Source organism: Streptomyces sp. TRM64462 (genome assembly GCF_013362995.1).
Lineage (GTDB): Bacteria > Actinomycetota > Actinomycetes > Streptomycetales > Streptomycetaceae > Streptomyces.
The window spans coordinates 1-40,544 of sequence record NZ_JABWDV010000361.1; the positions used below are offsets into that span (position 1 = coordinate 1).

Annotated in this window: 24 protein-coding genes, 1 pseudogene and 1 riboswitch; of the genes and pseudogenes, 15 read left to right on the top strand and 10 right to left on the bottom strand. The window is 70.9% G+C overall.

Translation table 11 applies throughout. The annotated features are described in order from the left end of the window. The 4 genes and pseudogenes from HTZ82_RS19825 to HTZ82_RS19840 form a co-directional block, all read left to right on the top strand. Positions 1-575: pseudogene (locus HTZ82_RS19825) on the top strand (serine/threonine protein kinase); the annotation flags it as partial. A gap of 292 nt (positions 576-867) precedes the next feature. Continuing rightward, positions 868-2,247 (top strand): serine/threonine-protein kinase, encoded by a 1,380-nt coding sequence (locus HTZ82_RS32420; RefSeq protein WP_254711984.1) that lies wholly within the window; start codon positions 868-870, stop codon positions 2,245-2,247. Between the two features lie 103 nt (positions 2,248-2,350). Beyond that, on the top strand, positions 2,351-3,994 hold the full coding sequence (locus tag HTZ82_RS19835) for a succinic semialdehyde dehydrogenase (RefSeq protein ID WP_175410766.1): 1,644 nt from the start codon (positions 2,351-2,353) through the stop codon (positions 3,992-3,994). Between the two features lie 29 nt (positions 3,995-4,023). Then, entirely contained in the window at positions 4,024-5,865 is a 1,842-nt protein-coding gene (locus HTZ82_RS19840; protein WP_175410767.1) for a GMC oxidoreductase, read from the top strand. A 59-nt stretch (positions 5,866-5,924) separates the two neighbouring features. Here the strand turns inward: HTZ82_RS19840 and HTZ82_RS19845 are convergent, their stop codons facing one another. After that, the gene (locus tag HTZ82_RS19845) at positions 5,925-6,941 is read right to left on the bottom strand and encodes an LPXTG cell wall anchor domain-containing protein (protein ID WP_175410768.1); all 1,017 of its coding nucleotides are present in this window, start codon (positions 6,939-6,941) and stop codon (positions 5,925-5,927) included. Positions 6,942-7,206: 265 nt separating this feature from the next. Here HTZ82_RS19845 and HTZ82_RS19850 point away from each other — a divergent pair, with 265 nt between their 5' ends. The 3 genes from HTZ82_RS19850 to HTZ82_RS19860 all read left to right on the top strand — a co-directional run bounded on the left by HTZ82_RS19850 (position 7,207) and on the right by HTZ82_RS19860 (position 20,383). Further along, complete coding sequence (locus HTZ82_RS19850; RefSeq protein WP_175410769.1) at positions 7,207-10,962, top strand: LamG domain-containing protein; 3,756 nt, start codon at positions 7,207-7,209, stop codon at positions 10,960-10,962. 176 nt (positions 10,963-11,138) lie between these two features. Next, on the top strand, positions 11,139-17,567 hold the full coding sequence (locus tag HTZ82_RS19855) for an RHS repeat-associated core domain-containing protein (RefSeq protein ID WP_254711985.1): 6,429 nt from the start codon (positions 11,139-11,141) through the stop codon (positions 17,565-17,567). Between the two features lie 1,559 nt (positions 17,568-19,126). Further along, positions 19,127-20,383 carry a helix-turn-helix domain-containing protein gene (locus tag HTZ82_RS19860; RefSeq protein WP_175410771.1) on the top strand — a complete coding sequence of 419 codons (1,257 nt, stop codon included), beginning with the start codon at positions 19,127-19,129 and terminating at the stop codon, positions 20,381-20,383. A gap of 226 nt (positions 20,384-20,609) precedes the next feature. On the opposite strand, the gene HTZ82_RS19865 is transcribed toward HTZ82_RS19860, so the two are convergent. Further along, complete coding sequence (locus HTZ82_RS19865; protein WP_175410772.1) at positions 20,610-20,846, bottom strand: antitoxin; 237 nt, start codon at positions 20,844-20,846, stop codon at positions 20,610-20,612. 399 nt (positions 20,847-21,245) lie between these two features. Then, entirely contained in the window at positions 21,246-21,539 is a 294-nt protein-coding gene (locus tag HTZ82_RS19870; protein WP_175410773.1) for a chorismate mutase, read from the bottom strand. 330 nt (positions 21,540-21,869) lie between these two features. Between HTZ82_RS19870 and guaA the strand changes: the two genes are divergently transcribed. Together guaA and HTZ82_RS19880 are read left to right on the top strand one after the other, a co-directional pair. Further along, on the top strand, positions 21,870-23,468 hold the full coding sequence (gene guaA / locus HTZ82_RS19875; RefSeq protein ID WP_175410774.1) for a glutamine-hydrolyzing GMP synthase: 1,599 nt from the start codon (positions 21,870-21,872) through the stop codon (positions 23,466-23,468). 187 nt (positions 23,469-23,655) lie between these two features. Then, positions 23,656-24,219 (top strand): DoxX family protein, encoded by a 564-nt coding sequence (locus HTZ82_RS19880; protein ID WP_175410788.1) that lies wholly within the window; start codon positions 23,656-23,658, stop codon positions 24,217-24,219. On the opposite strand, the gene HTZ82_RS19885 is transcribed toward HTZ82_RS19880, so the two are convergent. Together HTZ82_RS19885 and HTZ82_RS19890 are read right to left on the bottom strand one after the other, a co-directional pair. Continuing rightward, a complete protein-coding gene (locus HTZ82_RS19885) occupies positions 24,123-24,395 on the bottom strand; it encodes a hypothetical protein (protein WP_175410775.1) in 273 nt (90 codons plus the stop codon). The genes HTZ82_RS19880 and HTZ82_RS19885 overlap by 97 nt on opposite strands. Continuing rightward, positions 24,382-25,761: a PspC domain-containing protein gene (locus HTZ82_RS19890; protein ID WP_175410776.1), complete on the bottom strand. Its 1,380-nt coding sequence runs from the start codon at positions 25,759-25,761 to the stop codon at positions 24,382-24,384. The genes HTZ82_RS19885 and HTZ82_RS19890 overlap by 14 nt, the downstream gene beginning before the upstream one ends. 357 nt (positions 25,762-26,118) lie before the next feature. On the opposite strand from HTZ82_RS19890, the gene HTZ82_RS19895 reads away from it, so the two are divergent. From HTZ82_RS19895 to HTZ82_RS19905, 3 genes are all read left to right on the top strand, one after another. Continuing rightward, entirely contained in the window at positions 26,119-27,438 is a 1,320-nt protein-coding gene (locus tag HTZ82_RS19895; RefSeq protein ID WP_175410777.1) for an ATP-binding protein, read from the top strand. Continuing rightward, complete coding sequence (locus HTZ82_RS19900) at positions 27,435-28,133, top strand: response regulator transcription factor (protein WP_175410778.1); 699 nt, start codon at positions 27,435-27,437, stop codon at positions 28,131-28,133. Before HTZ82_RS19895 ends, HTZ82_RS19900 begins: the two co-directional genes overlap by 4 nt. A gap of 104 nt (positions 28,134-28,237) precedes the next feature. Then, entirely contained in the window at positions 28,238-29,452 is a 1,215-nt protein-coding gene (locus HTZ82_RS19905; protein WP_175410779.1) for an esterase family protein, read from the top strand. Positions 29,453-29,502: 50 nt separating this feature from the next. Here the strand turns inward: HTZ82_RS19905 and HTZ82_RS19910 are convergent, their stop codons facing one another. After that, complete coding sequence (locus tag HTZ82_RS19910; RefSeq protein ID WP_175410780.1) at positions 29,503-30,600, bottom strand: NlpC/P60 family protein; 1,098 nt, start codon at positions 30,598-30,600, stop codon at positions 29,503-29,505. A 270-nt stretch (positions 30,601-30,870) separates the two neighbouring features. Here HTZ82_RS19910 and HTZ82_RS19915 point away from each other — a divergent pair, with 270 nt between their 5' ends. Beyond that, positions 30,871-31,224, top strand: coding sequence for a hypothetical protein (locus HTZ82_RS19915; RefSeq protein ID WP_175410781.1), 354 nt, complete (start codon positions 30,871-30,873; stop codon positions 31,222-31,224). Between the two features lie 20 nt (positions 31,225-31,244). On the opposite strand, the gene HTZ82_RS19920 is transcribed toward HTZ82_RS19915, so the two are convergent. Then, positions 31,245-32,450, bottom strand: coding sequence for a C40 family peptidase (locus HTZ82_RS19920; protein WP_175410782.1), 1,206 nt, complete (start codon positions 32,448-32,450; stop codon positions 31,245-31,247). Positions 32,451-32,458: 8 nt separating this feature from the next. Then, positions 32,459-32,624, bottom strand: a riboswitch (cyclic di-AMP (ydaO/yuaA leader). A gap of 231 nt (positions 32,625-32,855) precedes the next feature. Between HTZ82_RS19920 and pcrA the strand changes: the two genes are divergently transcribed. After that, complete coding sequence (pcrA, locus tag HTZ82_RS19925) at positions 32,856-35,336, top strand: DNA helicase PcrA (protein ID WP_175410783.1); 2,481 nt, start codon at positions 32,856-32,858, stop codon at positions 35,334-35,336. Between the two features lie 106 nt (positions 35,337-35,442). Here the strand turns inward: pcrA and HTZ82_RS19930 are convergent, their stop codons facing one another. After that, the gene (locus HTZ82_RS19930) at positions 35,443-36,993 is read right to left on the bottom strand and encodes a peptidoglycan DD-metalloendopeptidase family protein (protein ID WP_175410784.1); all 1,551 of its coding nucleotides are present in this window, start codon (positions 36,991-36,993) and stop codon (positions 35,443-35,445) included. A 224-nt stretch (positions 36,994-37,217) separates the two neighbouring features. Further along, positions 37,218-38,054 (bottom strand): triacylglycerol lipase, encoded by an 837-nt coding sequence (locus HTZ82_RS19935; protein ID WP_175410785.1) that lies wholly within the window; start codon positions 38,052-38,054, stop codon positions 37,218-37,220. 351 nt (positions 38,055-38,405) lie between these two features. On the opposite strand from HTZ82_RS19935, the gene HTZ82_RS19940 reads away from it, so the two are divergent. Next, positions 38,406-38,819: a cobalamin B12-binding domain-containing protein gene (locus tag HTZ82_RS19940; RefSeq protein WP_175410786.1), complete on the top strand. Its 414-nt coding sequence runs from the start codon at positions 38,406-38,408 to the stop codon at positions 38,817-38,819. A 368-nt stretch (positions 38,820-39,187) separates the two neighbouring features. On the opposite strand, the gene HTZ82_RS19945 is transcribed toward HTZ82_RS19940, so the two are convergent. Next, positions 39,188-40,544, bottom strand: a 1,357-nt coding sequence (locus tag HTZ82_RS19945; RefSeq protein ID WP_175410787.1) for a DUF5691 domain-containing protein, incomplete at its 5' end; no start/stop codon positions are given.

A 40,544-nucleotide genomic window follows, 5' to 3' on the forward strand; every position in this document is an offset into this window, starting at 1 on the left:
CGGGCCTGGCCGCGATGCGGTACGCGGACGGCGACGCGGGCGGGCCCGGCACCCGGGCAGGCCAGGGCCCGGACCCGTCGACCACGCCCACGCCCACGGGCGCGCCGGACGAGGGCGGTGTGCGTGAGGGGTGGAAGCGGGTACAGGACCCGGAGGGCTTCAGCCTCCTCGTACCCGAGGGCTGGGAGCGTCAGATGGACGGCGACCAGATCGACTACACGCCGGACAACGGCCGCCACCGCATCCGCATCAGCGTCGACCGGTCACCCGACTTCGAGAACCCCTACATGCACATGTTGGACGTCGAACGGCGGTTGAAGGACAGGTTGCCGGAGTATCGCCGGATACAGCTGCACCCGAACACGTTCCGTGATCAACTGGAATCCTGTCTCTGGGAGTTCACCTGGCTGGAGAAGAAGACCCACCCCGGCAGGCGTCACGCGATCGACCAGGTGTACTACACGGACGACGGAACCGAGTACGCGCTGTACATGTCGTCGCCCGAGGAGACATGGGCGACCACGCGGAAACAGTTCGACATAGTGCTGCGCGGCTGGCGACCCGCCGAGGGGTGACCTCCTCGGCGATGAGCGGAGGAGATGTGCCGTGTCGGTCGAAGGGTGGAGACCGGGGGAGCGGGGGGACCAGGAACAGCAGGCACAGCAGGCACAGCAGGAGCAGCGGGAGCAGCAGGAACAGCGGGAGCAGCAGGAACAGCGGGAGCAGCAGGAACAGCGGGAGCAGCCGGAGCAGCCGGAGCCGTACGGGCAGCAGGGTCCGGGAGGGGAGCCGGGGCGGCAGCGTGAGGCGGCGGCGCGCCGCATCGTCGGGCGTTACCGCCTGGAGTCCCGGCTCGGGCGCGGCGGCATGGGCACGGTCTGGCGGGCGTACGACGAGCTGCTGGGCCGTCAGGTCGCCGTCAAGGAACTGCACGTGGACCCGGACGTGGCCGCCGCGCCCGGCGCGGGAACGGGCCCTGGCCCCGGCCGTGCCCCCGGCGCCGGCACAGGCCCCGGCCTCGGTCCCGGTCCCGGCGCCGTCGACTCGACCCTGCGGGAGGCGCGTGCCGTGGCCCGCGTCCACCACCCGCACATCGTGTGCGTGCACGACGTGGTGCAGGAGGACGGCGTCCCGTACATCGTCATGGAGCTCGTCGAGGGTGTGTCGCTCGCCGAGCGGATCGCCGTCCACGGCCCCGTCGACGCCCGCGAGGCGGCGCGGATCGGACTCGCCCTGCTGTCCGCGCTGCGCGCCGCGCACGCGATCGGGGTGCTGCACCGGGATCTGAAACCGGCCAATGTGCTGCTGGAGGAGGCGACCGGGCGCGTCGTCCTGACGGACTTCGGGATCGCGCAGCTCGCGGGCGCGACGACGCTCACCGAGGACGGGATGTTCCTCGGCTCGCCCGAGTACACGGCACCCGAGCGCATGCAGGGCCTCCAGGCGGGGCCCGAGTCGGACCTGTGGTCGCTGGGGGTGCTGCTCTGCGCGGCCATGACGGGGCGTTCGCCGTTCCACCGCGACTCGCTGGGCGGGGTGCTGCACGCGGTCGTGGAGGCCGAGATAAGGCCGCCGGCCGGGACGGGACCGCTGCTGCCCGTCGTACGGGGGCTGCTGGAGCGCGACCCGGGGCGCCGTATCGACGCGGCGGAGGTGGAACGGCTCCTCTACGCGTGCGTGGCGGCGCGGGCGGACCCGCCGCCGGACGGTGCCCCGGCGCACGCCAGGCCCGAGGGGCCGCCGGGTGGGCAGGGCGGTGACGTGCGGCAGGGCGCGCGGTCGCATGTGCGGTCGCACGCGCGGTCGCCGGTACGGGACCGGGCCGGGAACATCGCCCGCGTACCCCCGCCGACGCAGGCGGGCCCGCCGCTGGGCCCGCCGCCGGGCGCCGCCGCGCCCGGGCACGCGCCCGGGCATGCTTCACCCGTCCGGGATGCCGGTGCGTCGGACATGCCGCACCCCACGCCGCACGACGCACCGCCGCACTCCCCACCCCACACGCCCCACACACCCCAAGCGCCCCATACACCCCAAGACGCCCCACCACCCCAACCGCCCCAATTGCCCCCTTTGCGCCCACTTACCCCTCGCATCCCCCCACCACCACCCCCCACCACCTCGCGTCCCCCCACCGCCCCACCCTCCGTGCGCCCGCGCCCGAGGCTGGTGGCCGCGCTGCTGGCGGCGTTGGTGGTGACGGCCGCCGCGCTCGTCGCGCTGGGCGTACTTCTCCTGACAACGCGCTGATCAGGGCTTATTTGCCAGTGAACACTGGCGTGATGTGTGTGCTCGGTGAAAAGCCGTTACCCACGGGTACCCAAAGGGCCTCCGCCCGCATACCCTCGCCCCCATGACGGACACGCAGGCCCCCGCTCCCGCCACCGGCACCGCCTCCTCCTCTACCCCCAGGGGCACGAACCCGGTCGCCCCCGTCCCCGATGGCGCCCGCACCGCGGCCGACGTGGTGACGCCCGAGGTGGTCGCCCAGCTGACCCGGGGCGTCCGGGGCTCCGGCCGTACCGCCAACCACACCCCGTTCACCGGGGAGCGGCTGGCCGAACTGCCCGAGTCCACGCCCGAGGACGTCGCCGAGGCGTTCGCCCGCGCCCGCGCCGCCCAGCCCGCGTGGGCGGCGACCCCCGTACGCCGGCGGGCGGCGGTCCTGCTCCGCTTCCACGACCTGCTCCTGGAGCGGCAGGCCGAGGTGCTCGACCTCATCCAGCTGGAGACCGGCAAGGCCCGCCTCCACGCCCACGAGGAGGTCCAGGCCGTCGCCATCGCGTCCCGCCACTACGGCCGCCGCGCCTCCGCGTACCTGAAGCCGAAGCGGCACACCGGCGCCGTACCGACCCTCACCAAGGTGACCGAACTGCGCCAGCCGCGCGGCGTCGTGGGCCAGATCGCCCCCTGGAACTACCCGCTGGAACTGTCCGTGGGCGACGCGCTGCCCGCCCTCGTCTCCGGCAACGCCCTCGTCATGAAGCCCGACACGGAGACGGCCCTCACCGCCCTCTGGGCCCGCGACCTGCTGATCGAGGCGGGGCTGCCGGCCGAGGTCTTCCAGGTGGTCCTGGGCGAGGGGCCGGTGGTGGGCCCGGAGGTGGTGAAGCACGCGGACTACGTCTCGTTCACGGGCTCGACACGCACCGGCCGCGAGGTCGCGCGGGGCGCGGCGGCCCGGCTCGTCGGCGTGTCCCTCGAACTGGGCGGCAAGAACGCCATGCTGGTGCTGCGCGACGCCGACATCGAGAAGGCCGCGGCGGGCGCCGTCCGCGCCTGCTTCTCATCGGCGGGCCAGCTCTGCATCTCCATCGAGCGCCTGTACGTCCACGAGTCGATCGCGGACGCCTTCCTGGAGCGCTTCGCCGCCCGTACGAAGGCGATGCGCCTGGGCACGGCCCTCGCGTACGGCGCGGACATGGGCTCGCTCGTGGGCGAGCGCCAGCTGGAGACGGTGACGCGGCACGTCGACGAGGCGGTGGCGAAGGGCGCCAAGGTCCTGGCGGGCGGCGTGGCCCGGCCCGACGTCGGCCCGCTCTTCTACGAGCCGACGATCCTGGACGGCGTGCAGGAGCCCATGTCGGTCTGCACCGAGGAGACCTTCGGCCCGGTCGTGTCGGTGTACCGCTTCACGGACGAGGATGAGGTCGTCGAGCGCGCCAACTCCACCCCGTACGGCCTCAACGCCAGCGTCTGGACGAAGGACGGCCGCCGCGGCCACGCCGTCGCCGCCCGCCTCCGCGCCGGCACGGTGAACATCAACGAGGGCTACGCGTCGGCGTACGGCAGCGTGCAGGCGCCCATGGGCGGCATGAAGGACTCGGGCCTGGGCCGCCGGCACGGCTCCGAGGGCATCCTCAAGTACACGGAGGCCCAGACGGTCGCCCACCAGCGCGTGATGCCGCTGGCCCCGTCGTTCGGCATGGACGACGAGAAGTACGCGGCGTTCATGAGCCGCAGCCTGCGGCTGATGAAGAGCCTGCGCCTGCGCTGAGACGACGACGGTCCAGTACGAGGAGAACCATGCCGGACGAGAACGGGCACGAGAACGGGCACGAGAACGGGTACGAGAACGGGTACGACTACGACTACGACGTCATAGTGATCGGCTCGGGCTTCGGCGGCTCGGTGTCGGCCCTCCGCCTCACGGAGAAGGGCTACCGGGTCGGTGTCCTGGAGGCGGGCCGCCGCTTCACCCCGGAGACGCTCCCGAAGACCTCCTGGGACCTGAAGAACTACCTGTGGGCCCCGGCCCTGGGCCTGTACGGCCTGCAGCGCGTTCACCTGCTGGGCAACGTGATGGTTCTGGCGGGCGCGGGGGTAGGGGGAGGCTCCCTGAACTACGCCAACACCCTGTACGTGCCCCCGCCGGCGTTCTTCCAGGACAGGCAGTGGGCGTCCATCACGGACTGGCAGGCGGAGCTCGCCCCGTACTACGACCAGGCGAAGCGCATGTTGGGCGTACGTCTCAATCCCACCATGACCCCCTCCGACATCCACCTGAAGGCGACGGCCCAGGCGATGGGCGTGGGCGACACGTTCCACCTCGCCCCGGTGGGCGTCTTCTTCGGCGACGGCAAGGACGCGGACGCGGAGGCGGAGGCGGACGGCACGGCGAAGGCGCCGCCCGGTACGGAGGTCCCGGACCCGTACTTCGGCGGGGCGGGCCCGTCGCGCCGGGCCTGCACGGAGTGCGGCGAGTGCATGACGGGCTGCAGGCACGGCGCGAAGAACACGCTGACGGAGAACTACCTGTACCTGGCCGAGAAGGCGGGCGCGGTGATCCACCCGCTGACGACGGTGAGGTCGGTCAGGGAGGACGGACGGGGCGGCCACGAGGTGGAGGCGGTCCCGACGACCCGCCGCAAGGCGAAACCTCGTACGTTCCGGGCCCGCCATGTGGTGGTGGCGGCGGGCACGTACGGCACGCAGACGCTCCTGCACCGGATGAAGGACGAGGGGAAGCTGCCCCGTATCTCCCCCCGCCTGGGCGAACTGACCCGCACGAACAGCGAGGCGCTGGTCGGCTCGCAGACGACGGATCGCCGCTACGCCGCACGCCACGGCGCGAAGAAGCCGGACTTCACGCAAGGCGTGGCGATCACCTCATCGATCCACCCGAACGAGAACACCCACATAGAGCCGGTCCGCTACGGCAAGGGCTCGAACGCGATGGGTTCGCTGTCGATCCTCCAGGTCCCGTACGCGAAGAACAGGGTGAGGGCGTGGCTGGCGAACGTGGCCCGCCACCCGATGCTGGCCCTGCGGTCGTTGTCGAACCACCACTGGTCGGAACGTACGATCATCGGCCTGGTGATGCAGTCCCTGGACAACTCGCTGACGACGTACCGCAAGCGCGACGGAGTCGGGAAGGGCCTGCTGACGGCCAGACAGGGCCACGGAGCCCCGAACCCGAAGCAGATCCCGGAGGCGACGAAGGCGGCGACTCTCCTGGCGCAGGAGATCAACGGCTTCGCGGGCTCGAACGTGGGCGAACTGATGGGCACCCCGCTCACGGCCCACTTCCTGGGCGGCTGCGTGATCGGCGCGTCCGCGGAGACGGGCGTCATCGACCCGTACCACCGCCTGTACGGCCACCCGGGCATCTCGGTCGTGGACGGCGCGGCGGTCTCGGCGAACCTGGGCGTGAACCCGTCCCTGACGATCACGGCCCAGGCGGAACGCGCCATGTCCTTCTGGCCCAACAAGAACGACCCGGACCAGCGCCCGGCCCAGGGCGCACCGTACGTCCGCCTGACCCCGATCGAACCGAAGTCGCCGGCGGTCCCGCGGGAGGCGTTCGGCGCCTTGAGGCTCCCGTTCCTGGGCCTCCCCAAGGTGCCGCCACGGGAGTCCCGGACATGAGAGAGGCGCTGCACCCCCCTCCGAGTGCAGCGCCTCTCTTGCTTCAGGTGCGTCGTCCGTTACGCGGTGGCACCGGCGTTACGGCGCTTCAGCGCGAAGACGACACCGGCACCGGCGACGATGGCGACGCCACCGGCGATACCGATGGTCGGCAGCATCGAGGAGGAACCGGTGTTGGCGAGGCTGCCGGTGACGGGCATCTCGGACAGCTCACCCTGGGGGGCGGGCTTGTTGGTGTCCTTGCCCGGCTTGCCCTTGGCGTCGTCGACGTTGCCGGGCTTGGTGCCGGCGGCGAGGACCTCGAACTCGTACTCGGTCTCGTCACCGAACTCGCAGAGGCCGTCCTTGGAGACGTTGACGCCGGCTGCGAAGGCAACGCCGAAGCCGGCGGGGGCCTTGGCGTCCACCTTCAGGCGGAGCGCAGCGTCGACGTACTCGCCCGGCTTCAGGCTCGGCGCGGTACCGAAGTAGCCGAACTCCTCGGTGATGGTCTCCCAACCGTCGCCGATGTTCGCCTGCAGGGTGATGAACGACGAAATGTCGTCGAAGTCCTTGTTGTCGAAGGCGTACGCCTGCACGTAGGCCTCGACCGCGTCGAGGTCCTTGTCGGTCTTGTTGGCGACACGGAAGGTGAACTCCTGCCAACCCGAACCGGCGACGACCTTGGAAGGCAGCCCGCGCAGCTCGGTGTGCACGCCCGCGTTGTCCGCGAAGTCCTTGCAGACGTCCTCGTCCTCGGACGTGGACGGCGACGGGGCGACGGTGTTGGACGGAGAAGGCGCCGTCGTGTTGCTCCCGGTGGGGGCCGGGGCGGTGGTCTCGCTCCCCGTCGGGGCGGGAGCGGTGGTCTCGCTCTGGGTGGGAGCCGGAGCGGTGGTCTCGCTCTGGGTCGGCGCCGGGGCGGTGGTCTCGCTCCCCGTCGGGGCGGGAGCGGTGGTCTCGGCGGACGACTCGGACGCCGTCGGCGTCGGGGACGTCGTCTCTTCCGCGAACGCGGCCGGGGCGGCCATGAGGAAGGCGGCAGGCGTGATGACGGCGGTCGCGGCGGCGACGGCCATGGCGCGGCGAAGCTTCAAGTCAAGACCTCATGGTCAAGGCGTACCACTGGGTGCGGTACGGAGTCTGTGGGGCCTCCGCGCCGTGGTGTCACGGGCGTGGCCGTTGGTTTCGCATACATGACCTGCGACCCCTGGGATTGGTTGCACGGAGCCTGACAACTTCTTTATGTGTCCTGCGTCACTGCCGAGCGCCTCCGGGCTGCTCGTGATCGATCGTTGACAGTCCGTGATGCCCCGGCTTTAATCGGCTGAACTTTCGATTAGTGATCAAGGGGTGGAGATTATGTACGGGGGGTGGGCGCAGGTCCGCACTCGAAGACCACGGTTCCGAGCGGGCGTGGTTTCGGCCATCGCGCTGGTGACGGTGCTGTCGGGTTCGGCACTGCCGGCGGTAGGCCAAGAGCGGCCCACGGAAGCGGGCACTGAGACAGGGCCACAGTCGGAGAGCCAGAAGGCGCTGGCAGAGGCCAAGAGCTCGGGCAAGCGGGTGGAGGTCATGGGCGAGCGCTCGGAGCGCACCACGGTCTTCGCGAACCCGGACGGGTTCACCTTCACCTTGGAGGAGTCGGCCGTTCCTGTACGGGTGGAGAGGCCCGGCGGCGGTTGGCAGGCACCCGACGCGACGCTCGAACAGCGGCGGGACGGCTCGGTCGGCCCGAAGGCGGCCGCGGCACAGATGACCTTCTCCAGCGGCGGCGGCAAGGACCCGCTCGTATCGATCGCCGACGGCGACCGTTCCCTGGCCCTGGAATGGCCGGGCAAGCTGCCGAAGCCGGAACTCGACGGCACGAGTGCCCTTTACCGCGAGGTGCTCCTGGACGTCGACCTGAAGGTCACGGCGACGGTCGAGAGCTTCCAGCACGTACTGATCGTGAAGTCTCCGAAGGCGGCCTCGGACAAGAGGCTCAGGAAGCTGACCTTCGGTCTCCGGACGAAGGGGCTGTCGGTCCGAAAGGGCGCGGCGGGCAACCTCGCGGCTGTCGACGCGAGCGGGCAGACGGTGTTCCGCGCACCGCCCGCGCAGATGTGGGACTCGGCGGGCAAGAGCGCCAAGCGTCCGACGACGCGGTCCTCGCCGCAGGCGCGGGCGCAGGCACCGAGCGGCGCGGCGCCGGCGCTCGGCGATGCCTCCGAGACGGCCGCCTCGGGCACCGGTCTGGCGCCGGGCCAGGGTGACCGAGTGGCCCGTATGGGCGTGCAGGTCGGCAAGAGTTCACTCGCCGTGGTCCCGGACGCGGCCATGCTGACAGCGACGCCTGCATCGGCGTTCCCCCTGTTCATCGACCCGACAGTGACCTGGGGTGAGTCGGAGCGGACGCAACTGCGCTCGGACGGCTACGAGTCGTACGGCTGGACCAACGGCAGCGACAACATGGGCCAGGGCGTCGGCAAGTGCGGTAGCTGGAACGGCTACTACTGCGGCCCTGGATACGTGCAGCGCCTGTACTTCGAGTTCTCGCCGGCCAGCCTGAAGGGCAAGAAGGTCCTGGACGCGACGTTCCGGGTGACCGAGCCGTGGTCGTTCCAGTGCGATCCACGATGGGTCGACCTGGTGCGTACGAACAACATCTCGTCGGCCACGACGTGGTCGTCCCGCCCGGCCGAGCTGGACCTGATGGTCGACCGGAACGTATCGGCGGGCCGTGGTTCCCTGTGCGACAGCCCGGAATCGCCGACGGCTCCGATCGAGTTCAACGACAATCCGGCGGAGACCAACGAGAACCTGACGCCGACCGTGCGTGACTTCGCGGCGGGCAAGTTCTCCCGGCTGACGCTGCAGCTCCGGGCACATGACGAGACGGACACGTCGGCGTGGAAACGATTCCGCAACGACGCGGTGCTGGCCGTCAAGTACGTCGGGTTGCCCGCGTTGCCCAAGGACGTCGGTCTGGTCGCCGGCTCCGGCCACGTCTGCTCCACCGGAGAGTACTCGCCGAGCGTCGTTTCCGACCCGACTCCTTTGGTGACGGGGCGCCCGCAAACGGCGGCGGGAGGCGAGTCTGGCGCGAACCTGCGGATTCGCTGGCACACGGAACGGTGGAACGGATCCTCCTGGGTCGCTGCGCACGCTGCCATCGACAGTCCGACATCTGGCTACGTCGGCAACCTGGTCAAGCAGTCCAGGAGCTTGCCCGTCCTGTCCGAAGGCGTGAAGTACCGCCTCAGGGCGCTGACGATCTCGTACTACGAGGACGGCTCGAACAGTGCGGGGTCGGGCTACACAGCCCCCTGCTACTTCACCGTCGACACCACTGCGCCGAAGGCGCCTCAGGTCACTATTGGGAGCCCTTACTCGGAGTGCACACCTTCCGCCTGCATCGGAGGCGGCGGACCGGGAGTCCTGGGTAAGTTCACCCTCAAAGCGGCTGACGGTGACACCGACAACGTGGCGTACCAATACCGGTCGAGTAATGACGAGTCCTGGAAGGACGCCACGAAGATATGCTCCCCCAGCACGCCGGACGTCCTCTGTGCCAAATATGATGAGTCCTCAATCTTCGTCCGGGGATGGCGAGCCACTGTCACCCCTGATCGTTCGGGCACCTACCTTCTGTACGCTCGCGCCCAAGACAAGCTCGGTCGCTGGGGTGCTCAGCACATTGTCGAGTTCCTGGTAGCGCCGGGTGAGGGGCCTGTCGCCCGCTGGCGCTTTGACGAGGCCAGTGGCGCAGCCGTCGACTCGTCCAGCGGCGGCAGCGTGCACAGCGCGATTCTGGCAAGTGGTGCAAGCCGTGATGACCGAGGCCGTCGGGGCCTGATGACACACGGTGCGGACGGTGTCGAACTGGCAGCGCCGGTCACCGACAAGGGCCTCGCAGTGGACGGCAGCACTGGATATGCCTCCACGTCAGGGCCTGTCCTGGAGACCCGGTCGTCTTACACGGTCTCGGCCTGGGTGTGGGTCGACCCGTCGACGACGAAGACGGTGTCGGTGCTCAGCCAGACGCCCACTTCGTCCCCATGGAGCAGGAAGTACAGCCCGTTCGTCATCTCCTACGGCGGCCGGTGGAGCCTGCGGGTCTTCTCCACCGAGGGCACTTGGGCGCGGGAGGCCATGGCTCCGAATCCATCACCCAAGGGAGTCTGGACTCACGTTGCCGGCGTGCATGACGCCGAAGCCAAGAAGGTCCACATGTACGTGAACGGCAAGCTGGAAGCGACCGTTGACGCCGGGACGCCGGCGGCCGCAGACGGCCCCATGGAGATCGGCCGTGTCATGTACGCCGACAACTACCTCGACCACTTCAACGGCTCCATCGACGAGGTCGCCGTCTGGCAGCGCACGCTGACCGCCCAGGAGATCGCCGGCGAAGCCCGCCTCCTCACCTCCTCCGCCTACGCCGGCACGGAGCTGATCGCCCACTGGGACGCCTCCGGCGTCTCCGGCACGACGGTCAACGACACCACCTCCGGCTACGGCAAGAGCCTCACGCTCACCGGCGGCCCCACCGTCGAGAACGAGGCCATCGTGCTCGATGGCGCGGACGACGCCGCGACCGTCGCCGGACCGCTCGTGGACGACACTGGGTCGTTCACGGTCACCACGGCGGTCCAGCTGGACTCCGCCAAGCTCCTGGTCAAGGGCGTCGGCTACACCGGCCAGGTCCTCGGCCAGCGCACGGCGGACGGTTCGTCCTGGGGCTTCTGGTACCAGGTCACCGGCACGAAGCCGGTCTTCGACGAGGAGACGTTCGAGGAGACGACCGTCCCGGTCGGCTTCTGGCACTTCGGCCGGCTCAACGCGGACGGCACCTTCTCCTCCGTCATCTCGGAGGAGGCTGCCGCACTGGACAGCATCGTCCGCCTGACCGGCATCCACGACGCCCAGTCCGGCACGATCAGCCTCTACCTCGGCCACAACCCGAACGGCGAGCCCAAGGCGTACACAGCCAAGCTCGGCACCGGCGAGTTCGCGCTCGGCAAGGGCTACACCTCCGGCGGCTGGCAGCACCACTTGCCCGCCCGGATCGCCGACGTCCGCCTGTGGAGCGGGGCCATGGCGAGCCCGCAGCAGGTCGAGTCGCACGTAGGCGACTGACAGGGACCACACCCGGGCGGTGTCTGGCGCGCCACTGAGCGTCAGGCGCCGCCCGCTTCTCTTCCAAGCCCAAGAACGGATGAACCATGTCTTTTGGCATAGGCACTACAAGGAAACGCTGGGGGGTGGCACGGCCGCGCGGCTCCAGACCGCTGCTCGTGTCGCTGGCCCTGGTCATGGCCGTACCGGTCGGACTGACCCCCGTCACCGCCGCCGCGGCCACCGGCGGCCTCGGCCGCCCGGACCTGCCCGAGCAGCGGGTCAGCAAGGTCAAGGAGGTACGCGGCCCGGGCGCCAAGGAGGCCCGCGCGCGCGTCGCGGCGGAACGCAAGGCCAACAAGGCCCAGGCCGACCGCGCCCACGACGAGCGCAAGTCCTCCGCCTGGCCCAAGCCTGCCAGCGCCAAGGTCGCGCTGCGCCCCGGCACCACGGCGAAGGCGGCACCGGGCGGCCTGCCCGTGACCGTGGCCCCCGGCAAGGACAAGGGAGCCGAGCGCCCCGCAGCCAGCACCGCCACGGCCACCGCCACCGTCACCGTCCTGGACCAGAAGGCCGCCGGCCGCCTCGGCATCACCGGCGTCGTGCTCACCGCGGCAGCCGAGAACGCGGGCCAGGCGCAGCTCAGCATCGACTACGGCGCCTTCGCCTCCGCGCTCGGCGGCGGCTGGTCGAGCCGCCTCCAGCTGGTCCAGCTCCCGGCGTGCGCGCTGACGACACCCGAGAAGAGCGAGTGCCGTACCCGCACGCCACTCGCCTCGCAGAACGACACCGACAAGCAGACGGTCTCCGCGACGGTCGCCCTCCCCGAGACGACCACCGGCCTCACTCCCCAACTCGCCACGGCCGCCACTGCGGAGTCCTCCTCCGCCACAGTCCTCGCGGTCACCGCGACCGGCGACCCCGGCTCGGGCGAGGCCGCGAACGGCGCCGGCGACTACAGCGCCACGCCCCTCTCCGAGTCGTCCTCCTGGCAGGCGGGCGCCAGCTCCGGTGCCTTCACCTGGTCGTACGACTTCACGATGCCGCCCGCAGCCGCAGGACCGGCCCCGAGCCTGAGCCTGTCCTACGACTCCGGCTCGGTCGACGGCCGTACCGCGACCACGAACAACCAGGGCAGCGCGGTAGGCGAGGGCTTCTCCATCACGGAGTCCTACATCGAGCGCTCGTACGGCAGCTGTGACGACGACGGCCACGCGGACGTCTTCGACCGCTGCTGGAAGTACGACAACGCCTCCCTCGTCCTCAACGGCAAGTCGACCCGCCTGGTCAAGGACGACACGACCGGCGTGTGGCGCCTCCAGGGCGACGACGACTCCAAGGTCATCCGCTCGACGGGCGCCGACAACGGCGACAACGACGGCGAGTACTGGACCGTCATCACGGGCGACGGCACCCGCTACGTCTTCGGCCTGAACAAGCTGGACGGCGCCACCACCCAGCGCACCAACTCCACCTGGACCGTCCCGGTCTTCGGCGACGACTCCGGCGAGCCCGGCTACTCGGCCGGCTCCACCTTCGCCGACCGCTCGCTCACCCAGGCGTGGCGCTGGAACCTCGACTACGTAGAGGACACCAGCGGCAACGCGGCCACGTACTGGTACACCAAAGAGACCAACCACTACAAGAAGAACAAGGCGACCACAGCGAACGCCTCCTACACCCGCGGCGGCTACCTGACAGAGATCAAGTACGGTCTCCGCAAGGGCGCCCTGTTCACGGACGACGCCGACGCGAAGGTGACGTTCTCGCACGCGGAGCGCTGCACCGTCGCGGACTGCTCGTCGCTGACCAAGGACACGGCCGACAACTGGCCGGACGTCCCGTTCGACGCGATCTGCGCGAGCGGCGCGACCGAATGCCGCAGCGCGGGCCCGACGTTCTTCTCCCGCAAGCGCCTCACCGGCGTGAACACGTTCTCGTGGTCGGCGTCGACCGCCACGTACCAGCCGGTCGACTCGTGGACCTTCACCCAGCAGTACCTGGACGGCGGCGACATCGGTGACACGTCGGACCACGTCCTGACGCTGAAGTCCCTCCAGCGCACGGCGAAGGCGGGCACGGCGATCTCCACGCCCCCGATCGGGTTCACGTACCAGCTGCGCCCGAACCGCGTGGACGGCACGGACGACATCCTCCCGCTGACCCGCCCGCGAGTCTCCACGGTCACATCCGAGACCGGCGCGATCACGACGGTCACGATGTCGGCCGCGGAGTGCGTGCGCAGCGAGGTGCTGGGCGCGGCCGAGGACACGAACACCCGCAACTGCTTCCCGCAGTACTGGAACATCAACGGCGCGTCGGACGCCTCCATCGACTGGTTCCACAAATACCGCGTGGTCGCCGTGACGACCTCCGACCCGGCCGGCCAGAACGACGTGGTCGAGCACGAGTACGCGTACAGCGGCGCCGCCTGGCACCACAGCGACGAGCCCTTCACGCCGAAGGACGAGCGCACCTGGTCCGACTGGCGCGGCTACCGCCAGGTCACCGTCTACACCGGCGCCAAGACGACGACCCGCTCGAAGACGGTCTCCGTCTACATGCAGGGCATGGACGGCGACAAGCTCAAGAACGGCACGACCCGCTCAGTCACGGTCGCGCCCCTTTCCTCCCCGTCCCTGGGCCTGGCATCGCTCAAGGACAGCGACCAGTACGCCGGCCAGCTCCGCCAGCAGGTGACGTACGACGGCGCGACGGCGATCAGCGCCGAAGCCCACGAACCGTGGTCGCAGGAGACGGCCCGCCAGAGCGTGCCGGACGCGTCCGCGCGCGTGGCCGGCTTCGTACGCGTACGGAAGTCGACCCACTACACGTACCTGACCGTGCCGCAGTCGTGGCGGGCCCGTACCACCGTCGTGGACTACGACGGCCACGGCATGCCGTACCAGGTGGAGGGCCGGGGCGACGACGCGAAGAGCGGCGACGAGACGTGCACCCGCACGTGGTACGCCCGCAACACCGCCATCGGCATCACCAACCCGGTCTCGCGCACACGAGTCGTGGGCAAGACCTGCGCGGTCGCGGACACGTCCCTCGACCTGCCGACGGACTCGACCAGGCGCGGCGACGTCCTGTCCGACGTGGCCACGGCCTACGACGGCGCCACCTGGTCCCTGTCCATGACGCCCACCAAGGGCCTGGCCACGTGGACCGGCCGCGCCAAGTCGTACACGTCGACGGGCGCGGTGGCGTGGCAGACGCTGGGCACCACCACGTACGACACGCTGGGCCGTCCGCTGACCGTGACGGACGCGGCGGGCAAGACCACGTCGACGGCGTACAGCCCCGCCACCGCGGGCCCGCTCACCAGGACGATCGTCACCAACCCCAAGGGCCACCGCACGGCGAGCTTCATCGACCCGCGCCGAGGCCAGGCGCAGCGTACGTACGACGCGAACCTCAAGAAGACGGAACTGGCCTACGACTCCCTGGGTCGCCTGACGGACGTCTGGCTGCCCAACCGCGAGAAGGGCGGAGGCCAGAGCCCGAACCTGAAGTTCCGCTACAACGTCAGCGCCACGCAGCCGTCCTGGGTCTCATCGTCGACCCTGAAGGCGGACGGTGAGACGTACAACACGACGTACGCGATCTACGACTCGCTGCTGCGCAAGCTCCAGGACCAGGTCCCGAGCGCGCACACCGGCCGCGTCCTGACCGACACGCGCTACGACTCGCGGGGCCTGGCCTACGAGACGTTCGCCGACATCTTCGACAACACGAGCACGCCGAACGGCACGTACACGCGCGCCGAGTTCGGCGAGGCGCCGAAGCAGACGCAGACGGTCTACGACGGCGCGGGCCGTGCGACGCGCAACACCTTCGTCGTGTTCGGCGTGGAGAAGTGGTCCACGACCACGGCATACACGGGTGACTCGACCGCCACGACCGCCGTCCAGGGCGCCAACGCGACCCGCGGCATCATCGACGCGCGCGGCCGCACGGTGGAGACGCGCACCTACGCGGGCGACAACCCGGCCGACACGGCGTACGGCGCCATGACCGGAGTCCCCTACACCAGCGTCAAGTTCACTCACACCCTGGACGACAAGAAGTTGACGGTCACCGGCCCCGACGGGGCGAAGTGGACGCGCTCGTACGACATCTTCGGCCGTCTCGCCACCGACACGGACCCGGACAAGGGGACGTCGAGGAGCGAGTACGACGCGGCGGACCGTGTGATCAAGGCGACCGACGCCCGGGGAACGTCCCTCCTGACGGAGTACGACGAACTGGGGCGCACGCTCGGCACGTGGTCAGGCACGAAGACGGACGCCAACCAGCTCACGTCCTTCACCTACGACACGCTGCTCAAGGGCTACGTCGACTCCAGCACGCGCTACATCGGCGGCAAGACGGGCCAGGCGTACACGAAGGCGGTGGCCGCCTACGACACCCTGAACCGTCCGACGTCCACGCAGCTCAAGCTGCCGACCACGGACCCGCTGGTCCAGGCAGGCACCCCGGCCACGATCGACATGAACAGCACTTATCGCATCGACGGCACCCCGGAGACCAGCACGGCGCCGACCCTCGGTGGTCTCCCGAAGGAAACAATCTCCTACGGCTACAACAGCGCTGGTCTGATCAAGTCCGTCACCGGCACCACGGGCTACCTCCTGGACGTCGACTACTCGGCCATCGGCCAGGTTCAGCAGCTGGTGCTTGGCACGGGCAACACGGAGGCCTTCAAGAAGACGTACGTCTCCAACACCTATGAGGAGGGCACGGGCCGCCTGCTCCGGAGCCATGTCACGGACCAGACGCACCCGTACATGCTCCAGGACCTGACCTACAGCTACGACCAGGCAGGCAACGTCAGGTCGATAGCCGACCCGACAACCCTCGGCGGCACTGCCACCCCCGAAACCCAGTGCTTCACGTACGACGGTCACCGCCGCATGACGGAGGCCTGGACGCCGACGTCCCAGAACTGCGCCGACGCGCGCAGCGCGAGCACCCTGTCAGGCCCGGCCCCGTACTGGACGAGCTACACGTACAACACGGCCGGCCAGCGCGCGACGGAGACGCAGCACAAGTCGTCGGGCGATGCAACGACGACGTACTGCTACAAGGGCGCCCAACCGCACACCCTGACGGGCACGAGCACGGCGGGCAACTGCACCACCCCGGAACGCTCGTACACGTACGACCCGTCCGGCAACACGAAGACCCGCCCGGGCCCGCAGACCACCCAGTCCCTGGACTGGACCCCGGAGGGCAAGCTAGCCCGCCTGGCCGAAGGCACGAAGGCAACGGACTACATCTACGACGCCGACGGCGAACTGCTCATCCGCTCCACGTCGAGCGGCGAGCGCATCCTCTATGTAGGCGCAACGGAACTCCACCGCAGGGCCAACGGCACGACGTGGGCCCAGCGCACATACACCGCCGGCGAAACGCGGATCGCTGTCCGCACGAACGAAACGGGCAGCGAAAAGCTCCACTACCTGGCGGGCGACCACCACGGCACGTCGACCCTGGCCATCGGCGCGGACGCGACGCAGCCCTTCGTGAAGCGCCACATGACCCCCTTCGGCGCTCCACGCGGCTCGGGCACGTCGACTTGGCCCGACGACAAGGCGTTCCTGGGCAAGACGGCCGACAAGGGCACGGGCCTGACCCACGTAGGAGCCCGCCAGTACGATCCGCTCAATGGTCAGTTCCTCAGCGTCGACCCACTACTGGAACTCGACAAGCACCAGACCTTGAACGGGTACAGCTACGGTTCCCAGAACCCGGCCACTTTTTCCGACCCTTCGGGCCTGGGCCTCGCCTGTGGTACCCGTGATGACCAGGAGGCCTGCCCCACTAATCCGAGCGGAGGTAAGCAGGGGCAGCCCTCGAAGGTCCGTGGAGCTGGTGACAGTGGCGGAGGGGGAAAATCTGGTACCTCTTCGACTGACCAAACCGGAATCGTGATCGTGCTTGCGGAGACGCCGAACGAAGTCCCTAGGAAATATCTCTACCAAGCGCCTAACGGGGTATGCATTTGGGCTGCTGCAAGCACATGCCAATCTCCCAACACGGGGTCGTCAGTAACGGAGATTGAGGATCTCCCCTGCCCGTCTGGTGATCCGCAATGGGTGTGTAGCGCCCGTAATGCGCTGTACAAGTTTGGTATCTCGACGGGAATGACGGGTGGTTCTCTAGGGTTCTTTGGGTTGCGGCCTGGGATGCGGTATAACCAGGCGCGAGGAATTCCTGAGGGATTCACGGCAGCTCAGATGGAAAAGATCAGACAGGTATTCAAGGGGAGACTTGCGATAGAATCGAATATTGTGGTGCAAGGGAGTCGCGTGACGGGTAATATTCATTCGAAGTCGGATGTTGATATTGCAGTTCGCGTGACTCCTGAGACGTTTGATGCGCTCATCGCGAAGCGGTGGCCTAACCCACCCAATCCGGGTTCGAGCAATGCCAGCACGCGAGCGCACGCTATCGAGGTAGGGAAGCTCACTGCGGGGGATGTGCGCCCCCGACTCTCCCCGTTCCGAGGCGAGGTGGAGAAGATCCTCGGCGATACAGTGGACCATGTGGACGTCTCGGTCATCAGGATGGGAGGCCCGTTCGACAGGGGGCCGTTCATTGACATCGCCAATAACTAGAGCTCTCGGAGGCGGAGTATGAGTGAGCGGTCATATGGAAATTCCTGAAGGTTCGGTAGGGCGGGAGGATTCAAGCGCTTCCTGGCCTCAGTACGAGAATTGCGACTTGTACGTCGACTCCGGCGACAGAGTTGCCCTACGTAAACTTCTCCTCGATGCTGCCCGGTCGGGAGGGTGTGGGGAGGGGGGTGTAGTGGTTGATCGAGTTCAGATTGCCGTGGCGCACAATGATTATCAATCCGATGGTGCTGCTGGATTCCTGGGATGGGATACCGTAATCGAGTGCACGTCGATGCCTGAGGCGACATACCATGAGGTTCTAAGGTCGATCCGGGGCTTGCTCTCTCTTCTTGAGGAGCAGGGGTTGCGGGTGGTCGCAGTGTGTGACTTCGAAGACGACCTGAATTCCGGTGAGGCAAGGGGCGGCGAATTGGAGTAATCGGGCCAGCCGCCTTGAAGCCTGAAGGGGACACGTCGCAATAATCTCCGCTTCGGGGGGATAGGTCATCCTGTTGGAGGTCTGAGCCGCACCATGTGGTCAGACCTGTCATCCGACAGGTTGGGAGTAGGGCCCTGCGGCCGCCGTGACATCGACGGCTGCAGGGCCTGGCTTGCAGGTGCCAAGGTGCGGGGCTCGTGGGTGGGAGTGGACAGGGGGGCGGTTCCGGAAGTGACCTCTCTTCTGACCGGACTTGGGTCCTGCGACGTAGGGCTTCGCACGCTGGAGCGTCCCATGGCGTGTCTGCCGAGATGCCGCACGCTCCAGCGGAGCCAGAGGTGGCTCATACCAAAGGGCAAGCCGCTAGTGGCTGCCACCTGTGTGGCAGGCGCACGTGCATGTGATGGAGAAGATCGGGCCGACGGGTGGGCGTCCGGGCCGCTCCACGTAGACGTCCTGCGGGTGGCAGAGCCAGTGCTCGTGCAGCAGGCAGTATCCGGACTGACCCGTGACTTCCGCTCGCGCCAGCAGGCGCTGGATCTCGCTCACCGGACGTTGCCCGCGTCCGGGCGTACGCCTCGCAGGAGGTCGAGTGCATCCGGCGGCCGCGGGATCCGCGGGGCGCAGTCGTGGCAGGCATAGACGTTGAAGCCGGGACCGCTTCCCGCATGCACCTCGGAGACGAGCACGGGGGCCTCGGTGATTCGGTCGCAGCGCACGCACATGCGTACCGGCTTTCGCGCGGCCGTGCCAGGTTCGGTGCTCGGTGTCATGTCCTTCACCGAGCCAGCCCCAGCCCGGGGGTGACGTACTGGCAGACCAGGGGCGTCTGGTGGTCGGGGAGCCGGCCCAGGGACTGCCGGTCTCGGCTTGCCGTGCGGCGGGGGCGTGTGTCTGGCAGAACGCGATGGCGGCCGGGGGCGCGTGGGTCGAGCACGAGGCTCGTCCAGAGGGGCAGGGCGTGGATAGTGTCGGGCATCGTCGACGCTCCTGGTCAGCGTTGGTCATGCCCGGGGGCCGGTCGCACGGCCGCCGGGGTCTTCGTTACCCCCATGACCCTTCCGGTGGAGTGCTGTTGCACCCATCCCATGGCCCTATAGCACCGCCCTATATTGGGGACATGGGGGCATCCTCAGAGGAACTGTGGTCTTCTCACCCGCACTTGGCAGCAGCGGCGGTCAGCGAGGACTGGGGCGCGGCATTCCGTACGTACCGCAAGCTCACCGGTCTGAGTCAGACGAAGCTGGGAGAGCGTGTCGGGCTGGTACAGCCGGACGTGTCCGACATCGAGCGCGGGCGTCGGAAGGTGACGTCCGTGGAAGTGCGGCAGCGCATTGTCGCGGGGCTGGGGATTCCGGCCGATCTGCAAGCCGTGGCGGAGAAACTGAGCCTCGATACGGCTCCGGTTCCGCAGCTGTTGCTCCCTGGGGCCGCGCCGGACGAAGATCTGCTGGCGCGGGTGACGAGCGTGGTCGACGCCTCGCACCGGGTCGACACGGCGACCCTCGACTGGCTTGACCGGCTGCTTGCCGAGCATCGCCGGGCCGAAGACCGTATCGGATCGCGGCCGTTGGTCGATGTCGTGCACCAGCAGCTTCGCACAGTCGTGGATCTGCACGCCGGTGCGCGGGGCGCACTCGCGGACCGGGTCGTGCGACTGGCAGCCGAGCACGCGCAGTTCCTCGCATGGATGGCGCAGGACCAGGCGCGGACGGCCGCCGCGTTGGCCTGGTACGACCGGGCCCATGAGTGGGCGCTGGAGGCCGGGGACGTCGACATGGCGGCCACCACGCTCAGCATGAAGGCGCACATGGCGTGGTCGGGCGGCCGCGGGACGCGGTGTGTCCGGCTCGCTGAGGCCGCCCGCTGGTCCGCGCCCGGCACCACTCTCGGCGTGCAGGGCATGGCCGCTCAGATGGCTGCCAGGGGACACGCCCTCGACGGGCAGGCTGACGACGCCCGCCGGCTGCTGGACGAGGCGCAGGACCTCATCGCCCAGGCGTCCGACCGACCCGAGAACGAGCCGGTGTGGATGTACTTCTACGACGAGAACTGGTTCACCCTGCAGCGCGGCATGGCGGCGCTCCACCTGCGCGACTGGCGGGCCGCCGTGGAGCAGCTCACGGTCGGGCTGAATGCGCTGCCCGACGAGTACCGGCGCGACAAGACCTGGTACCGGGCCTGCCTGGCGCACGCGCTGGCCGGTGCCGGTGAGGCGGCGCAGGCGGCCGCCGTGGCCGTGGCGAGCGTCCCGGACGCCGCCGCCGTCGGGCGTCCGCACTCCTGGAACGAGCTGCACATCACCGCAGCCGTTCTCACACGTCGGCGGGCGAAGGAGGCGCGAGAGGTCGTCGCCGCGCTCCGTGAGTATGACTGAGCGGCCTGAAGCCCCGGTGGTCGCTCAGCCGTAGACCTCGATCGCGCATTTCGCCGCGCCGCTGCGCTGGATCCTAGCGTCGCCGGTCACGAGTGGAGCGTCGAGGGGTTCGGCGAGGGTGACGTACTGGGCGTCATGGGTGCTGAGTTTGGCGTGGAGCTGCTTGATGCGTTTCCCACAGGTGGATCGTGTCGCGCTTCAGCAGGGAGGAGGGTGGAGCAGTCGGTCACGATCGCCTCCCGTCACGTCCTTCATCGATGGAGGCAAGGACGTCTTCGGTGGTGAGGGTGGCGGTCGCTTCGACCTCCAGACGTTCGGTGATCTCGGCCCACGTAGGGCGGGAGGTCTGCTGGATCAGTAGGTCGGTGACGTATGCCTGAAGGGACTGCCCGGCCTGCGCTGCGCGCGCCTTGAGTGCCTGGAACGCGTCGTCGGGGAGGTCGCGAATCGTCAATGCGCTCATTTCTGCACTATGGACTCGCTACATGCATTACGCAGAGTTGCTTGTGCCCGGGCGGCCGCTACGGAGTGCCGGCCGGATTCGTGGCCTTCGGCGTCGGCGCAGGGCGGTGCCGGGTCCGCACGGTGGTGCTGGGGAACCCGGGGGTGGAAAGCGATGCGGCCGGTTCCGGGCGTCCCCGGAACCGGCCGCTTTTCGGGTGACCGGGCTGCTGTCCCCTGCCGTCCGGTCACGCGCGCCGGAGCGAGGTCCCACGGCGCAGCCGCACGTGCGGTGCGCCACACGCTCCAGCGGAGCCACGCGTGGTTTTCTGCCGCCCGCCCCTGGCTGGCGCGGACATCGGGACCAACGAGGGGGTGTGGGGGAGGTCACGCGCCGTACGGGTGAGGGGAACGGCCGAACTCAGATGCGGCCCCGGCACAGTTCCAGCATCGTCATCGCCAGCGGCGTGCCCGGCTTGCCCAGGGCGCTCCTGTAGTGGGCCAGGACCTCCATCTCGCGCGCCAGGTTCACTCGGCGGCCGCCCGACGTGATCCTCGCGTCCTGGATCACCGCCGAGACCGCCATGCGTTCCTGGATCAGGCCGATGATGCGGTCGTCGAGGGCGTCGATGCGCGAACGGGCGTCGGTGATCAGTTCCGCCGCGTCCGCCGTGCCGGCGCCGGTCTGCTCGGTGGGGGTCTTGGTCGTGGGCATGGGGTGGGCTCCTCGGGTGTCGGGTCGAGGCCCCGGTCCGTCGCGCGGCCCGGTCGGAAACGCACAGGCGCCCCGGGCCTTGTCGGCCCGGGGCGCCTGGTGAAGTCGTCAGTTGCTACGCAGCAGCACGACCATGGCAGCCGGACCGGCCGGTGCCATAGGTAAAGACGAAGGTCGTGTGCTTGTGCATGGGGAGGAGTATGGCCCGCGCCCCGGCCGTCGTGCCAGTCGCAGGCCCGTCGCGTTCGGATGGTGAGACGAATCCGTGCTTCCGCGCGCCGGTAGAATTGGCCAATACCGACCCTCTCCCACCGCCGGAAGGCCGCCGAAGTGTCACCAGCGACCCCCGCCGCCGCCTCGCCCGACAGCAGCCCGGACGTAGTCCTCGTTGTCGACTTCGGCGCGCAGTACGCCCAGCTCATCGCCCGCCGCGTCCGTGAGGCCCGGGTCTACAGCGAGATCGTCCCCTCCACCATGCCGGTGGCCGAGATGCTCGCCAGGAATCCGAAGGCGATCATCCTGTCCGGTGGTCCGTCCTCCGTGTACGAGGAGGGGGCGCCCCGACTCGACCGTGAGCTCTTCGACGCCGGCGTGCCCGTCTTCGGCATGTGCTACGGCTTCCAGCTCATGGCCATCACCCTCGGCGGCGTCGTCGACAACACCGGCGCCCGGGAGTACGGGCGTACCGCGCTGCATGTCTCCAAGAGCGGCTCCACTCTCTTCGAGGGGACGCCCGACGAGCAGTCCGTGTGGATGTCCCACGGGGATGCCTGCTCCGCCGCCCCCGAGGGTTTCAGCGTCACCGCCTCCACCGACGTCGTTCCCGTCGCCGCCTTCGAGAACGACGAGAAGAAGCTGTACGGCGTGCAGTACCACCCCGAGGTGATGCACTCCACGCACGGCCAGCAGATCCTTGAGCACTTCCTGTACCGGGGCGCCGGCATCGAGCCGTCCTGGACCACCGGGAACGTCATCGAGGAGCAGGTCGCCCTGATCCGCGAGCAGGTCGGCTCCAAGCGGGCCATCTGCGGGCTCTCCGGTGGCGTCGACTCCGCCGTCGCCGCCGCGCTCGTCCAGCGGGCCATCGGTGATCAGCTGACCTGTGTGTACGTCGACCACGGGCTCATGCGCAAGGACGAGACCGAGCAGGTCGAGAAGGACTTCGTCGCCGCGACCGGCGTCCAGCTGAAGGTCGTCGACGCGCAGGAGCGGTTCCTCAGCGCGCTCGCCGGGGTCAGCGACCCCGAGGAGAAGCGGAAGATCATCGGGCGCGAGTTCATCCGCGTCTTCGAGCAGGCCCAGGCCGAGATCATCGCCGAGGCGGCCGGTGACCAGCCCGTCGAGTTCCTTGTGCAGGGGACGCTCTACCCCGACGTCGTGGAGTCCGGTGGCGGTACCGGCACCGCCAACATCAAGTCCCACCACAACGTGGGCGGACTGCCGGAAGACCTCGAGTTCCAGCTCATCGAGCCGCTGCGCAAGCTCTTCAAGGACGAAGTGCGGATGGTCGGGCAGGAGCTCGGGCTGCCCGAGGAGATCGTGCAGCGGCAGCCGTTCCCGGGGCCCGGGCTCGGTATCCGTATCGTCGGCGAGGTCACCAAGGAGCGGCTCGACCTGCTGCGCGAGGCCGACGCCATCGCCCGCGAGGAGCTGACCGCCGCCGGGCTGGATCGGGACATCTGGCAGTGTCCCGTCGTGCTGCTCGCCGACGTGCGCTCCGTGGGTGTGCAGGGCGACGGGCGGACCTACGGGCACCCCATCGTGCTGCGGCCCGTGTCGTCCGAGGACGCCATGACCGCCGACTGGACCCGTATGCCGTACGACGTGCTCGCGCGGATCTCGACCCGCATCACCAACGAGGTCAAGGACGTCAACCGCGTCGTCCTCGACGTCACCAGCAAGCCGCCGGGCACCATCGAGTGGGAGTGATCCCGCAGATCCCGCGCCCCTGACGCTCGGAGCCGTCGTCCACATCCTGTGGGCGGCGGCTTCGCCGTTTCGCCGTTTCGTTGTTTCGTTGAACGCGACACGGTTTTCGTACGTATCCATGGGGAGGCCGCCGGGGACAATCGGTCGAAGGGCGGCGGTGGCGACGAGCGAGGGCGAGGACTACGTCATGGGGCACACGCGGAGCGGCGCGCGGCAGCACGGGTGGCGGGAGGACGGCCACGCGGGCGGTGGCGGTGGCGGGGGCCGTGGCGAGGGCCGTGGCGGGGTGCGGGAGCTGGCCTCCCGGTACGCCCTGCTGCCGCTGCGGGTGTTCCTCGGTGTGACGTTCGTGTACGCGGGCCTCGACAAGCTCACGGACGAGCGGTTCATGGCCGCGACCGGCACCGGGTCCGTCGGGGAGCTGATGCGGGCCGTACGGGACACGTCCGCCGTGCCCTGGCTGGTCGACCTGGCGCTGAAGAACCCGGCAGGGTTCGGGTACGCCATCGCCTTCGGGGAGCTCGCCGTCGGGCTCGGCACGCTCGCGGGCCTGCTCGCGCGGGTCGCCGCGGCCGGGGGCGCGGCCATCTCGCTGAGCCTGTGGCTGACCGTCAGCTGGCAGGCCGACCCGTACTACCTCGGCAACGACCTCGCCTACCTGATGGCGTGGTTGCCGCTCGTGCTCGCCGGGGCGCCGATGCTCTCCGTGGACGCGCTGCTCGCGGAGCGGCGGCGACGGCGTACCCGGTAGCGGTACGTGATCCACGTGGCGGTCGCGGCCAGCCACAGGCCGCCGAAGAGGAGCGGGAACACCACGTACCAGGCGGCGTCCCACGCGCCGGCCGCGTCGCCCGCGTACACGGCGGCGACCGCCAGGCCCGTGGCGCCCGCGAGCAGCCGGCCCGGGCGGAACTCATGACGCGGCACGGGTCACCTCCACCATGCCGAAGCCGACCTCCAGGTCCAGGTTCAGGGTGCCGCCCGGGGTGACGCCCGCGGGCGGTGCGAGGGTGCGGGTCACGTCCTGGTCCGGGCCGCCCTGCGGGGGGCCGCCCGGCAGCCGTACCTCGCCGAGGCCCGCCGCCGCGTGCACCGTCACGGTCACGTTCCGCGGGACGACGACCTCCAGGCGGCCCGCGCCCAGCTCGGCCGAGGTGCGGGCCGTGCCGCCGGACGGGACGGCCACGGCCGACAGGTCCAGGGTCGCGTCGCCGTTGCCCAGGTCGTAGTGGGGCCGGACCGCGGTGATGGACGCGGGCCTGACCTCCGTCTGCGCCCAGTCCGTCCTGATCTCACGCGGGATGACCGACGCGGCCGCCAGGAGCAGCGCCGTCACGACCGTCATGAAGATCGTGCCGAAGCCGGTCCTGCCGAGGAACGCGCTGACCACCAGGCCCAGCCCGAACACGGCGAGCGCGCAGGCCAGGCCGATCTGCAGGCTCGTACCGAGCGGCTGGGCGGCCCAGGAGGCCGAGGTGCCGATGCCGCCGGCGAGCAGGGCGAGGAGGAGGACCAGGCCGCCGATGGAGCGCGGGCCGCGCGGCTGCGGGGGCGGGACGGAGGTGGGGCCGGTGCCGGTCCCGCTGCTGGTGCCGGTGCCGGTGCCGGTGGCCCAAGGGTCCCGGTCCCGGTCGTGGCCTGCCCGCTGCGGCGGCTCGGCCACGACCGTGTCGGGCGGGCCCCACAGGTAGCCGACCGGTACGGGGCCGGTGGAGCCGTCCTTGACGATCGGGTCCCGCCACCAGGACGGGGCGTCCGGCGGGGGCGGCGCCTGGGTCTCCGGCGGTGCCTCCGCCGCGGCGTGCGCGGCGCCCGCGCCAGGCGCCGGCTCCTGGCCGGGGGCGCCGGTCTGGCGGCGGCGCTGCGACCAGACGGCGGCGCCGGTGACGGCGCACGCCACGAGGATGGCGAAGCCGATGGTGTCGCCGTTGGCGCCGGCCATCGTCAGGAACAGTCCGCAGCCGACGAGGGCCATCAGGACCGCCGTGAGCGACGCGCCGTCCACGCGGCCGGACAGCAGGCGGCGGCCCTCGTTCTCGTCCTCGCCCTCGGCGGGGATCAGGAGCCAGGCGAAGCCGTAGAAGATCAGGCCCAGGCCGCCGGCGACGCTCAGCACGCCCGTCACGACGCGGAACACCACCGGGTCGAGGTCGAAGTGCCGGCCGAGGCCGCCGCACACGCCTGCCACCACGCGCTGGCGCGGGGTGCGGCGCAGCGGGCCCGGGGCCGTGGGGGCGTCGTCCTGTGCGCCGGGCGCCTCGGGGGGTGGAGGGGTGGGCGTCGTGCTGCTCATACGACCATGGTGACCGGCGCCGTCGCTCGGCGGCACCCACGGCGACCCTGGCCGGACCCTGATATTCCCTGTACGGGGCGCGGGGGCGCGGGGGCGCGGGGGCACGGTGGGGCCGGCGTAGGTTCGGCGGATCTTTCCCCTATCCCGCCCCTTCCCGTAACTGGGGGCTCCGCCCCCAGACCCCCTTATCGCTCCCCCAAGCTCTTCGAGCAGGGGGTACCCCCAGAACGGCGCTCGTCCTCAAACGCCGGACGGGCTCAAAACGAGCCCCTCCGGCGACTGAGGAGCGGGGATTCAGGGGCGGGGTCAGGGCTGGCCCTGATGTTTCGGGGGGTGGGGCGTGTGACCATCGGGGGTATGCCAGCCGCCGCCGCCCGTGTCACCGAGACGATCGACGAGCCGCCCGTGCGCAAGCTCTACCGCAGCGCCGACGGGCGGATGCTCGGCGGTGTCGCGCGGGGGCTCGCCGGGCACCTGGGGCTGCCCGTCATCTGGGTGCGGCTGACGTTCCTCGGGCTGTTCCTCGCCCACGGGCCGCTCGGCATCCTCCTCTACGCCGCGTTCTGGATCGCCGTACCCCTCGGGGTCGGCGGCCGGTCCCACGAGCGCGGCACCCTGTTCGAGACCACGCCCGACGGGCGCCGCAGGCTGCGCAAGCCCGACAAGGGGCAGGTCGTCGCGCTGATCGCGCTGATGGCCGGGGTCTCCGTCTTCGTGAGCAGTATTGATCTTGGCGGCACCGCCGGCCGGTACGTGTGGCCCACGCTGCTCGTCGGTGTCGGCGTCGTCCTCGTGTGGCGGCAGGTGGACAACGCGCAGCGCGCCCGCTGGACCGAGTCCGGGCGCCGCAAGCGGCTGTTCCAGCTCGCGCGCGGCCTCGCCGGGGTCGCGCTCGTCGGCATGGGCCTGACCGTGTTCATGGTGGTGCGCGGCTCCGTCGCCCAGCTCGGGACCGCGCTGACCGCCGCCATCGCCGTGCTCGCCGGCATGGCGCTGCTCGCCGGCCCCTGGCTCGTACGGATGTCGCAGGACCTGTCGGAGGAGCGGACCATGCGCATCCGCGCCCAGGAGCGAGCCGAGGTCGCCGCGCACGTCCACGACTCCGTACTGCACACCCTCACGCTGATCCAGCGGAACGCCGGCGACGCCGCCGAGGTCCGCCGGCTCGCCCGCGCCCAGGAGCGGGAGCTGCGCAACTGGCTCTACAAGCCCGAAGGGACGGGTAAGGAGGAGGACGAGGAGCCCGCCACCCTCGGCGACGCCGTCCGCAAGGCCGCCGCCGAGGTCGAGGACAAGCACGGCGTGCCGCTGGAGGTCGTGGTCGTCGGCGACTGCCCGCTCGACGAGCGCCTGGCCGCGCAGATGCAGGCCGCGCGTGAGGCGATGGTCAACGCCGCCAAGTACGGTGGCGGGGGCGGCCCGGTCCAGGTGTACGCGGAGGTGGAGGTCCGTACGGTGTTCGTCTCCGTACGGGACCGCGGGCCGGGCTTCGACCTCGACGCCGTACCCGCCGACCGGATGGGCGTACGAGAATCGATCATCGGCCGGATGCGGCGCCACGGCGGCACGGCGCGCGTGCGGTCGGTGCCGGGCGACGGCACCGAGGTGGAGCTGGAGATGGAGCGCCAGATGGAGCGCGAGATGGAGCGGGAGAGGGCGGAGGAGACGGACGGATGACCAGCGAGGGCACGACCGAACAGCAGGCCGCGGAGCGCCGGGTGCGGGTGGTGCTGGTCGACGACCACCGGATGTTCCGCACCGGCGTGCAGGCCGAGATCGGGCGTACGGAGGAGACCGGCGTGGAGGTCGTCGGCGAGGCAGCCGACGTCGACCAGGCGGTCACCGTCATCACCGCGACCCGCCCCGAGGTGGTGCTCCTCGACGTGCACCTGCCGGGCGGCGGCGGTGTCGAGGTGCTGCGCCGCTGCGCGCCGCTGATGGCGGCGGCCGAGAACCCGGTGCGGTTCCTTGCGCTGTCCGTGTCGGACGCGGCGGAGGACGTGATCGGTGTCATCCGGGGCGGCGCGCGCGGCTACGTCACAAAGACGATCACGGGCGCCGATCTGGTGGACTCGGTCTTCCGGGTGCAGGAGGGCGACGCCGTGTTCTCGCCGCGCCTCGCCGGGTTCGTGCTGGACGCGTTCGCGTCGACGGACGCGCCGCCGGTCGACGAGGACCTGGACCGGCTCACGCAGCGGGAGCGCGAGGTGCTGCGGCTGATCGCGCGGGGATACGCGTACAAGGAGATCGCGAAGCAGCTTTTCATCTCCGTCAAGACGGTGGAGTCGCATGTGTCGGCGGTGCTGCGGAAGCTTCAGCTCTCGAACCGGCACGAGCTGACCCGCTGGGCGACGGCCCGCCGCCTGGTCTGACAGCGGATCTCCTCGCGGAAGCCGTGTTCATTTAAGGCTCAACCGGTACATCGATACACAGGCGTGACAACCCGTACGCCCCGCAGGCCCTCCTACAGTCCGTGATGAGCCTGACGGGTACTCCCTTCTTCGTGACGGCGATCGTGCTCGCCGTGATCGCGGTCGCGCTCCCCTTCGTGCTGTGGTCCCGGCTGCGCGGCCCGGCGGTGGTCCGCGGCCTGGCCCGGCTCGGCATGGTGGGCTTCGCGCAGATCACGGCGATGCTCGTGGTGTTCGTCGCCGTGAACAACACCAACGGCCTGTACAGCGGCTGGGACGACCTGCTGGGCGTGGAGGACCACGTCGACTCGGCGCTCGACCTGGGCCCCGACGGGCTGGGCGGCCGGCGGATCGCGGACCTGCCGAAGACGAAGGTGACGTTCACGCCGGCCGACGCGGGCCCCGGGTCGGGTACGGGGTCGGGGGCGGGCGCCGGCGTCCGGAAGGCGCGGTTCACCGGCCAGGTGTCGGGCGTGACGGCGGACGTGTACGTGTGGCTGCCGCCGCAGTACGACGACCCCGCGTACCGGGACCGGAAGTTCCCGGTCGTCGAACTGTTCTCGGGGTACCCGGGCACGCCGGGCTCGTGGTTCGGCGGGCTGCGGGTGGCCGAGCAGCTCGAACCGCTGATGCGGGAGGGCAAGGTGGCGCCGTTCATCCTGGTGTCGCCGCGTACGAAGTTGCTCGGCGACCGGGACGCGGGCTGCGCGAATGTGCCGGGCGTGGTGAACGCCGAGTCGTGGGTGAGCGTCGACGTACGGAAGATGGTCATCGACAACTTCCGTGCCGTGGAGGGCCCCGAGGGGTGGACGACGGCCGGATTCTCGGCGGGCGGCCACTGCGCGGCGAAGGTGGCGCTGGCGCACCCGGACCGGTACCGGTACGGCGTGAGCATGTCGGGCTACAACGACCCGGCCGCCGAACGCGACGCGATCACGGGCCAGGACGCCCGGCTGCGGGAGGCCAACAACCCCCTGAACATCCTCCGCACGGCCCCGTCCCCGCCGCGCGTGACGCTCCTCTTCACGGGCGAGGGCGACGACGGCTACCAGCAGGGCGTCGACATCCGGCGGTCGGCCAAGGCCCCCACCCGCGTCGAGGTCCGTCACGTGACGGGCGGCCACCGCACGACGACGTGGAGCCGTGAAGTCCCGGCGGTGTTCCTGTGGCTGACCCGCCAGATGGAGGCGGGCGGCGCGGTTGGCGGGGCCGGTGGTGCGGGCGGGGCCGGTGGTGCGGGCGCTGTCGGAGGTGCGGGCGGGGCTGCGCTCGGGCGCTAGCGGGGGCGTACACCGGCGTTGTCCCGGGGCATCCCGGGGGCATCCGGGCGTCAGGCGATGCGGGTGGCGCCGGCCCAGGGCATCTCCGTGATCGGGGCGATGCGGACAGTGGAGCCGGTGCGGGGTGCGTGGATCATCTTGCCGTCGCCGATGTAGATGCCGACGTGGCTGATACCGGAGTAGAAGAAGACCAGGTCGCCCGGGGCGAGCTGGGACCGTGCGACGCGCTGCCCGGCGTTGATCTGGGTGTACGTGGTGCGGGGCAGGGACACGCCCGCCGCGCGCCACGCCGCCTGCGTCAGGCCCGAGCAGTCGAAGGACGACGGGCCCGTGGCGCCCCACTGGTACGGCTTGCCGATCGCCCCGTACGCGAACGCCACCGCCTTCGCGGCACGTCCCGTGGGCGCCTGGACGGCGGCGGGGCCCGGCGCGGCCGCCGGGGCGGTGCGCGCGGCGGACGGCGACGTGGACGTCCGGGCGGTGCGGTCGGCGCGGCCGGTGCCGTGGGTGTGCGGGGCCTCCGCGTACGCCGCGCGCTCGGCGGCCGTGAGGCGGGCGAGCAGTTTCCGCGCCTCCGCCAGGCGCTGCTGGACCGTGGCCTTCTGGCGGTTCAGCTCGGTCTGCTGGGCCTTGAGCTCGCCGGCGTGCCCCTCCGCCTCCTTCCGCAGCCGGTCGATCTCGACCATCTGGCCCCGGATCGCGGAGATGGTGTCCGCCTGCCGCTCCCCGGCGCGGTCGGCGAGCGCGACGCCGCGCAGGTACTCCTCGGGGTCGGACGAGAACGCGAGCTGGAGGGCCGGGTCGAGCCCCCCGTTCCGGTACTGCGCGGCGGCCGTCGCGCCGAGGGCGTTGCGGGTGGTGTTGAGGCGCTCGGTGCGGCGGGCGGCCTCGTCGCGCAGGGCGTCGAGCCGGGTCCGCGCCCTGTCGGCCTTCTCCTTGGCGCCGTTGTACTTCTCGGTGGCGATCTCCGCCTCATGGTGCAGCCGGTCGACCTTGGCCTTGACCTGGGCGGTCGTGAGCCGGGGCTCGGCGTGGCCGATGCCGTCGAACGCGGTGGCGGTCGCCGCCCCGGCGAGCGCGAGTGTGGCGGCGGTGCGCCCGGCGGATCCACTCAACGGGCGCTGCCTGGGCTTTCGGTGCGCTGCCACGAGGGCGGTCACATCCCTTCGCTGCTACGGGAGTTGTCGGCGGGGTGGCCGGCCGGTGGGGGACCGGCCACCTGGGGGAGGACGCTAGGCCCCGGTTTCGGGTCGGAGCGGCGCGGTGACCGTTATTGGCCGCAGGTGAAAGTTCGTACGCCGAAGCAGAGCGCTTCCGTACGGGTGGAATCATGCGTTCCGTGTCAGCCGTGACCGTTGCGGCGAAAGAGGCCGACCTCGCCGACGGCGAGTGGTATGGCCAGGACTAGGCTCCGGCCCATGGACGTCCTCATCAATGTCTTCGTCGCCCTGCACATCATCGGCATCGCCGCCCTCCTGGGCGGCTTCCTGACGCAGATGAAGGCCATGGGCGCGGGCACGGCCCGTATGGTTCCGGCCATGCTTCACGGCGCCCTCACCATGCTGGTGACCGGCGTGATCCTGGTCGGCCTGAACCAGGCCGACGGCGAGAGCGTCGACAACATCAAGATCGGCGTCAAGCTGGCCCTGCTGGTCGTGATCCTCGGCCTCGTCTACGTGAAGCGGGACGAGGAGCACGTCGACAAGGCCGCCTTCGGCGCGGTCGGCGCCCTCACCGCGGCGAACGTCTTCATCGCCACGCTCTGGACCTGACAGGCGTCACCTGACAGGCGTCAAGCGGGGCGTACGGAGCCGTAGATCGGCATGGAGGAGATGGACTCCTCCCGGACGGTCGTGCCCGGCTTCGGCGCGTGGATCATCTTGCCGCCGCCGATGTAGACGCCGACGTGGCTGATGTCGTCGTAGAAGAACACCAGGTCGCCGGGGAGCAGATCCTCCGTGGCGACCCGCTGCCCCACCTTCACCTGGTCCCACGTCGTACGGGGCAGGTCGACGCCGGCCGCCTTCCAGGCCGCCTGGGTCAGGCCCGAGCAGTCGTACGAGGACGGGCCCGTCGCGCCCCACACGTACGGCTTGCCGATCTGGGCGCGGGCGAAGGCCAGCACCTTCTCGGCCTTGGCCGCGTAGTCGGAGTCGGTGTCGGAGCTGGTGCCTGTGCCTTCGGTGGGCGGGGGCGGTGTCGGTGCCCCGGTCGTCGGCCCCTGCTCCTGCTGCTGCGCCTGCTGCTCCTGGGCCCGGCGCGCCGCCTCCTCGCGGGCCAGCCGCTCGGCCTCCGCCTTCGCCCGTTCCTCCGCGCGGCGGCGGGCCTCGGCCTCCCGCTGCCGCTCCAGCGCGGCCAGCCGCTCCCGCTCCTCCGCCGTCAGCCGGTCCAGCAGCGTCCGCGCCTCGGCCAGCTTCCGCTGCACGGTCTGCTTCGACCTGCGCAGCTCGGCCTGCGACTCCGTGAGGGCCTCCAGGCTCCGCGTCGCCTCGGCGCGCTGCTGCGCGGCCTCCGCCTGCTGCGCCTGGAAGTCGGTGACCGCCCGTCGCTGCCGGTCCGTGAGCCGGTCCAGGAGCTGTGCCTGGTCGACATACGCCTGCGGGCTGTCCGAGAACAGCAGCGACGCCGTCGGGCCGAGCGTCCCCGACCGGTACTGCGCCGCCGCGTACCCGCCGAGCGCGCGCCGCGACGCGTTGAGCGCCTCCGTGCGCCGCGCCGCCTCGTCGAGCATGCCGTCGACCTTGCTCTTCTGCCGGTCGGCGGCCTCCTTGGCCTTGTTGTACCGCTGCGTCGCCGTACCGGCCTGCCGGTACAGATCGTCGACCTTGCGCTGGACCTCCTCCACCGTCGGCTTGTCGTCTCCGGGCGCGGCCATCGCGTTCTGTGTGGACAGCAGGGTCATGGAGGCGAGCGCCGCCGTCGTGAAGCCGACGGCGGGGGAGTGGGCATGGAGCGTACGGGCGGTGGTGCGGCTGCGCGGTTTGCGATGCGATGCCAAGGGTCGGCATCTCCTTCCGTGGGCCGCCTACCGGGTTAGCTGTCGGGTTCGGGCGCGGATGCGGAAGGTGCTGCCCTACGGCCTCGCCGCAGGCGGCGGCGCGGGCCGATTCACCCCGGTGGTACTGGTGGGTCCCCGGCTCCGGGACCGCCCGAGGGCAGGCGGAAGTAGGCCGGATTCGGCGGAGCGGCCCGATCGGCGCGGGTCGCCGTAAGGGGGACAGGCCGCTTGGGCGAGCACGCTAGCCAACCTGTGGTGGCGCTGTGAAGGATGATGTGCGATATGCCCGATACATTTCCGTGACCTTGTCGTGGGGTCGCCGCAGTGTCGCGCAGCGTGAGGGTGGCGGTGAGGGTGGCCGTAACGGCCCGGGGTGTCGGTGGGGGCGCCTAGACTCGATAGGCGATGAGCAGCAGCCTCTTTGACGACAGCTTCCTGGCGGACCTCCGCAACCACCACGCGGAGGAGCCCCCGCCGCCCGAGGACTCCGAAGGCCACGGCCCGCCCGCGGAGGAGGTCCCGCACGACCTCTTCGACGGCCGGTTCGACGTGCCCCCGGCCCGGGACGCGTACTACCGCGACGGGGCGGCGCGCCCCGCCGTGGACCCCGCCGCGCTGCTGGAGGGGCTGAACGAGCAGCAGCGCGCCGCCGTCGTCCACACCGGCACGCCGCTGCTCATCGTGGCCGGTGCGGGCTCCGGCAAGACCCGCGTCCTCACGCACCGCATCGCCCACCTCCTCGGCACGCGGCATGTGCACCCCGGCCAGATACTGGCGATCACGTTCACCAACAAGGCCGCCGGCGAGATGAAGGAGCGCGTCGAGCAGCTCGTCGGGCCGCGTGCCAACGCCATGTGGGTGATGACGTTCCACAGCGCGTGCGTCCGCATCCTGCGCCGCGAGTCGAAGCGGCTCGGCTTCACGTCGTCGTTCTCGATCTACGACGCGGCCGACTCGAAGCGCCTCATGGCGCTGGTCTGCCGTGATCTGGACCTGGACCCGAAGCGGTACCCGCCGAAGTCGTTCAGCGCGAAGATCTCGAACCTGAAGAACGAGCTGATCGACGAGGAGACCTTCGCCGACCAGGCGGCCGACGGCTTCGAGAAGACCCTCGCCGAGGCCTACCGCATGTACCAGGCGCGGCTGCGCGAGGCGAACGCCCTGGACTTCGACGACATCATCATGACGACGGTCCACCTGCTCCAGGCGTTCCCGGACGTCGCGGAGCACTACCGCCGCCGCTTCCGGCACGTCCTCGTCGACGAGTACCAGGACACCAACCACGCCCAGTACACCCTCGTACGGGAGCTGGTCGGCCAGCCGGGCGGCGAGGGCGACCCGGAACCGGCCGAGCTGTGCGTCGTCGGTGACGCCGACCAGTCGATCTACGCCTTCCGCGGCGCGACGATCCGCAACATCCTCCAGTTCGAGGAGGACTACCCTGACGCGACGACGATCCTGCTGGAGCAGAACTACCGCTCCACACAGACCATCCTGTCCGCGGCCAACGCGGTCATCGAGCGCAACGAGAGCCGCCGCCCCAAGAACCTGTGGACGAACGCGGGCGCGGGCGCGGGCATCACCGGGTACGTCGCGGACACCGAGCACGACGAGGCGCAGTTCGTCGCGGACGAGATCGACCGGCTCACGGACGCGGGCGACGCGAAGGCCGGCGACGTCGCCGTCTTCTACCGTACGAACGCCCAGTCCCGTGTCTTCGAAGAGGTCTTCATCCGCGTCGGCCTGCCCTACAAGGTCGTCGGCGGCGTCCGCTTCTACGAGCGCAAGGAGGTCCGGGACGTCCTCGCGTACCTGCGCGTCCTGGCCAACCCGGAGGACGCGGTGCCGCTGCGCCGGATCCTCAACGTGCCGAAGCGCGGCATCGGGGAGCGCGCCGAGGCCATGATCGAGGCCCTCGCGCTCCGCGAGAAGGTCACCTTCCCGCAGGCGCTGAAGCGGGTCGACGAGGCGTACGGCATGGCGGCGCGGTCGTCGAACGCCGTGAAGCGGTTCAACCAGCTCATGGACGACCTGCGCACGGTCGTCGAGTCCGGCGCCGGCCCGGCCGTGGTCCTGGAGGCCGTCCTGGAGCGGACCGGCTACCTCGCGGAGCTCCAGGCGTCGACGGACCCGCAGGACGAGACGCGCATCGAGAACCTCCAGGAGCTGGCGGCGGTGGCGCTGGAGTTCGAGCAGGAGCGCGGCGAGGCCGAGGGCGCGGGCACCCTGGCCGAGTTCCTGGAGAAGGTGGCCCTGGTCGCGGACTCGGACCAGATCCCGGACGAGGACACGGAGGGCGACGGCGTCATCACGCTGATGACCCTGCACACCGCGAAGGGCCTGGAGTTCCCCGTGGTGTTCCTGACGGGCCTGGAGGACGGCGTGTTCCCGCACATGCGGGCGCTGGGCCAGGTCAAGGAGCTGGAGGAGGAGCGGCGCCTGGCGTACGTCGGCATCACCCGCGCCCGCGAGCGCCTGTACCTGACGCGGTCGACGATGCGCAGCGCCTGGGGCCAGCCCGCGTACAACCCGCCGTCCCGGTTCCTGGAGGAGATCCCGGAGCGGTACGTGCAGTGGAAGCGCACCGGCCGCTCGGGCCCGGCCGGCGCCGCGTCCGGCCGCCCGTCGAGCCCGGCGTCGGGCGTCGCCGCGGCCCTGTCGGCGTCCCGTACGCGCTCGGGCCCCTCGGGCTTCGCGACCCGGCGCACGGCCGACAAGCCGGTCATCGCCCTCGCGGTCGGCGACCGCGTCACCCACGACCAGTTCGGCCTCGGCACGGTCATGGCCGTCACCGGCGCGGCGGACGACGCCCAGGCCACCATCGACTTCGGCGACGGCAAACCGAAGCGCCTGCTGCTGCGCTACGCACCGGTCGAGAAGCTGTAGCGGCTGCGCGCCGCCCGGCGTGGCGCGGCGCTGCGCGCGCAGCGCCCGCCGGGGCTGTGCCTCGGCGGGCGGGTGCGCGGGCGCGCGTGTGCGGGGGGCGCGGGTGTCAGCCCGTGGGGCTCAGGCCCTTGTTGCGGAGCCACTGCTCCGGGTCGATGGCCGCGCCGCCGCCGGGGCGCACCTCGAAGTGGAGGTGGGGGCCCGTGGAGTTGCCGGAGTTGCCGGAGTACGCGATGACGTCGCCCGCCTTCACCGGGCCCGAGCGGATCTTGGCGCTGCTGAGGTGGCAGTACCAGGTCTCGGTGCCGTCCTTGGCGGTCACGATGACCATGTTCCCGTACGCGCTGTTCCACTGGGTGCGTACGGTCCCGTCGGTGGCGGCCATGACGGGTGTGCCGTACTGGACGGGGAAGTCGATGCCCGTGTGCAGGGACATCCAGTTGATGCCCGCCTGCCCGTAGCGCGCGCTCAGTTGGTGCAGGCTCACCGGCAGGGCGAACTTCGGGCGCATCGCCTCGCGGCGCGCGGCCTCCTCGGCGCGCTTCTTGCGCTCCGCCTCCTGCCGTTCCTTGAGGTCGATGCGCTCCTGGGTGCGGCTGGCGCGGTCGCCGAAGTCGCGGGCGTCGGCGCTGAGCGCGGCGAGCTGCGTGTCCAGCGCGCTGTTCGCGACGGCCGGTTTCACCGCGGCCGGGTCGTCGGCGGCCACCGCCGGGCTCTCGTCCTTCGTTTCGTTGCCGGTCAGGCCGCTGACGGAGGCGGCCGCGATACCGGCGACGCCCATCACGCACGCGGACGGCACCGCGACGGTCAGCAGCGCGGAACGCTTCGCCGGGGTACGGCGCCTGCCGCGGCTGCCGCCGGCGCGGCGGCCCGAGCGGGGCGCGGCGGCTCCGGCGGCCGCGGCGGCCGGGGTGGCCGCGACCACCGGTTCGGTGGGGATCTCCGTGGCGGAGCCGTCCGGTCCGGTGTCGGCCTCGGTGTCGGCGTCGAACTCCTCCGGCTCCGCCTGTGCCGCGTGCTCGGCGTGACCGAGGTGCTCGGCGTGATCGGCGTGCTCGGGCTCGTGGAGTTCCGGCTCGGGGACCGTCTCCGTGACGGCCGCGTAGTCGTACTGCTCGGGGACGAACGTTTCGACGGGCGTTTCGGCCGTCGTGGACGCGTAGTTCCAGGCGGTGGCGTCGTACGCGCCCGTGTCGAACCCGCCGGTGTACCACTGGCCCGTGGTCGTGTCGTACGCGGTCGCCGTCGCCGTCGCCGACTGCTGGGCGGCGTCCGTCTGTTGGGCTTCGTGCGCCTGGTTCCAGGCGGTGGCGTCCCACTGGCCGGTGTAGGCGGAGGACTCGTCCCACTGCTGCGTCGCGGTCGCGGCATTCCACTGCGTGGAGTCGTACTGGCCGCTGTGCCCGGCGTCGTAACCCGTACCGGCCTGCGCTCCGTACAGCGCGTCGTTCGCGGTCGTGTAGGCGCCGGTGTCGTAAGCCGCGGTGCCGTAAGTCCCGGTGTCGTAACTCCCGGTCTCGTAACTGCTCATGTCGTAGGCGCCCGTCCCGTAACCACCCGTGTCATAGCCGGTGGTCTGGTAAGCGCCCGTCTCGTAGCTGCCCGTGGCGTACGCGTCGTCTCCGACGTAGCCGGCGTGGGGGTGCTGGTCGTTCACCAACTTCTCTCTCGCCTCGGCAGCAGGACAAGGTCTGGGCATGGCCTCCGGAGGAGGACCCAGAGGGGGAAGCAGTGGGCGCGACTGTACCCGGCGGTATGCGCAACCGACAATCTTCCACCGGGTGTACGCCCGGCGGAAACGGGCATTCGGCCGCCTTTCGGCGGAGCGCACACCGAGCCTTGGCGGTACGTTCGAAAGATGTTCGACGTGTGGTGATGTCATCACGCCACCGACACGGACCCCGCCCCTCCGTTTTCCGCCGTTCCGGCCCCGGGGCGGTCGCCGGCCAGCTCCTCGCGGATGCGCGCCGCCACCGCGGGGTGGACCGGCAGTGCGAGATGGCCGATACCGAGGACCTTGACGTTCTCCGCGATCAGGTCCGGGTGCGCGAGCCGCGCCGTGTCGGCGGGCACCATCCAGTGGTCGAACTCGCTCCAGAAGCTGACGAACCGGGTGCGGCAGCCGGGCGCCGGCTCGTCCAGCTCGCGCAGCACGGAGGAGCCGGGGCGCATCTGCCGGACCAGGGGGTGGACGTTCGCGAGCGGGACGACGGCCGTGCCGGCGTGCGGGGTGCCGAGCGTGATCACCGTACGGACGTGGCGGTCGCCGCCGAGCCGCTGGACGTAGTAGCGGGCGATGAGGCCGCCGAGGCTGTGGCCGACGAGGTCCACCTGGTGGTGGCCCGTGCGGGCGCGGACGTCCTCGACGTGGCGGGCCAGCCGCTCGGCGGCGGACCGGAGGTCGCCGGTGAGGGGGGAGTGGTTGAGGGACTCGACGTGCCGGCGGCCGTCCTCGGCGAGGGCGCGGCGGAGCAGGACGAAGACCGAGCGGTTGTCGGCGAAGCCGTGGAGCAGGACGGCGGGCGGGGGCACGGGCGGCGGCGCGGGTGCGGGGCCGTGCTGCGGGCGGGCGTGCGGCGGGCACGGCGGGCGTGGTGGGCGCGGCGAGTGCGGCGGGCGCTCGGGGGTGACGCCGGTGGGGTAGAGGAGCAGGTGCCCGGCGAGAACGGCCAGCTCAAGGACCGTGGCCTTGATGTACTTGATGTAGGGGACGGACATGGCCACCACCACACCTCCTGGGGGAACGGCATACGGAGGGCGGCTCGGACCCCCCGTATGCCCTCAGGCGGCGCCGCGTCCGAGGGGTGGGGATAGGCCGTACCGCCGTGCCACGCGGCTGCTGGCACGGAGATACGACGACCTCGTCACGGCTCCCGTGTGCGTTCGTCCCGGCGGTGATCGATGGTCCGACTGCGGTCCGCCTGATGCGGGTACGACGCTCAGTGAACATGTCCCACGTGTGATTTCCCCCTCGCTCCGCACCGTGAAACTGCCGGGTGCGGGATGCTGGGGATAACGTTCGTTCACCTCCCCGGCATACAGGTACGGGGGAGTCATGTGGAGGCAGTGATGGGTGTGACCGGTCCGATCCGCGTGGTGGTCGCCAAGCCGGGTCTCGACGGCCACGATCGCGGTGCGAAGGTGATCGCGCGGGCGCTGCGGGACGCCGGTATGGAGGTCATCTACACCGGCCTGCACCAGACGCCGGAGCAGATCGTCGACACGGCGATCCAGGAGGACGCGGACGCGATCGGTCTGTCGATCCTGTCGGGTGCGCACAACACCCTCTTCGCGAAGGTCCTGGAGCTGCTGAAGGAGCGCGACGCGGAGGACATCAAGGTCTTCGGCGGCGGGATCATCCCGGAGGCGGACATCCCGCCGCTGAAGGAGAAGGGCGTCGCGGAGATCTTCACGCCGGGCGCGACGACGGCGTCGATCGTGGACTGGGTCAACGCCAACGTCCGCCAGCCGGCCGACGCGTAAGCTCCTGGCCGCCGGGGTTCCGCCGAGCGGGCGGCGACTGCGCCGAGCCGGCGGGGTTCGCCGGCCCGGGTTCCGCCGGGGCTCCGGCCCGGGGCTCGGGCGGGCCCGGGGCTGCACCGTGGGCCCGACGCTCGATCGCGGGCGGGGTAGCTGTGGCGCCGGTGGCGGCGCGCGCAGCCGCACGGCCGCTCGATGCCGCCGCGTGTCCGGCACCGGGCCCGTGCCGAACCGGAGGGACCCGCGCCCGCCCGCCACGCCCGCCACGCCCGGCAGCAGGGGCCCGTGCCGCCCGGCCGAGCCGGAGGACCGGCTCCGCCCGGCCGAGCCGGAGGACCGGCCCAGGCAGCCCCGTCGGCTGCGGGTGGCGGTCACGGTGTGGCCGTCGGCGGGGGTGCCAGTTCCGTGTGGATCGCGGCGCGCAGGCGGAGGGTGGCGACCAGGCGTCGGAAGGCTTCCGACCAGTAGCCGCCCGCGCCCGGTGACGCGCCCTCCGGTTCGTCGGGCAGGGCGGTGAGGACCTCCAGACGGTCCGCTTCCGCCGGGTCGAGGCACCGTTCGGCCAGGCCCATCACGCCGCTGAAGCTCCACGGGTAGCTGCCCGCGTCACGCGCGATGTCCAGGGCGTCGACCACCGCACGGCCCAGCGCCCCGGACCACGGCACCGTGCACACGCCCAGCAGCTGGAACGCCTCCGACAAGCCGTGCGCCGCGATGAACTCGGCCACCCACGCGGCCCGTTCCATGTCCGGCAGCGTCGACAGCAGCGCCGAGCGCTCCGCCGGCGACGACGTCCCGGACGTGACGGATATCCCGGGCGTACCGGAGACAGGGGGTGCCGCCGCCGGGCCGAGCAGCGCACGGGACCACTCCGCGTCCCGCTGCCGGACCGCCGCCCGGCACCACGCGGCGTGCAGCTCCTCGCGCCAGTCGTCCGCGACCGGCAGGGCGACGATCTCCGCGGGCGTGCGCCCCCCGAGCCGTACCGGCCAGAGCCCGAGCGGCGCGGCCTCCACGAGCTGGCCCAGCCACCAGGACCGCCGGCCCCGCCCCGCCGGCGGGTTCGGCACGACACCGTCGCGCTGCATCGCCGCGTCGCACTCGTGCGGGGCCTCCACGGTCAGCGTCGCCCGGTCCCCGGTGTGGTCGAGCCCCACGCAGGTCGAGGCGCGCGCCGCCATGCGTCGCGCGTACGCCGAACCGGGCAGCGCGGACAGGAGCTCCGCCGCCGTCGACCGTACGTTGCGGCTGCGGTCCGACAGCGCCCGCTCCAGGAACGGCTCGTCCTCAGCGGACAGCCCGTCCCGCAGCGAGTCCAGGAACATCAGCCGGTCCTCGGCCCGCTCCGCGGACCACGTCGACGCGAGCAGCTCCCGGGCGGCCCCGGGGTCGCAGGTCCGTACGGCTCCGAGCACGGCGACCCGTTCGGCGAACAGCCCCTCTTCCCACAGGCGCCGCACTCCCTCGCCGTCCCGGGGGTCGGGCAGCGCGGCACCACCGGGGGCTGCGCCGCGCAGGGCGAACCTCCAGTCCGGGTTGAACCGCGCCAGCCACAGCCCGCGCGGCCCCGCGAACTCCAGCGCCGCGGGCCGCAGATCGGTACGGGCCCTGGCCGCGTCCAGGAGCGCGGGCAGGACGGGCGCGGGCGCCCCGTACCCGTACGCGTTCGCCGCGGCGAGCCACTGCGGCAGCAGCTCGGTGAGGTCCGGCGCGGCACCCCGGCGGCCC

Coding starts and splice junctions, on each gene's coding strand:
- HTZ82_RS19860 (WP_175410771.1), top strand. CDS start 19,127: ATGGGGGCATCCTCAGAGGAACTGTGGTCTTCTCACCCGCACTTGGCA.
- HTZ82_RS19850 (WP_175410769.1), top strand. CDS start 7,207: ATGTACGGGGGGTGGGCGCAGGTCCGCACTCGAAGACCACGGTTCCGA.
- HTZ82_RS19880 (WP_175410788.1), top strand. CDS start 23,656: ATGGGGCACACGCGGAGCGGCGCGCGGCAGCACGGGTGGCGGGAGGAC.
- HTZ82_RS19895 (WP_175410777.1), top strand. CDS start 26,119: ATGCCAGCCGCCGCCGCCCGTGTCACCGAGACGATCGACGAGCCGCCC.
- HTZ82_RS19900 (WP_175410778.1), top strand. CDS start 27,435: ATGACCAGCGAGGGCACGACCGAACAGCAGGCCGCGGAGCGCCGGGTG.
- HTZ82_RS19935 (WP_175410785.1), bottom strand. CDS start 38,054: ATGTCCGTCCCCTACATCAAGTACATCAAGGCCACGGTCCTTGAGCTG.
- HTZ82_RS19835 (WP_175410766.1), top strand. CDS start 2,351: ATGACGGACACGCAGGCCCCCGCTCCCGCCACCGGCACCGCCTCCTCC.
- HTZ82_RS19915 (WP_175410781.1), top strand. CDS start 30,871: ATGGACGTCCTCATCAATGTCTTCGTCGCCCTGCACATCATCGGCATC.
- HTZ82_RS19870 (WP_175410773.1), bottom strand. CDS start 21,539: ATGCCCACGACCAAGACCCCCACCGAGCAGACCGGCGCCGGCACGGCG.
- pcrA (WP_175410783.1), top strand. CDS start 32,856: ATGAGCAGCAGCCTCTTTGACGACAGCTTCCTGGCGGACCTCCGCAAC.
- HTZ82_RS19905 (WP_175410779.1), top strand. CDS start 28,238: ATGAGCCTGACGGGTACTCCCTTCTTCGTGACGGCGATCGTGCTCGCC.
- HTZ82_RS19865 (WP_175410772.1), bottom strand. CDS start 20,846: ATGAGCGCATTGACGATTCGCGACCTCCCCGACGACGCGTTCCAGGCA.
- HTZ82_RS32420 (WP_254711984.1), top strand. CDS start 868: ATGGGCACGGTCTGGCGGGCGTACGACGAGCTGCTGGGCCGTCAGGTC.
- HTZ82_RS19840 (WP_175410767.1), top strand. CDS start 4,024: ATGCCGGACGAGAACGGGCACGAGAACGGGCACGAGAACGGGTACGAG.
- HTZ82_RS19890 (WP_175410776.1), bottom strand. CDS start 25,761: ATGAGCAGCACGACGCCCACCCCTCCACCCCCCGAGGCGCCCGGCGCA.
- HTZ82_RS19940 (WP_175410786.1), top strand. CDS start 38,406: ATGGGTGTGACCGGTCCGATCCGCGTGGTGGTCGCCAAGCCGGGTCTC.
- HTZ82_RS19855 (WP_254711985.1), top strand. CDS start 11,139: ATGGCCGTACCGGTCGGACTGACCCCCGTCACCGCCGCCGCGGCCACC.